This is a genomic window from Flectobacillus longus (genome assembly GCF_030056705.1).
Classification (GTDB): Bacteria; Bacteroidota; Bacteroidia; order Cytophagales; family Spirosomataceae; genus Flectobacillus; species Flectobacillus longus.
This window is the reverse complement of record NZ_JASHIC010000040.1, coordinates 1-57,671: the sequence shown is the minus strand read 5'-3', so window position 1 is coordinate 57,671 and position 57,671 is coordinate 1. Positions and strand designations below refer to the sequence as shown.

At 36.1% G+C, this 57,671-nt stretch carries 47 protein-coding genes; 15 read left to right on the top strand and 32 right to left on the bottom strand.

The window, feature by feature from the left end:
* Positions 1-214 precede the first annotated feature (214 nt).
* Complete coding sequence (locus tag QM491_RS23925; RefSeq protein ID WP_283330076.1) at positions 215-718, top strand: guanyl-specific ribonuclease; 504 nt, start codon at positions 215-217, stop codon at positions 716-718.
* Positions 705-1,121, top strand: a complete 417-nt coding sequence (locus QM491_RS23920) for a barstar family protein (RefSeq protein ID WP_283330075.1) — start codon at positions 705-707, stop codon at positions 1,119-1,121. Before QM491_RS23925 ends, QM491_RS23920 begins: the two co-directional genes overlap by 14 nt.
* 297 nt (positions 1,122-1,418) lie before the next feature.
* Here QM491_RS23920 and QM491_RS23915 read toward each other — a convergent pair whose 3' ends face one another.
* From QM491_RS23915 to QM491_RS23900, 4 genes are all read right to left on the bottom strand, one after another.
* Positions 1,419-2,438 carry a LacI family DNA-binding transcriptional regulator gene (locus QM491_RS23915; protein ID WP_283330074.1) on the bottom strand — a complete coding sequence of 340 codons (1,020 nt, stop codon included), beginning with the start codon at positions 2,436-2,438 and terminating at the stop codon, positions 1,419-1,421.
* 57 nt (positions 2,439-2,495) lie between these two features.
* Positions 2,496-2,846 carry a dihydroneopterin aldolase gene (folB, locus tag QM491_RS23910; RefSeq protein ID WP_283330073.1) on the bottom strand — a complete coding sequence of 117 codons (351 nt, stop codon included), beginning with the start codon at positions 2,844-2,846 and terminating at the stop codon, positions 2,496-2,498.
* An 86-nt stretch (positions 2,847-2,932) separates the two neighbouring features.
* A complete protein-coding gene (locus QM491_RS23905) occupies positions 2,933-4,096 on the bottom strand; it encodes a DivIVA domain-containing protein (protein WP_283330072.1) in 1,164 nt (387 codons plus the stop codon).
* Between the two features lie 80 nt (positions 4,097-4,176).
* Positions 4,177-5,076 (bottom strand): WD40 repeat domain-containing protein, encoded by a 900-nt coding sequence (locus QM491_RS23900; RefSeq protein WP_283330071.1) that lies wholly within the window; start codon positions 5,074-5,076, stop codon positions 4,177-4,179.
* A 151-nt stretch (positions 5,077-5,227) separates the two neighbouring features.
* On the opposite strand from QM491_RS23900, the gene QM491_RS23895 reads away from it, so the two are divergent.
* Positions 5,228-5,860, top strand: a complete 633-nt coding sequence (locus QM491_RS23895) for a 4'-phosphopantetheinyl transferase family protein (protein ID WP_283330070.1) — start codon at positions 5,228-5,230, stop codon at positions 5,858-5,860.
* 173 nt (positions 5,861-6,033) lie between these two features.
* On the opposite strand, the gene QM491_RS23890 is transcribed toward QM491_RS23895, so the two are convergent.
* Positions 6,034-6,870: a transglutaminase-like domain-containing protein gene (locus QM491_RS23890; RefSeq protein WP_283330079.1), complete on the bottom strand. Its 837-nt coding sequence runs from the start codon at positions 6,868-6,870 to the stop codon at positions 6,034-6,036.
* Between the two features lie 573 nt (positions 6,871-7,443).
* Between QM491_RS23890 and galE the strand changes: the two genes are divergently transcribed.
* From galE to rfbA, 3 genes are read left to right on the top strand one after another with little or no spacing between them, the layout of a single operon-like run.
* Positions 7,444-8,469, top strand: coding sequence for a UDP-glucose 4-epimerase GalE (gene galE / locus QM491_RS23885; protein ID WP_283330069.1), 1,026 nt, complete (start codon positions 7,444-7,446; stop codon positions 8,467-8,469).
* Between the two features lie 21 nt (positions 8,470-8,490).
* Positions 8,491-9,546, top strand: a complete 1,056-nt coding sequence (gene rfbB / locus QM491_RS23880) for a dTDP-glucose 4,6-dehydratase (protein ID WP_283330068.1) — start codon at positions 8,491-8,493, stop codon at positions 9,544-9,546.
* Positions 9,547-9,561: 15 nt separating this feature from the next.
* The gene (gene rfbA / locus QM491_RS23875; RefSeq protein WP_283330067.1) at positions 9,562-10,422 is read left to right on the top strand and encodes a glucose-1-phosphate thymidylyltransferase RfbA; all 861 of its coding nucleotides are present in this window, start codon (positions 9,562-9,564) and stop codon (positions 10,420-10,422) included.
* A 76-nt stretch (positions 10,423-10,498) separates the two neighbouring features.
* On the opposite strand, the gene chrA is transcribed toward rfbA, so the two are convergent.
* The 5 genes from chrA to QM491_RS23850 all read right to left on the bottom strand — a co-directional run bounded on the left by chrA (position 10,499) and on the right by QM491_RS23850 (position 14,658).
* Complete coding sequence (chrA, locus tag QM491_RS23870; protein ID WP_166550153.1) at positions 10,499-11,671, bottom strand: chromate efflux transporter; 1,173 nt, start codon at positions 11,669-11,671, stop codon at positions 10,499-10,501.
* A 169-nt stretch (positions 11,672-11,840) separates the two neighbouring features.
* On the bottom strand, positions 11,841-12,818 hold the full coding sequence (locus tag QM491_RS23865; RefSeq protein ID WP_283330066.1) for an isopenicillin N synthase family dioxygenase: 978 nt from the start codon (positions 12,816-12,818) through the stop codon (positions 11,841-11,843).
* 92 nt (positions 12,819-12,910) lie between these two features.
* The gene (locus QM491_RS23860; protein ID WP_283330065.1) at positions 12,911-13,660 is read right to left on the bottom strand and encodes a superoxide dismutase; all 750 of its coding nucleotides are present in this window, start codon (positions 13,658-13,660) and stop codon (positions 12,911-12,913) included.
* A 62-nt stretch (positions 13,661-13,722) separates the two neighbouring features.
* Positions 13,723-14,340 (bottom strand): recombination mediator RecR, encoded by a 618-nt coding sequence (recR, locus tag QM491_RS23855; protein WP_283330064.1) that lies wholly within the window; start codon positions 14,338-14,340, stop codon positions 13,723-13,725.
* A 36-nt stretch (positions 14,341-14,376) separates the two neighbouring features.
* Positions 14,377-14,658 (bottom strand): ATP-dependent Clp protease adaptor ClpS, encoded by a 282-nt coding sequence (locus tag QM491_RS23850; protein ID WP_166550149.1) that lies wholly within the window; start codon positions 14,656-14,658, stop codon positions 14,377-14,379.
* 198 nt (positions 14,659-14,856) lie between these two features.
* On the opposite strand from QM491_RS23850, the gene QM491_RS23845 reads away from it, so the two are divergent.
* Entirely contained in the window at positions 14,857-16,302 is a 1,446-nt protein-coding gene (locus QM491_RS23845) for a sodium:solute symporter (protein ID WP_283330063.1), read from the top strand.
* 64 nt (positions 16,303-16,366) lie between these two features.
* Here QM491_RS23845 and lolA1 read toward each other — a convergent pair whose 3' ends face one another.
* Positions 16,367-16,999: an outer membrane lipoprotein periplasmic chaperone LolA1 gene (lolA1, locus tag QM491_RS23840; RefSeq protein ID WP_166550147.1), complete on the bottom strand. Its 633-nt coding sequence runs from the start codon at positions 16,997-16,999 to the stop codon at positions 16,367-16,369.
* Between the two features lie 278 nt (positions 17,000-17,277).
* On the opposite strand from lolA1, the gene QM491_RS23835 reads away from it, so the two are divergent.
* From QM491_RS23835 to QM491_RS23820, 4 genes are all read left to right on the top strand, one after another.
* The gene (locus tag QM491_RS23835) at positions 17,278-19,722 is read left to right on the top strand and encodes a putative glycosyltransferase family protein (protein ID WP_283330061.1); all 2,445 of its coding nucleotides are present in this window, start codon (positions 17,278-17,280) and stop codon (positions 19,720-19,722) included.
* A 262-nt stretch (positions 19,723-19,984) separates the two neighbouring features.
* Positions 19,985-20,701 (top strand): 3-keto-disaccharide hydrolase, encoded by a 717-nt coding sequence (locus QM491_RS23830; RefSeq protein WP_283330060.1) that lies wholly within the window; start codon positions 19,985-19,987, stop codon positions 20,699-20,701.
* A gap of 335 nt (positions 20,702-21,036) precedes the next feature.
* On the top strand, positions 21,037-21,912 hold the full coding sequence (locus QM491_RS23825) for a YicC/YloC family endoribonuclease (protein ID WP_283330058.1): 876 nt from the start codon (positions 21,037-21,039) through the stop codon (positions 21,910-21,912).
* 154 nt (positions 21,913-22,066) lie between these two features.
* Positions 22,067-22,639: a DNA-3-methyladenine glycosylase gene (locus tag QM491_RS23820; protein ID WP_283330057.1), complete on the top strand. Its 573-nt coding sequence runs from the start codon at positions 22,067-22,069 to the stop codon at positions 22,637-22,639.
* Between the two features lie 174 nt (positions 22,640-22,813).
* Here the strand turns inward: QM491_RS23820 and QM491_RS23815 are convergent, their stop codons facing one another.
* From QM491_RS23815 to QM491_RS23730, 18 genes are all read right to left on the bottom strand, one after another.
* Positions 22,814-23,701, bottom strand: coding sequence for an EamA family transporter (locus QM491_RS23815; protein WP_283330056.1), 888 nt, complete (start codon positions 23,699-23,701; stop codon positions 22,814-22,816).
* A 432-nt stretch (positions 23,702-24,133) separates the two neighbouring features.
* The gene (gene hemH, locus QM491_RS23810; protein WP_283330055.1) at positions 24,134-25,183 is read right to left on the bottom strand and encodes a ferrochelatase; all 1,050 of its coding nucleotides are present in this window, start codon (positions 25,181-25,183) and stop codon (positions 24,134-24,136) included.
* Positions 25,184-25,349: 166 nt separating this feature from the next.
* Positions 25,350-26,504 carry a DUF4249 domain-containing protein gene (locus QM491_RS23805; protein WP_283330054.1) on the bottom strand — a complete coding sequence of 385 codons (1,155 nt, stop codon included), beginning with the start codon at positions 26,502-26,504 and terminating at the stop codon, positions 25,350-25,352.
* 20 nt (positions 26,505-26,524) lie between these two features.
* Positions 26,525-28,957, bottom strand: a complete 2,433-nt coding sequence (locus QM491_RS23800) for a TonB-dependent receptor (protein ID WP_283330053.1) — start codon at positions 28,955-28,957, stop codon at positions 26,525-26,527.
* Positions 28,958-29,436: 479 nt separating this feature from the next.
* Positions 29,437-30,123 (bottom strand): HAD family hydrolase, encoded by a 687-nt coding sequence (locus QM491_RS23795; protein ID WP_283330052.1) that lies wholly within the window; start codon positions 30,121-30,123, stop codon positions 29,437-29,439.
* Positions 30,124-30,180: 57 nt separating this feature from the next.
* Positions 30,181-31,782 carry a serine hydrolase gene (locus QM491_RS23790; RefSeq protein WP_283330051.1) on the bottom strand — a complete coding sequence of 534 codons (1,602 nt, stop codon included), beginning with the start codon at positions 31,780-31,782 and terminating at the stop codon, positions 30,181-30,183.
* 145 nt (positions 31,783-31,927) lie between these two features.
* The gene (locus QM491_RS23785; protein WP_283330050.1) at positions 31,928-33,403 is read right to left on the bottom strand and encodes a serine hydrolase; all 1,476 of its coding nucleotides are present in this window, start codon (positions 33,401-33,403) and stop codon (positions 31,928-31,930) included.
* Positions 33,404-33,594: 191 nt separating this feature from the next.
* Positions 33,595-34,290, bottom strand: a complete 696-nt coding sequence (locus tag QM491_RS23780; protein ID WP_283330049.1) for a LytR/AlgR family response regulator transcription factor — start codon at positions 34,288-34,290, stop codon at positions 33,595-33,597.
* 2 nt (positions 34,291-34,292) lie between these two features.
* Positions 34,293-35,870: a sensor histidine kinase gene (locus QM491_RS23775; RefSeq protein WP_283330048.1), complete on the bottom strand. Its 1,578-nt coding sequence runs from the start codon at positions 35,868-35,870 to the stop codon at positions 34,293-34,295.
* A 633-nt stretch (positions 35,871-36,503) separates the two neighbouring features.
* Complete coding sequence (locus QM491_RS23770; RefSeq protein WP_283330047.1) at positions 36,504-38,018, bottom strand: DUF7133 domain-containing protein; 1,515 nt, start codon at positions 38,016-38,018, stop codon at positions 36,504-36,506.
* Between the two features lie 13 nt (positions 38,019-38,031).
* The gene (locus QM491_RS23765; protein ID WP_283330046.1) at positions 38,032-39,147 is read right to left on the bottom strand and encodes a plastocyanin/azurin family copper-binding protein; all 1,116 of its coding nucleotides are present in this window, start codon (positions 39,145-39,147) and stop codon (positions 38,032-38,034) included.
* Positions 39,148-39,304: 157 nt separating this feature from the next.
* Positions 39,305-40,414: a DUF2891 domain-containing protein gene (locus tag QM491_RS23760; protein WP_283330045.1), complete on the bottom strand. Its 1,110-nt coding sequence runs from the start codon at positions 40,412-40,414 to the stop codon at positions 39,305-39,307.
* 238 nt (positions 40,415-40,652) lie between these two features.
* Entirely contained in the window at positions 40,653-41,840 is a 1,188-nt protein-coding gene (locus QM491_RS23755; protein ID WP_283330044.1) for a helix-turn-helix domain-containing protein, read from the bottom strand.
* Positions 41,841-42,373: 533 nt separating this feature from the next.
* Positions 42,374-44,014, bottom strand: a complete 1,641-nt coding sequence (locus QM491_RS23750) for a sodium/sugar symporter (protein ID WP_283330043.1) — start codon at positions 44,012-44,014, stop codon at positions 42,374-42,376.
* A 199-nt stretch (positions 44,015-44,213) separates the two neighbouring features.
* Positions 44,214-45,494 (bottom strand): Xaa-Pro dipeptidase, encoded by a 1,281-nt coding sequence (locus QM491_RS23745; protein WP_283330042.1) that lies wholly within the window; start codon positions 45,492-45,494, stop codon positions 44,214-44,216.
* A gap of 200 nt (positions 45,495-45,694) precedes the next feature.
* Positions 45,695-47,020: a TolC family protein gene (locus tag QM491_RS23740; RefSeq protein ID WP_283330041.1), complete on the bottom strand. Its 1,326-nt coding sequence runs from the start codon at positions 47,018-47,020 to the stop codon at positions 45,695-45,697.
* A gap of 108 nt (positions 47,021-47,128) precedes the next feature.
* The gene (locus QM491_RS23735) at positions 47,129-48,709 is read right to left on the bottom strand and encodes a DHA2 family efflux MFS transporter permease subunit (RefSeq protein WP_283330040.1); all 1,581 of its coding nucleotides are present in this window, start codon (positions 48,707-48,709) and stop codon (positions 47,129-47,131) included.
* A gap of 313 nt (positions 48,710-49,022) precedes the next feature.
* On the bottom strand, positions 49,023-50,060 hold the full coding sequence (locus QM491_RS23730; RefSeq protein WP_283330039.1) for an HlyD family secretion protein: 1,038 nt from the start codon (positions 50,058-50,060) through the stop codon (positions 49,023-49,025).
* Between the two features lie 431 nt (positions 50,061-50,491).
* Here QM491_RS23730 and QM491_RS23725 point away from each other — a divergent pair, with 431 nt between their 5' ends.
* Both QM491_RS23725 and QM491_RS23720 read left to right on the top strand, forming a co-directional pair.
* Positions 50,492-51,016, top strand: coding sequence for a MarR family winged helix-turn-helix transcriptional regulator (locus QM491_RS23725; protein WP_283330038.1), 525 nt, complete (start codon positions 50,492-50,494; stop codon positions 51,014-51,016).
* A gap of 179 nt (positions 51,017-51,195) precedes the next feature.
* Positions 51,196-51,660 (top strand): c-type cytochrome, encoded by a 465-nt coding sequence (locus tag QM491_RS23720; protein ID WP_283330037.1) that lies wholly within the window; start codon positions 51,196-51,198, stop codon positions 51,658-51,660.
* Positions 51,661-51,869: 209 nt separating this feature from the next.
* Here QM491_RS23720 and QM491_RS23715 read toward each other — a convergent pair whose 3' ends face one another.
* Both QM491_RS23715 and QM491_RS23710 read right to left on the bottom strand, forming a co-directional pair.
* Complete coding sequence (locus tag QM491_RS23715) at positions 51,870-52,961, bottom strand: complex I subunit 1/NuoH family protein (RefSeq protein ID WP_283330035.1); 1,092 nt, start codon at positions 52,959-52,961, stop codon at positions 51,870-51,872.
* A gap of 76 nt (positions 52,962-53,037) precedes the next feature.
* Positions 53,038-54,210 (bottom strand): trans-sulfuration enzyme family protein, encoded by a 1,173-nt coding sequence (locus QM491_RS23710; RefSeq protein ID WP_283330033.1) that lies wholly within the window; start codon positions 54,208-54,210, stop codon positions 53,038-53,040.
* A gap of 395 nt (positions 54,211-54,605) precedes the next feature.
* On the opposite strand from QM491_RS23710, the gene QM491_RS23705 reads away from it, so the two are divergent.
* A complete protein-coding gene (locus QM491_RS23705; RefSeq protein ID WP_283330031.1) occupies positions 54,606-55,886 on the top strand; it encodes a metal-dependent hydrolase family protein in 1,281 nt (426 codons plus the stop codon).
* 129 nt (positions 55,887-56,015) lie between these two features.
* On the opposite strand, the gene QM491_RS23700 is transcribed toward QM491_RS23705, so the two are convergent.
* Positions 56,016-56,603 (bottom strand): DUF4202 domain-containing protein, encoded by a 588-nt coding sequence (locus QM491_RS23700; RefSeq protein ID WP_283330030.1) that lies wholly within the window; start codon positions 56,601-56,603, stop codon positions 56,016-56,018.
* 159 nt (positions 56,604-56,762) lie between these two features.
* On the opposite strand from QM491_RS23700, the gene QM491_RS23695 reads away from it, so the two are divergent.
* Positions 56,763-57,539, top strand: a complete 777-nt coding sequence (locus QM491_RS23695) for a PspA/IM30 family protein (RefSeq protein ID WP_283330028.1) — start codon at positions 56,763-56,765, stop codon at positions 57,537-57,539.
* Positions 57,540-57,671 lie beyond the last annotated feature (132 nt).

Sequence of the window (57,671 nt, the reverse complement as noted above, 5' to 3'; positions counted from 1 at the left end):
CTTAAATATGGCATTAAAGTCATGATGTCAATATCTATATTTCAGAACAGATATAATAATAAGCATTTAACCCTCAAGCTTAAGCTATTTTACTCTAGATAAATTTGGTTTTCTGAACCACTAATAAATGACTAATTTTTGTAGATTTACATCTATAAAAAGGAAATGAAACTAGATTTCAATCATTTCTAAAACAATTAACCCCAAAAGTTTTATGTTAAAAACCACGATTCAGCGTTTGTTATTAATCCTAGCTTTAATAGTCGGATTTAATTGGCAAAGCATAGCAACTTCATTTTCTGAAACCTCTAACCATGTTGAGAAACAAAACGATTTCAGAAAGAAAAAACACAAAAAGAAAAAAGACGATAATACGCAGAATAGCCCTGACAAAATCAAGTCTAATGGAGATATCCCGAGCAAAGTTTATGATGTTTTATCGCACATTAATTCAAATGGTAAACCTATCGAAGGATATGTAGGAGGTAGAAAATTTGGCAACTATGAAAAGCTATTACCTCAAGAAGATGAAGAAGGTCGGAAAGTTCAATATCAAGAATGGGATGTAAATCCTAAAGTGGAAGGCAAAAATCGTGGTACCGAGAGAATTGTAACAGGCTCTGATGGAAAAGCCTATTATACAAACGACCACTATAGAAGTTTTCTAATAATTCAAAATCCTAAACAAACAAGTAAATCAAGTCATGGCAAATTTTAAAATATTGAGTGAGCTTTGTGTAATGGTGCCAAATGAAAATCAAATTATAGCGTATATCGATGGTGAAGATAATTTGAGTACTGAACAGTTCTATAATACAATTGCAAAACAATTACACTTTCCTTCCGATTTTGGGGCTAATCTTGACGCCTTTGACGAAATGTTAAATGATTTGTCATGGCTAGTTCAAAATGAGATTTTTATTGTTTTTAGAAATTATGATGATTTCTTGGCGGATGAAAATGATGAACTACGAGAAATCCTTCTGACTATTTTGGACGATGCTGCTGAAGAATGGAAAAGTGATGCAGGAACAAAATCATTAAAAATCCTTATCGAACCTTCCGAATTAGGAGTTGACGATTTAGAGACCATTGGGATTTCTTATGAAGATGAGGCATAGAGTAACCTCTCTTCTACTGAAAATCCTATCGCCTGACAATCGCATGAGACTTAAATGAACCACCATTTGACCACTTTTGGCACTTTTGCACGATTCTCAGGCGATTCAGAAGGCCCAAAAAGGCTATTTTTACCCATTTTTTCAGGTAAAGATAGCCTTTTTTAGTAAAGTTAAAAAACAATAAATAACATAAAACCTTAACAATCAAGAACTTACAAATATGGTGTTTTTTTGCTCAGAATTGAAGATTTTAGTCAAAAAACAAAAAAACGTACTTGAATAAAGTACGTTTTTTATTTATTTTCTTTTAGAAGATTCTCGAATTACAAGATGAGTTTTTAAAACTCGTACTTGAGGCTTATAAAATTCTTGTCCATCTTCTATTTGATTAATTAATAATGAAGTTGCTATACGACCAATTTCTGTAGTAGGCTGAGCAACACTAGAAAGTGTTGGCGTTAAAAAACTACAAATAGGTTCGTCATTAAAACTTACAACCGAAACATCATCTGGAACAGAGATTCCCTTTGAACGCAATGCCATCATCGATCCCACCGCTAGTCTATCACTAACTACTACTAAACCATCTGGTCTACTGCTGAGGTTCATCAATCCATGAGTCAAAGCAATGGCCTTATCTAAATTATACTCGCCATGTACGATTAATTCATCTTTAAAAGAAAGGTTCAAATCTTGAAGTGCTTTCTTATATCCTTCAATTCGCTGATTACTCACAGTAACACTTCTGGGGCCAGCCAAAAAAGCAATTTCACGGCAACCATTTTGGTAAAGATGAATAACTGCTTCATAAGCTGCACCTACGTTATCGACCATAACTTTAGATACGTCAATTCCTACAGCGTCTCTATCAAAAAAAACAATAGGAATTCCTTTTCTTATAAGTCGATTGATATGGTCATAATTGGAAGTTTCTTGAGAAAGCGAAATAATAAACCCTTCTGCTTGTCCTCTTGATAATGTTTGTAAATTAACTAATTCTCTTTCATAGCTTTCGCCAGTTTGAGTCAACAATAAACTATATCCACGGTACAAAGCTTCGGCCTCAATGCCTTTTATAACAGATGAGAAAAAGTGATAACCTAAATCTGGCACTATAACACCTAAGGTCTTAGTTCTACTTTTTACTAAGCTTGTAGCTAAAACATTGGGTTGATAATCCCATTCTTTTGCCAAATCAAGTACAGCCTGACGTGTTTCAGGTTTGATATCAGGCATATCTCTCAGTGCACGAGATACTGTGGCGACTGAAATATTCAAATGCTTGGCGATATCCTTGATTGTTACTTGATGAGCCATAGAGGTGAATTACTTTTGGAAAATAAATAAACAAATATAAGCAAGTTTTTACGCAAATCAGCCGATTACAGTAACTTTTGCACGAGTGCAAACTCCACCAATTGGAGGATTAAATTTTGAAACTGCTACCTGTACTTCATTTACATTAGGATAAATCTTACGAATTTCGTCGATTATTAATTGTCCCACATGCTCTAATAATTTTGATTTTGTTTGCATAACTCCTGAGATAATTCGATACAAATCCTCATAGTTAACAGTATCTTTAAGTTTGTCATTTTGCGCAGCAGATGAAAAATCAACGGAGATTTTCACATCAATCTGATAACGATTTCCTATTTTACGCTCTTCTTCATAAAATCCATGATAGGCAAAAAACTCAAGTCCCTCTAATTCAATTGTTCCCATTTTAATTGATAATTTTTAATTTGACCGAAAATATAAAGAGTCAGGCAGTTATCTACCTGACTCCATGAAATTTGTTATTTTTTAATCTAGAAAGCATCAAAAAAAGAACCTCCCCCATTTGAAATTCCTCCGGGATTGTCTTTCTTTAATTCTTCCATTACTGACGAAACAGTTGGAAGCCCTTTGGTATCACCAGATTTTTTAATTTTTTTGATAAATTTATATGGATCTTTCGCTTGAGAATTGTCTTCAACATTTTCATCACTTGAAGTAATTACCTCAGTCGTTTCTTCCTGGTTTTCTTCTACAACTTCATTTACTTCTGATAATGCTTCAATGATTGGTTCGGTTGCAGCAGTTTCTATTGGTTCTGGATCTTGTTGGATAAGACTCTCTAATAAAGGGTTATCAATAACATCTGCTTCTCTTTCTAAAATTGAAGACAATGAAGGAAGTTTTTCATCTATTGAAAACTCTGATATTTCATGTTCATCCTGCAAAACCGACGATACTGTTGGAAGCTCACCTTCTTCTTCATCAAAAACATCAAAATCAATTCCTTGTGTAGTATTTTCAGCTACTGTAGACAGGTCTTCTCTTTCTGTATTTACTTCTATTGATTTTTCTACTACAGCAATAGGTTCTTCTACAATAGGAATAATCTCTTCTGTTGGTACAATCTCTGATTCATTAGAAATAGTAGTACGCTCTTCAAATTTCGAAATTTTATCTAATGTATCAGTTGCAAATTTCTTCAACTCTAATACTAGTAAATCTTTATACTTTTCGAGCGATTTAGTATCACGTTCAAAGGTTTTCAATTTCGAATCTGCTTCTTCTACCAAAAACGAGGCACGAGTTTCAGCATCAGCCACTGTTATATTAGATTGACGCTTAGCATCTTCTTCGATTTGTAAAGCCTGAGCTTTTGCCTCTTCTACAATACTTTCAGCCGAAAGCTTTGCATCTTCAATAATCTTTGACGCCTCTTGGTGAGCTTTTTCGTTGATTTCCTTCTGAGCTTCTTCAGCCACTTTGATGGTTTTGAACAAGCTTGATTCTATCTCCTTAACACGAGTAACCTCCTGCTCGGCTTTATCAAGTAATTGTTTCGTCACTCTAACTTCTTCGGCTACTCTCTCCCATTCTTGAGAAAGTGAAAGTAAAAAAGCGTCAACCGACTCGGTATCATATCCACGAAAACTTTTATCGAAGGTATGTTGTCTGATTTCTAAAGGAGTAATTCTCATATATCTTTTATTTTTATTGTAGCACGAGCAGCTTGATTTTTCATACTACAGTACTACAAAGGAATAGCTAAATATCAAGTTTAAGTGATTTTCCAAACAGAGACATTTCTATCATCTGAACCAGAAATTAAGAGCGAAGGTTTTTCTAGCCAAATAATTTTATTGACTGACGTTCCATGGCTTGCATGACGAGCCTTATCAATTACTTTTTTTAGTTTAAAATTCTCGCTATCCCAAACTTTTATAGATTTGTCCATACTACAAGTGGCAAATAAAGGCAAGTTGGGATGAAAACAAATGTCATTTATGGCAAACAAATGAGCGACAATATCCTGTTGAAGTTGATAATTTTCGAAAACATTCCACACTTTTAGATGTGCATCTCGTCCTCCTGTTAAGAGAAATTTATAATCAGGAGAATATTTCACAGTAAATACAGAGTTGGAATGTGCTTCAACTACTAATTTCAAAGAAAAATCGGTTAAATCAAATATTTTAACCGTAAAATCACTGTAGCCGACTGCAAATTCTTGGGTTACTGGGTTAAAATCAATAGTTCGGACACTTTTATCTGAAGCTTTTATATGCTTTCTAATCGATAATAATTCTATATCTACAACAACAATAGTTCCATCAGACAAACCTATAAAAGCTTGATTACCAAATAATTTTATCACAAAAATAGAAGCACTAGAAATCTTCAAGGAACCTACTTCTTTTTTATTGAGTATATCCAGAACCTGTATTCCATCAAAATTTTGCCCTATCCACAAATGATTACGTTTTTCATCAAACGCTAGCGCATATACAGAAGTTGGAATTTTAGCAAACAACTCCCCTGTATCTGGTTTATCTACATTCCAACGCACCACTAGGCCGTCGCCTCCTGATGAAAAAAATTGGTTATGACTATTTCCTTTTTCAAGAGCATACACACAGTCTCGATGACCCGAAAAAGTATCAAATTTTTCTACTAACATACATGCAAATTTTCCCTGTTTGTTTCAACAAACAAGGTTTTATATTTACAAAAGTACTTGTTTTATTACCAACCTCAAAACTCATATAAAAGGTTTTGAAGAGTTTAAAAAGTTTCTGAAATTTGAAAATCAATTCAATCAAAAGTTATATATGCCCATTTTTTTTAATCAAAAACTAAGCGAAAGCCAAATTCTTTGTGTTTGGAAAATTGAGGAAGCTGTTCCGTTTTACACAGCATATTTAGGTATTTCAGAAAATCAAATCGAAGATTTATCAAATAGCACTCACCCTCAAAAACAGTTAGAATGGCTAGCAAGTAGAACTTGCTTGAAATTTGCGTGTCAAGAAATGGACATTGAATTTCTAGGAGTATTGAAAGACGAGTTTTCAAATCCCTGTTTGGTAAATCACCATGCTAATATTTCAATTACTCATGCTGAAAAATTCGCAGCTATTAGTATTGATTTAGAGAAGCCTGTTGGCTTAGATACAGAAAAAATTTCGAGTAAATTAGAACGCGTAGCAAAACGTTTTTTATCTGAAAATGAGATAAATGTCCTCGATGGTACACCCGAACAGATTGGAGTGTACTGGTGTGCAAAAGAAAGTCTGTACAAATGGTATGGTAAAAAGAAAATGAGTTTAAGAGATAATATTTATATAAAACCATTTATCAATCAGACTGATAAGATTGTTGGAGTTGTAGACTTTGAGGATATTACTGAAGAGCTTTCATTAAAAGTTTTTTACTGGGAAGACTATATTTTAACCGTGACCGTATAAATGGAATGAGTGGCAATTGAGTAAATGAATGATAATTTTCACCTTGTCTCTGAAGTTTAATCATCCCAACATTTCAATATCAAAGAAGCGGTCGAAATATGTTTCTCGACCGCTTTTTTGATACCTAGTTTAAGAACAAACCTAATTCTAAAATTGAGAGGGACTCGTGTTTGCTAGGTAATTAGTTGCATTAAAATTGCATCGAGCTCCTTTACTTTTTCGGTATCGCCAATTTTTTCAAAGGCTATTATTAAGTTTCTTAACACTCTTCTAATAATATCAATATTCTCACAAGGCTGATAAAAAATTTCCTCTTGACCGATATTTAGTTGTTGCAAATAATTATCAATATCAGTTTTACTAAAGACTAATCCTCGATTAAAAACATTAATATAAAACTGAACCTTATCTGTCTTATAAGTTAGAATAAACAAATTAGGAAGATTTACCCCGTAAATTGGCAACTTAAGTTTCTGGGCTACAAGCATATAGATAACACACAAAGAAATAGGATTCCCTCTGTGAGAATCTAAGACCACATTAATCATTGAGTTCGAAGCCGAATGAAAATGTTTGGTGTTTGCGCCAAATTTGTGTTTCGAGAAAAATACGTGATTAAGGGTTTTTATCTGATCCATCGGGTGCATATCATCTCGCAACTCAGTCCAAGCATCTACGTATATAGCATTTATTTCTGCCTCTAATTTTTCGAGCGAAAGCTCTGGATATTGGTATGTTGCAATAGCCCACATCCCCTTCAAAATATCCTGTGCTCCAGTATTATACCACTCAACAACTCTTTTTTCGAACGAACCAAATTGCAAATCATGAATCAAATCCTCCAATTTTCTTTGAATCACAGGACTCAGAGAGGACTCTTCCCATCTGTCTTCTAAATAAGGTATAATATTCCCTCCCAAAGATTTAATCTTTGACTCTACCATCGTAACCACCTCTGTATCCTCGTCATCCAATAAGGATACTAAGGCCTTCAGTTCTGAATCTCTCAATTCCATAAAATACACATTATAAACCATGAATAAGCTAATGTTGGTAGTACAGTATTTTATCTATACTTACTATAGTCGTATCAAAAATATTTTTAAAAACGCACAACAAAAACTCATAATATTTCATTAACACAATTTAAGCGAATGAGTTCATATCTCCATCAATTTTTATAGAAATATTATTCCTCTCAAAAAATCTTTTAAGCGATTAGTACAACCGTTTGTTCTTTAGAAGCTCCCTCAATAGAAAACATCAAAACATATTTTATAACAAAGTAATAATCATATAGTTACACAATAAACATAAGCGTGAAATTATAAGAAAAGGCCATCACATTCTTCACATAGTTTTAGTATATAGTTATCCTGCAAGGAAAATATTATGTCTCAAAATGGTACTTTTGCTAGTAATATAATTGACTAGAAAAAAATATTTTAAAGTCTAATTTCAAGAAAATAGGTCAGTCAAACTTGATAAATATTACCAAATACTCACAATTCAAAAATATAATTTTTTTTAGATTTCGATATTATTAACTTTGTTATCGAAAGCAAATCTTTCTTAATCTTACCATGATGAAAATACTTGTAACTGGAGGAGCTGGATTTATCGGCTCACACACTGTTGTTGAGCTACATCACGCTGGCTATGAATCTATTATCTTTGACAACTTTTCAAACTCAGAAAAAGCTGTTATTACTGGACTAGAAACTATTATTGGAAAACCAGTAACATGTTATGAAGCAGACATTAATGACCCTGCTGCTTGGGATAAAGTTTTTACTGAAAATAAAATCGATGGTATTATTCACTTCGCAGCATTTAAGGCTGTTGGCGAGTCTGTAAGTGAGCCATTAAAATACTATAGAAACAATGTTGCAGCAACCGTTTTGATGTTAGAGAAAATGCAAGAGCACAAGGTTTCTAATTTAGTATTTTCTTCGTCATGTACAGTTTATGGCCAACCAGAATCGCTACCAGTAACTGAACTATCTAAAGTACAACCTGCTAATTCTCCTTATGGCAACACAAAGCAAATTTGTGAGGAAATCATTACTGATACTGTAGCTACTAATCGAGGACTGAAAGCTATTTCGCTAAGATATTTTAATCCAATTGGAGCTCATGAAAGTGTCTTAATAGGTGAGTTACCTTTGGGGGTTCCTGCCAATTTAGTACCTTTTATTACTCAAACTGTAGCAGGGTTACGCGGACAGTTATCTGTATTTGGGGACGATTATCCTACCTCAGATGGTACGGCAGTTCGTGATTATATTCACGTAGTAGATTTAGCTAAAGCACACGTGGCTGCTTTGGCACTTCTTTTGAAGCAACAAGAAAAGACAACATATTATGATTATTTCAATATTGGTACTGGAACAGGTAGCTCGGTATTGGAAGTTATCACAGCTTTTGAGACAGCAACAGGATTAAAGGTAAATTATGCCATCAAACCAAGACGCGAAGGTGATGTTACAGCAGTATATGCAGATTGTAGCAAATCCAATGAAATTTTGGGATGGAAGGCAGAAAAAACTTTGACTGAAGCGTTAGGTGATGCTTGGAAATGGCAGCTTGCTGTGGTAAATCGTAAGTAATTTTATTATAAAAATAATACAATGAAAAAAATTCTCATTACAGGTGGTGCTGGTTTTATCGGCTCTCATGTGGTAAGGTTGTTTGTAACCAAGTACCCAGAATACCAAATCTTCAATCTTGATAAATTGACTTACGCAGGTAATTTGGCAAACTTGACAGATATCGAAAATCAACCAAACTATACTTTCGTAAAAGGTGATTTGGTAGATGCTCCATTTGTTGATGCTCTTTTTGCTGAACATAACTTTGATGGTGTAGTTCACCTAGCTGCCGAGTCTCACGTTGACCGTTCAATTACTGACCCAATGGCTTTTGTTTTGACAAACGTAGTCGGTACTGTAAATCTATTGAACGCTGCCAAAAATACTTGGAAAGGCAATTATGACGGCAAAAGATTTTACCATGTTTCAACAGATGAAGTTTATGGTGAGTTACATAACCCTGAAGATTTCTTTACTGAAACTACAGCTTATGACCCACGTTCGCCATATTCTGCTTCAAAAGCATCGTCAGACCATTTTGTGAGAGCATACGGAAATACGTACAAAATGCCTGTAGTGATTACCAACTGCTCAAACAACTACGGACCTAATCACTTCCCTGAGAAGTTGATTCCATTGATGATTCATAACATCCTCAACAACAAACCACTACCAGTATATGGTAAAGGTGAAAATGTTCGTGACTGGTTGTTTGTAATTGACCACGCTCGTGCAATTGATACAGTATATCATAAAGGCATCCTTGGTGAGACTTACAATATTGGTGGTTTTAACGAATGGAAAAACATTGACTTAGTAAAACTTCTTTGCTCGGTTATGGACAAAAAATTGGGACGTGCAGAAGGTACTTCAGAACAACTCATCACCTATGTAACCGACCGTGCTGGTCATGATTTACGTTATGCAATTGATGCAAACAAAATCATGAAAGAGCTAGGTTGGGAACCATCACTTCAGTTTGAAGAAGGTTTGGAAAAAACCGTAGATTGGTTCTTAGCAAATACAGAATGGCTAGATAACGTAACTTCTGGGAATTACCAAAAGTATTACGAAACTATGTACGAGAATCGTTAATAAACCGATATTGATATGAAAGGTATTATTTTAGCTGGAGGCTCAGGCACCCGACTTCATCCTTTGACTTTGGCGGTCAGTAAGCAGTTAATGCCTGTTTACGACAAGCCAATGATTTATTACCCACTTTCTATTTTGATGTTAGCGGGTATTAAAGAAATTTTGATTATCTCAACACCACATGATTTACCTAATTTTGAAAAATTATTAGGTGATGGCTCACAAATCGGCTGTCAATTTAGCTATGCTGTACAACCAGAACCAAACGGTCTTGCACAAGCATTTGTGATTGGTGAAGAGTTTATTGGAAATGATAAAGTTGCCCTTGTTTTGGGTGACAACATTTTCTATGGCTCAGGTTTGAGTAAGTTATTGCAAGCCAATAACGACCCTGATGGAGGTGTTGTATATGCCTACCAAGTACATGATCCCGAACGTTATGGCGTAGTAGAGTTTGATGGAGACTTTAATGTTCTTTCTATCGAAGAAAAACCAACAGAACCAAAATCAAATTATGCTGTTCCGGGCTTGTATTTCTATGACAATGAGGTAGTTGAGATTGCTAAAAACATAGCGCCGTCTCCTCGTGGAGAATATGAAATTACCGACGTGAACAAAGTTTACTTGGAAAGAGGTAAATTGAAAGTTGGTGTTTTGAATAGAGGAACAGCTTGGTTAGATACAGGAACTTTTGCTTCGTTGATGCAAGCTGGTCAATTTGTTCAAGTAATTGAAGAGCGTCAAGGACTTAAAATTGGCTGTATCGAAGAAGTAGCCTACAGAATGGGCTTTATCGACGCAGAACAATTACGTACTGTAGCTACGCCATTAGTAAAAAGTGGTTACGGAAAATACTTATTAAACTTATTGAAGTAAGGTAGTTCTGATATTCAAGTATCAAAAAAAGCGGTCGAAAAATATTTTCGACCGCTTTTTTTGAGTTTAAGAGAGACTAAAGATAAACTATCAAACCAATAGCCAGTCCGCCAAGGAAAATATAGAAGCTTGGGATTTTTGTAAATCTAATAATCAAAAGTGTTACTAGAATTGTACCTATGCCAAGCCAATCTTTCTGCACTAAGATAGGTTCTAAGAAAGAAACCGCTGCACCTAGCGTAAGTCCTACAGAAGCGGAATTAATGCCATCTAAAGAGGCTCGAATGGCTCTAAATTGTTTTAGTTGCCCCCAAATTCTATACACAAAGAATATCAAAAAAGTACCTGGAAGAAAAATCCCTGCTGCACCTACTGCACTACCAAGTAATTGCTGTCCTATTCCATGTCCTTTCATGGCAAGTGTTCCTAGATAAGAAGTAAACGCAAATACGGGGCCAGGCAATGCCTGTGAAAGCGCCATACCCGTAAGAAAATCATCGCTACGAATTACTTCTTTAAACTCTACAAATTCAGTAAAAAGCATTGGAGCAAGCACTTGTCCTCCGCCAAACACAAGGCTTCCATTTCGATAGAAGTTTTCGAATAATAAAAGAGGCATTGAATCAGTAAAGTGCCCAAGCAAGGCTAAAAACACCAAAAATCCCCAAAACAGATTGAAATTCGCCCAAGGGATAATCATGCGATGCTTATTCTGGCGAGGATGATCTTTATAGTTAAAAGAAGTAATGGTACCACTCACAATGAGTGCAATAGGACAAACCCATGGAGACTGGAAATAAAAAGCAAAAGCCGCTACAAGAATCATTAGTACATAATTGGAGGTATTTTTTAGTACCAATTTTCCTAACAAAATTCCTGAATGAATGATAAATGCAATACCGATAGGTTGGATAAATCGAACAATTTCTCGATTTTCGAGATACGTCATTCCGAAGGCAGCCATCGTCATAATAGTAACTGCTGGAGCAATCCACAAAAATAAAGTCAAATAGGCTAAATTTGGGCCTCCTAGCTTGTATCCAACTGCAATAAGCGTTTGTGTAGAGCTTGGTCCTGGCAAAAAAGAGCACAATGCTTGAATCTCTAATAGCTCCTCCTCGGTTAGGTACTTTTTTTTATGTACCAGTCGATTAATGAACATAGCGAGATGTACCTGTGGCCCACCAAAAGTAGTAAAGGCTAAGACTAAAACGTCTTTTAAGAAATCATAATGTTTAGAAAGTTTCATCAGATGCAAGTAAGAATGCCCCAAAAGCACATTCTTTCCAACGGCGTTTAATAATGTAAAGCGTTTGAGAAAAAGAACCTCCTCATTCTCAAACGCTTCGCTAAATTCTTAAATTTGTTTTGATTAAACAAATCAAAGACAAATCTAAGTAGGCATAAAATACTAAATTTTATTTTTTTAATCCTAATTCTATCAGACGTTCATTCAAAAATTCACCTGCTGTCATATCAACGTATAATTTAGGATTCTCAGCATTTACGCAAGACTCTAAACATGTCAGGTTCATTTCAGAACGTGGGTGCATAAAGAACGGTATAGAAAAACGAGAGGTACCTAGTTTTTCCTTTGGAGGGTTTACAACACGGTGAATCGTTGATTTAAGTTTATGATTCGTCAAACGGTCTAGCATATCCCCTACATTTACAATAACGTATTCTGGCAACGAGGTAATTGGAATCCAAACACCATCACGACGTAACACTTCGAGTCCTTCAGCCGAAGCTCCCATCAATAGCGTAATCAAATTAATATCACCATGAGCAGCAGCACGAACAGCCCCCTCAGGCATATCGTCTGGATTTAGGATAGGAAAATAATGAATCGCTCTTAGAATAGAATTACCATGTTTTACCTTATCTTCAAAATAATCTTCTGGCAATTCTAAATAAATTGCAATCGCACGAAGCAAGTTTTTACCTGCTACTTGAAGCGTGTTATAAGCCTCCACTGTGTATTGCTCAAATTCTGGTTGTTCTGAAGGAAATACATTATCAGGATATTCAGCCCAAATTGGGTCGCCATCGTCAATCTTTGGCTGACCAACATGATAAAATTCTTTGAGATCAGCTACTTTAAAACCTTTTGCAGTTTCTTTACCTTTCGCTACATACCCTCTCTGTCCAGCAATACCCGGAACTACATATTTAAACTTTAATTCGTCGTCCGAATAAAAGAACTTTTGAACAACCTCATAAAGTTTAGCTGTGAGTTCGCCAGTCAAACCATGGTTTTTAATAGCCACAAAACCAATATTATTAAATGCCGAGCCTAAATCTTGAACAAATTTGGCTCTACGCTCTACATCTCCTGAAAGGAAGTCTGCAAGGTCGAGCGATGGAATAGTGTCGAGAAGTGTTTCTGAATTCATAACTTACATAAGTTTTATGATGAAAAATCCCCATCTTTGATAAAACAAAAATGGGGATACAAAGGTCTCACTAAGTTGGAATTTAACAAAACCTATTTCAAAGCATTTTCAAAATTTTTAGAGACTTCGTCCCAATTTACTACATTCCAGAATGCAGTTACGTAGTCAGCACGCTTATTTTGATACTTCAAATAGTACGCATGCTCCCAAACATCAAGTCCCAAGATAGGCTGTCCTTTTTTCTCAGCAACATCCATTAAAGGATTGTCTTGGTTTGGTGTTGACGAAATGACCAACTTTTTATCTTGAACAATCAACCAAGCCCAACCCGAACCAAAACGAGTGGTAGCAGCTTTGCCAAATTCTTCTTTAAATTTATCAAAAGAACCAAATGTTGTTTCAATCGCCTTGGCTAAATCACCTTTTGGTGCGCCTCCGCCCTTTGGAGAAAGTACATTCCAGAAAAATGTGTGATTCCAGTGACCTCCACCATTGTTACGAATAGCGACAGGTTGTTTGCCAGCATCTTTAATAAGTTCTAACAAAGTCAACTTCTCTGCTGGAGTACCTGCAACAGCTTTATTCAAATTATCAACATAAGCTTTATGATGACGACCATGGTGAATCTCCATTGTAAGCTTATCGATATTTGGTTCTAAGCTCTCTGGAGCATAAGGAAGTGCCGCTAATGAGTACGGAGCTGTTTCGAGAGAAACTTGCTCAAGCGTCAAAGAAGGTAAAAACTGGTTATAGTTAGATCTTCTACCAAAACCCCATGATTTTATTCCTGACAAAGCAAAAGCAGAAGCCAATGCTGATTTTAAAAAGCTCTTACGGTTCATAAGTATATATAAGTTTAAGTATTCTTGTACTCAGTAAAACGGGCAATGTGCCATAAACATTGTTATTCATAAACAATCCGACTTACGATACTACGACCAAGCGTAATCTCGTCGGCATACTCTAAATCTCCTCCAATAGGAATACCTCTTGCAATGGTTGTTATTTTGACACCAAGAGGCTTAATTCGTTTAGTCAAATAAAAAGCTGTTGTGTCTCCTTCCATCGTAGGACTGAGCCCGAGGATAATTTCTGTAATAGGATTATCTGTATTTTTAGAATTCGTTATTCTATTAATCAAAGATTCTATTTTCAAATCTGCGGGTCCTACACCTTCAAGTGGAGAGATTATCCCTCCCAATACATGATATAAGCCTCTGTATTGAGATGTATTTTCGATGGCTAATACGTCACGGGCATCTTCGACTACACAAACTAGTGAAGCTTCACGTTTTTTACTAGCACAAATCCCACATATTTCGGTATCCGAAATATTGTGACATTGTTCGCAATAACGAATCTGTGTACGCATAGCAACTATAGCCTCCGCGAGTTTTAAGGTATGCTTTTCATCTCGCTTGAGCAAATGCAAAGCCATACGCAGAGCGGATTTTTTACCTATGCCCGGCAACTTAGCTATTTCGTCTATAGCCTGTTCAATTAATTTGGATGGATAATTCAACGTGGTAAGCAATTAATAAGGACAAGTAAAAGAATATTACATGACCTCAGCAGAAAGACCTCTGCGACAAATATCATTGCGCATTGGAGCTAATTCATCAAAAGAACCTTTTTTAACAGAACATTTACCTTTGAAGTGAATCAAGATGGTACATTGTTCTGCTTGTTCTGGGGTGTGTCCACAAACGTCAATCAACGTTTCGATAACATAATCAAACGTGTTGACATCATCATTGAAGACTACTAAGTCGTATTGGTCGGTATCTTTGACATCCTCCAGTACATCTACTTCTTCTTCAAATTGTTCAAATGGGCGCATCTGTGAAATATTTATTATTTTTAACTTATTGGATTATAACACATTAATTACGAGCAGAGAAATATATTCTAAGCTCTATTAGCAAATTTAACAAAAAATATCAATTTTGCCTTTCATTTTTGGTACAAAGGAGGTATTATTTTCTTATTATCAAACACCCAATTAAAGCATTTACTTATCAACTCAACCTTAAAAATTATGAGCACAGGTTTAGCCTTTGGCATATTGGCAGTTTATTTCTTACTTCTAATAGTTGTTGCACACTTTACGTCAAAAGGAGCAGATACTAATACCTTTTTTACGGCAAATAAACAATCTCCTTGGTGGTTAGTCGCCTTTGGTATGATTGGAACATCGATTTCGGGTGTAACGTTCATTTCAGTACCTGGAGATGTCGGAAAAGTTTCACTTTCTTATTACCAAATCATCTTAGGAAACCTTGTTGGTTACTTTGTCATCGCAACGGTATTGCTCCCTCTCTATTATAAGTTAAATCTTATTTCTATTTACACTTATTTAGAAAAACGATTTGGCTTTTGGTCTTATAAAACAGGTTCAGCTTTTTTCCTTCTTGCCCGTACTTTAGGCTCGGCAGCCCGTTTGTTCTTAGCAGTACAAGTTTTACAATTAGCCATTTTTGACAATTGGCACGTTCCATTTGCGGTATCAGCCTTAGTTACAATTGCCTTGATATGGGTATATACCTACAAAGGTGGTGTTAAAACGATTATTGTGACAGATACCTTACAAACGTTCTTTCTTTTGACAGCCTTGGCTTTAACGATTATTTTAATCAACGATAAACTTGGTTTAAATTTTTCAGAAATGGTCTCGACGATTCAAGAAAGCAAGTATTCAAAAATGTTTTTCTTCGATGATTTCTCTTACAAACATCACTTTGTCAAAGACTTTATCTCTGGTGCCTTTATTGCCATCGTAATGACAGGGCTCGACCAAGACCTAATGCAAAAGAATCTTACTTGCAAAAACATTGGCGAGGCACAAAAGAATATGTTCTGGTTTTGCTGTACGTTTGCCGTAGTAACGTTAATGTTTATCGCTCTTGGTGCTCTGTTATATATCTATGCAGATAAAATTGGCTTCGCTATTCCAGCTAAAACAGATCAGTTATATCCAATGTTGGCATTAGGAGGACATTTTGGGACCGTTGCAGCTATAACATTTTTACTTGGAATTACAGCCGCTACCTATGCAAGTTCCGACTCGGCGCTTACTGCCTTAACAACGGCCTTTTGTATCGACTTTATGCACATCGAAAAATATGAAGAATCAAAACGTACCAAAATCAAGCATTATGTACATATTGGATTTTCGGCATTGTTCTTTGTAGTAATCATGATTTTTTATGCTTTTAGTGAGCAATCTATCGTTTCGGCAGTATTCAATATAGCAGGATATACTTACGGACCATTGTTGGGGCTATTCTCATTTGGCTTGTTTACGAAAACTCCTGTAAAAGACAAGTTTGTTCCCTATCTATGTGTTGCCTCTCCGATTCTGACGTACATTATTGATAGTAACTCACAAGCATGGTTAAATGGCTATCAATTCGGATTTGAGAAGTTATTAGTAAACGGAGCTATTACTTTTATTGGATTATGGTTATTAAGAAAGCCTGAATAAGATTCTCTATCTTCCATAAAAAAGGCTAACTCAATTATGAGTTAGCCTTTTTTATGTCTATTATCTAGCGAAGGTCGTTAATCTCTACACCTGGATATTTAGATTTATCGAATGAAAAGAATTTGTCATCAACATTTGTATTAGGATTAAACTTAATCACACTAAATGTTTGACGCTTCCCGCTCTTATCAATAATTGTCCAGCCTCCAACAGATTTATCAGCCTTATTTACTTTGATTTTTACTTTCGAAACTTGACCGCCTTTTTTCTCAGGAGAAAGCTCCACCACTTCATAAGTGTTTGCACCTTCTTTAGACTCTCCTACAAAAGTATATTTATAACCTTTTTTATCGAAAGAATAAACTTTTGCTGGATTCAAGTCATTTTCGCTTGGTTCGTATTCGGAGATATTTACTTCGTTGGTCTCCTTAATATAAGTTGCAACATCTTTGCCGTTGTTGAATAATTCCTGACCAGCCAGTTTCAAGCGATACTTTTGACCTTTAACAGTAATGTCACCTTTTAGCGCTTGCTTACTTCCGTCGGCACCATAAGTAAATGTAGCACTAAACGACTTCATCGACTTATATTTTTTTTGCATAGCATCAATGATTGCGCCAGCCTTTGAGTCTTGTGCATGAGCACCAGATAAGTTTACAGCTACCGCAAACGTGATAATCGAAATCAACTTTTTCATTATATCTAGTTATGAGTATTATTATACGTATTGACAAAGTTAAGGATAAAAGGTTTGAATTTTTGAGGAAAGAAATCAAAAAACGATAAAAATCGACTGATTTTCTTATAAAAATCCAATAATCATTGTCCCTATAACGTAATTAGTCCAAGAAACTGATATAAAAACTCTCGAAAGTGTCAACAAGTTCATTTATGAATGAAGGATTCCTTTTATCTTTGTTTCATAGCAGATAAGATATGTATTCATTAAACCAAGAAAATCTTACTTCACAAAACATGCAATTTTCATTCAAAAAATTCCTTCCGCACATTGTAGCGATTGTATTTTTTGCGGTATTGGCAGGGATTTACGCATCACCAGCCCTTAAAGGCAAAGTCATTCAGCAACATGATATTCAGATGGCTCAAGCAGCCGCTCACGAGTCAGTCGAATTTAGAAAAAGTACTGGTGAAACTACTTGGTGGACCAACTCTATGTTTGGAGGTATGCCTACTTATATGATTTCGGCACAATATCCCAATAGTATTACGACTAGAATTGGTCAGTATGCCAATAATGCACTACCTAGCCCTATCAATATGATTTTCTTGGAAATGCTTGGTATGTATATTTTCTTGATAATTCTAGGTCTCAACAATTGGCTATCTGTTTTGGGAGCTATTGGATATGCCTTAGGAACTTTTAATATGGTTATTATCCCCGCAGGACATAACTCTAAGGTATTGGCGTTGGCATTTGCTCCTTTGGTATTAGCTGGTACTGTTCTGGTCATGCGTGGTAAGTATTGGATTGGTGCAGCACTGACGGCCTTATTTATGGGATTAGAACTATACGCCAACCACGTCCAGATTACCTATTACCTTTTCTTATCTTGGGGAATATTGATTGTGGCAGAAGCTATTGAAAAAATAAAAGCTGGACAGATAAAACAACTGGCTATTTCATTAGCAATTCTAGCTGGTTCGTTGGGTATTGGTGCTGCTAACCACGCTATGCGTTTATGGAGTAACCTAGAGTATTCTAAAGAAACAATCAGAGGTAAATCAGAATTGAAATCAAATACGCAGTCAAATGGAGGCTTGGATAAAGACTACGCTTTTGACTGGAGCTATGGTATTGGCGAAACTGGGACTTTGCTTATTCCAAATTTTAGAGGAGGGGCTTCAGGTGGTTCGCTTGGTGGCAACAAATCAGAAACATACAAGGTACTTATTGATAACGGACAACCAGAAGACGTAGCTCTTGGATTTTCAGAAAGAAGTGTAGCGTACTGGGGCGATCAAAGTTTTGTTGGTGGACCTGCATACGCTGGTGCAGTAATCTGCTTCTTGTTCTTGCTTGGATGCTTTGTAGTAAGAGGTTCATTAAAATATTGGCTAATCGGCACTACAGTTTTATATATTGTATTGTCATGGGGCAAAAACTTCTTCTTTAATGATTTGATGTTTGACTATTTCCCTATGTTCAATAAGTTTAGAGCGGTGACAATGATTCTTTGTCTTGTGCAACTTTCGTTAGTTACCATGGCTGTATTAGCGATCAAACGTATTGTAGAAGAAAAATTAACATTTGAACAAATCAAACAAGATTTACTTATCAGTTTTGGTTTAACAGCAGGTTTCTCTTTAATCTTAGGTTTGCTTCCTGATTTATTTTTCAGTTTCCGTTCTCCGAACGACGCCACCTTCCAGTTATCAGGCAATCAGTCTTTCGACACCCAAATACTAAATGCGATTGTTAAAGACAGAGCTTCGTTATTGCGTGCTGATGCTTTCCGTACATTTATCTACATTACGATTACAGCTGTGGCAATTTGGGCTTTTGCCAAAGGTAAAATCAAAGAATCGGTATTATATCCAGTGTTGATTTTATTGGTAACACTTGACTTGTTTACAGTAGATAAACGCTATTTCAACAATGATTCATTTATCGACAAAGCAGCGGTAGAAGAAAATACAGCACCGTCGCCGATAGATGCAGAAATTATGAAAGATAAAGGCATTTACAAAGTAATTGACCTTTCAACAAATTTCGTAGGCGATGCCAAAATGTCATATTATCATCAGTCATTAGGCGGTTATCATGGAGCTAAATTGCGTAGATACCAAGAATTAGTGGAGCATCACCTTTCTAAAAATCCATTGAATCTTCAGGTATTAAATATGCTTAATGCCAAGTATGTAATAGTACCGGGCGCTCAAGGCAATCCAACAGTACAACTAAATCCTGAAGCTTGTGGCAACGCTTGGTTTGTACAAGAAATCAAATTAGTACCTACAGCAGATGAAGAAATCAATGCGTTGACAAACTTTAATCCTAAAAAGACAGCTGTTGTTGACGAAAGATTCAAGCCAGAGTTAGGCAGCTTATCAGTTATCAAAGCGGATTCTATCAATAACAAAATTACGCTTACAAACTATAAGCCCAATCATTTGACTTACAGCTCAAACGCTAGCTCAGAACAATTAGCAGTTTTCTCAGAAATCTTCTATCGTGGTAATCAAGATTGGAAAGCTTATATCGACGGACAATACAAACCACATTTACGTGCAGACTACGTATTGAGAGCCTTAGTTGTTCCAGCAGGCAAACACACTATTGAGTTCAAGTTTGAACCAGAAGTGGTAGCCAAAGGCTCAAAAATAGACTTTATCGCTTCCTTCTTGTTAGTAGGTCTCCTAGGATTGGCTATTTTCTTCGAAGTAAAAAAGAAAAAATAATTCGGTTATAGGTAAAAACTTATCTTACACGAATCCTCAATACTTTTGGGATTGCAACATGATGTTTCAATCCCATTTTTTATATAAAATAAAATGAATATATTCTTCCATATTTCCAAAAATCAGAAATTTCAAATCCGTAATAGAATGAAAGTTTCCCTCCTTATCAGGGCATAATATTCGGAATAGAGTATTACATTTGTTTTTGTATTTGATTGTACAATTTCCCCAATCAGCCCATTTTCTAAATTCCCTTTATTACATGAAAAAAACTAGTTTAATTACTTGCTTAATGCTTTCAGCATCGGTTTTTAGCCTACAAGCTAAAGAAACTCCAAATACTCTCTCTAAAAAAGAAATCAAATCAGGATGGCGTTTATTGTTTGACGGTAAGTCTACCACAGGTTGGCATACTTGGAAAAGCAAAGAAGTAAAAGCCAACTGGGTTGTGTCGGATGGTGCTTTGAAATATGATACTTCAAAAGGCAAAGAAGGTTCAGGCGACTTAGTAAGCAACGAAGAGTTTGAAAACTTTGAATTGAGTATTGAGTGGAAGATTTCACAAAATGGCAACAGCGGTATTTATATCAATAGCCAAGAAGATGCAAAATATGCTTATGGTTGGTTTACAGGTCCTGAAATCCAAGTAATCGACAACGATGGTCACCCAGATGGTAAAATCAAAAAACACCGTGCAAGCGACCTTTATGATTTGATTCAATCATCATCAGAACCAGCTAAGCCCGTAGGTGAATGGAATACCGTTAAAATCATCAGTAACAAAGGAAGCCTTCAGGTATTCATGAATGGTGTAAAGGTAGTTGAAACTCGTATGGATGACCAAAACTGGAAAGATTTAATTGCAAATAGTAAATTCAAAAATATGCCCGATTTTGGTAAGTTTTTGAAAGGACATATCGTATTACAAGATCATGGTAATGATGTTTGGTACCGTAGTATCAAAATCAAATCACTTTAGTATTTCAGCTTACAATTGAGTGAATGCTGATTGAGTGATTTAGTGATTCTTTTAGCAGTAAAGAGGTAAAGCTTTGTATCTGAAGCGGTCGAAAAGTATTTTCGACCGCTTTTTTTCAAGTAGTTTTATAACAGCTATAATTGAGGAATAAACGTATTTTCAATATTTCCGAAATCAGCAATCCCAAATCTACCATTGTTTGAAAACTTTAGCACAATACTAACTCACCATTCTCCACTCCGAACTCATCCTTAATTATAAATACCTCCTCTATTTTATTTGGACAAATCAATTTTTACCTGCAAATTGCAGGGAACGTAAAATATTGAATAACTATGTTGAAATCAATGACAGGCTTCGGGAAGGCAGTTGTAGAAGCAAATCATCTCACTGTAACAGCCGAAGTCAAAAGCCTGAACTCTAAATTCACTGATATATATTGCCGTATTCCGAAAACCTTTTCTTCAAGAGAAATCGAGATTCGTAATATTCTCACACAGCAATTAGAAAGAGGTAAAATAGAATTCAATTTACAGGTACAATATACTGATACAACCGCAGGAACTTCTGTCAACAGAGCATTAGTTCAAGCGTATGTAAAAGATTTGACTGAAACTGCTGCAATTTTTGGCAATATCGAAACGACCGAGTTATTAAAAATTGCTTTGACCATGCCCAATGCTTTTAATACCGACGCTGTTTCGGAAGAACAAAGTGAAGCTGAATGGAAAGTCATTGTACAGGCTGTAAATAAAGCATTGGAAGAATGTAACAAATTTAGATTAAGAGAAGGCGCTATCGTGCAAGCCAAATTTATCGAATATGCACAAAGTATCGGTAATCTCTTAACTGAAGTTGCAGAATTAGACAAAACTCGTATTCCTGGGGTAAGAGAACGCCTCCGCAAATCGGTGAGTGATTTGTTACAGGATGAGAATTTCGACAAAAATCGCTTCGAACAAGAATTGGTGTATTATGTTGAGAAATACGATATTTCGGAAGAGAAAGTACGTCTACGCACACACCTTGACTATTTCCAAACTATCGTGAAAGAAGGTAATGGGAAAAAGCTGAATTTCTTATCACAAGAGATTGGTCGAGAAATCAACACAATCGGTTCAAAAGCCAATGATGTTGGTATCCAGCGTTTGGTCGTAAATATGAAAGACGAATTGGAAAAAATTAAGGAACAGACATCTAATGTTCTTTAATTAAATCATAAGATAAGAAGGCGCTTGAGGATATCGAGCGCCTTCTTCTGTTTATAACCATTAACTAGACCTAAGAGCAGGCTTCAAAATGAGCGAAGACATTTCTTTTGTAAACTTATCTTTATTTTATCTTTGTTGATAAAAATAATAAAAGATGAATTTAGATGAATTGCTTGCATTAAACACCCTTCGCCTTTCAAAAGCGCTATTAGGTTGGACATTAAGACTCGATTCCGATGAAGGACGCTACGAAGGAATAATCGTTGAAACAGAGGCATATCTACAAGGTGACCCTGCGTGTCATGCTTACAAAACAAAAACTAACAGAAATGCCGCTATGTTTGGTAAACCTGGTACTATTTACGTTTACCAAATCTATGGAATGCACTATTGTTTTAATATTTCGGGAAATGACGAAGAAATCGGTGAGGCTGTATTAATTCGTGCTTTAGAACCAACAGAAGGAATTGAATTAATGAAAATGAGACGCCAAACAGATTCTATTAAGAATCTTTGCTCTGGTCCAGCCAAGTTAGTTCAGGCATTTGGTATTAGAATGGATATGAACTTTTGGAATGTCAAAACAAATGCTCTTAGTCTAATTCCTCCACATCATAGTATTGATGAAAATGACATTTTTACGACTACTCGTATCGGAATAACACAAGGTGCAGATTTACCTTATAGATTTTATATAAAAGGAAATAAATTTATCAGTAAGAAATAAATAATTGAGTGATTTGAGATTGAGTGAATGAGTGATTTTTTAAAAAATCCTACATAATTAATCGGTATAGACGCAATGCATTGCGTCTATACCGATTAATTATGTAGGATCCAAAAAGAGGCGGTCGAAAATTGATTTTCGACCGCCTCTTTAAAATTCAGAATAACTCTTTTTTCAGAAAAATCCTTGATGATTAATTAGAAAGATAGCAACTAGTGCTAGTAACAAACCAAGATAATTAAGCTTGGTGAGTTTTTCTTTGAAGAAAACAATTCCAACCAAAGACGAAACCATAATAACGCTAATATTGTATAAAGGCAATACATAAGCCCCGTTGTTGTCGTAATCACTAAGTGCCTTTAGCAAAAAGTAAAAAGACAAAAAATTAGGGATACCTAAGGGGAATGCCGCTAATATACTTTTGAAGTTGATATTTTCATTCAATTGGATTTTACGATATAGCAATACCAAAGCACCAAACGCCATTGAGCCAATCAAAATTGTAAGGGTATATGGAATGCGCTGTTCATCGGTCTTGATAAATTCTGCCGACAGAAAGTTAAATGCTGTATTCGTTATGCCATACATCACAAATACAGCCAGAGGTAATAACCAATTACGGCTACTATCTGTATCTTTTGCCTCCTCTTTTTTGAAAGTACTCAAACCTACAGCGCCAATTGCCAATGCCAGACCTGCATAATTGAGCGCATCAAAACTGCCAGATTTTGTAATAAACAACAAACTAAATATAACAGGGATAACCAAAGAGATATTGTTTGCCAAAGAAGTGGCTGTCATACCCATTTTTTGGGTTGAGATACCAGATAGAATAAACGTTACCACAAACCCTATTCCTAACAATAAAGCATATTGTGAACCTGTATTGAGAATATTAAATTCGAAATGCTGTTGAGCTGGCATCATCAATAACCCTGTAAGAAAACAAACAGGATAATTTAAAATAATTGCCTGAAAAGTATTTACTTTAAAATTGGGATGAAGCCTAAAATTTACCAGTAACAGTACTGAAAAAAGTACGCTAAGTATGAGAGATAGCATGGTTAGTTTGTTAAATTGATTATATGTTTAAGATATGCGTCTTGAGCTTTTTTAAGTCCTTGTCCATGAGTAGGAGGATTCAAAATAGCTACTATAAAAGTCTTTATATCTTTTTTAGTTTTAAGTATAGTATCATTTTTCATCACATTTTAGGATTGTTTCCTTTTAAAGAATACAGAAATATAAACTCTCAATATTTTCTCAAGAGAGGCTCCTCGATTTTAATCATTTATTTATGACTTAAATTGATAATTTTTATAGGCAATCATATAAGTGTATTTAGGACTATTTTTTACGAAATACTCAACCTGAAAACAAATTTACAGGAATTCCTGAACACATTTAAAAAGGTGTAAAAAATTACCCGTCTTGTCTACATCAATATGAGTAAGACAAGACGGGTAAAGTAATGTAACCAAATATAGATTAAGCCTAAGAATTTTTGGAAACTAAATCTTTCAACAAATCTACCCAAATTGGAGAATTGTTTAAGCTTTCTACAAGTTGCCAATGTTCTCCCCCTAATTCTTCAAAAACTTCTTTGTATTCTTCTCCTACTTCAATAGTTGTTTCGAGGCAGTCAGCAACAAAAGCAGGTGAAAATGCAAGCACGCTTTTCTTGCCTTCTTTAGCTAGTCTCTTAATGGTATCTTCGGTATAGGGTTGTATCCACGGGTCTCTACCTAAACGAGACTGGAAGGTTGTAAGGTAAGTGCCTTCTTTTAAACCCAATTCTTTTGCCATCAAACGAGTTGTTTCATGACATTGTGCACGGTAACAATATTGATTAAACGAGTGAATTGTATCGCAACATGAGCCAAAATTACAAGTCTTACCTGTACAATCGCCTTTGCGAATCTGACGCTCAGGCACGCCATGATAACTAAAAATAAAGTAATCATATTCATGCGAATCCATGTATTTGCGAGCGGCAGTAGTAAAATGCTCGATAAACTTTGGATGGTCGTAGTAAGTATTAACAAACTTGATTTCAGGGATAATTTGCCACTGAGAAACTATCTTCATCACTTTTTCATATACTGAACCTGTCGTAGCAGAGGCATATTGAGGAAAAAATGGAATCACAATGATTTTTTGATAGCCCGAATTTTTAAATTGTTCTAACACAACATCCAAACTTGGACTTTGGTAACGCATAGCTAATTTTACCTCAAACTCATCTCCTAGCTCTTTTTGTAACATACTCTCGACATCTTCCCCATAAAACTTCAAGGGTGACCCTCTTTCTTCCCAAAGTTCTTGATATATCTTTGCTGACTTTGGCGAACGAAATGGCGCAATAATCAAATTGACCAACATCCAACGAAAAGCCACAGGGATATCAATAACCCTTCCATCCATCAAGAATTCACGAAGGTATTTTCGTACATCTGGCGTATTGGGCGAATCGGGAGTTCCAAGATTTACGATAAGAACACCAGTTTTCATATTTTTTTGAGAAGTGGTCACAGAAGTTTGCATGTTTTGATTTTTTACTATTTCCATCTGAGTTAATTTGCCTACACAGGCCTCCTATTAGTTTGGGATAACAAACCTACGATACAAAGTTCGAAAAGGTTTCTTAATTTTTAACTCAACTCTTATGCTTTTGTTTAAGAATTTAAAAAGATAGACAAAGATACAACACTTAATCAGTCCAACCTTCTGGTTTGAATGGCGTTCGATACAGCCCTTCTAAACAAGGTACTCTATCCTGACAATTGGGTGCCCCAGGCGGACAGGTATATACCTCTCCTACCGTATAATTCATTAAGGGTCTTTCTTCAGCAGGTACACCCGTTTGGCGGTCAATATAAAAAACTCGTTTTTTTACAGAATACACATCAAAAATACCCAGCAGTTTCTCTGATGCATCGGTTTTAGATTTTATATTTAAACTAAAGCGAGTTTCAGCAGGAACATCAAATAAGGTTCCTGTATTTTGGGTTTGATTGCTTAGGCTTTGGTAATAATCGTAGGCATCTTTGGTAATAGCGCGCTGTTCGAGCCTTAAGTAATAATTTGAATAATTATCAAAAGGTACTCTAGCTACTTTTTTACCTGTCAATCGTTGTCCATTCATAAGAGCATCAGACATAATATTGAGATCATTACTGAAGGTCATGTTCCAACATGGGGCGTTACACACATAATTCCAAACTTCGTCGGTCGGAATACGAGGAGGCTCACAATTACTTGTTGAAAAGTTATACTTGGCTCCACTATAACAGGTTATACAATATTCTGCTCTTTCATAATGTTTCCAAAACCATTGGTAATAGTCTCCTGATGCTGGGTCATCCTGAAAGTCGGCATAGACATTAAATCCTGCTCTCCGAGGATCAGCCTTACCGTAGACATCATTGATTTCAAATCTTGTAATTAAATTTTCAATCTCAGGCGAGTTACGCATTTTTTCGGGTGATGATTCATACTCTTTACCATTCGACAAGCGAAAATGCAAGGTATAAGTTTCGCCAATAACTCCCTTAAATGTATCTGGCGTAGAATATACTCCCTTTGAAGAAGTTACACCTGACTCTAAATAGTTGATAGTTGAACCTGAAGCAGTAGTTAACCATACCTTAGCCCCAGTAATTGGCGTAAAACCGCTTGTTCCGTCGATTCGATCAGCCGACCAATACAGTTTTACTCTTTGTGCTTCGGCGAGGTCTGACAAAGAAGCCTCTACTGTGATAAATTTCAGATATGCAGCTTGTTCAAAATCACTTACAGGATTGATACAAGCTATCAAATTAAATACGACAAAAATGATTATATAAAAATATGAATAACGCTTCATGACAATTGCAGGGATAAATTTTATAAGAACTTGAAATTATAGGTCAACGAAACAAATGGTGCACCAAACACACTTAGCTCATAGGGACGTACACCATAGGCAACAGGCTTGAAGAATACCGAATAAGCATTTTGTCTTGCATAGATGTTATACACCGTAAACGTCCAACTGCCTTCCCAACGTTTCTCCTTGAGGGAAGGGTTTGTAATAGTCCATGAAAAGTCCAAACGGTGATAATCAGAAATACGAGAGTTGTTACGAGCAATATACACAGGATACTTTTGGTTATCGATTTGAAACAACCCAACTGGCGATGAAACAGGGCGACCCGTTTGATAAGCAAACGTAAATGAGAAGCTATGGTGTTTTGATGGTTGAATATTAACCAACATATTAAAATTATGAGGCTTGTCATAATTAGAGGGAAACCAATCGCCATTGCTAATCTGTTGCACACTTGGAAAATCACCTAGCATTTGTTGCAAGCTTCTTGCATAAGTGTAGCTCAACCAGCCATTTACTTCTCCTTTTCTTTTGGTAAGCATTAATTCTAAGCCATACGCTTTTCCTTGACCAGAGATTAATTGCGTTTCAAGGTTTTTATTAAGCTGTAAATTGGCTCCTGAAACATAATCCAAGATATGATGTGCATTTCGGTAATATCCTTCAGCAGACAATTCCCAAATCTCATCTTTGAATGAATGAAAACCACCAATTGTATAAAAATCGCTATACTGAGGCTTTACGTATTCGTCAGCCAATTTCCAACGAGCTGTAGGCAAAGGAGTCGTATTATTGGAGATAAGTTGGAAAAACTGTTGCATTCTGTTATATCCCAACTTCAACGTGTTCTTTTCGTCAATAGAATATTTCATCGTCAATCTCGGCTCAAAACCGCCATAAGTTTTCATAACCTCTCCACTGCCGTATGTTCTAGTACTAACTATGGTATTCAAGGACTTGGGCTCTGTAGTCAAATAAGTATTTACTGTCCCTGCACCTAATGCCAGATAATGTGCATAACGCAAGCCTGCTTGTACAGTCAATTTGTTATTAAATTTGTATTCATCATCAACAAATATCCCAAACTCCATTCCTTGTTCTTTAGGAATTTCTACTGCTGCAATACGCGATTTCACATCCTTATTCAAACTTCCTGGTTGAATATCGTAACGAATACCACTGATACCGAAGTTAATCTTCTGTTTTTCATCGGGCAAGTAATCCCATTGAGCCTTCAGGTTATTATAAAAAACCTGATTGCGCAAATCAATATTATTTACCGAGTCAGGAGCATACGTTCGAGTTTTGTACAAACTGGTAACGCCCACAATCTCCATACTTAATTTTGGACCAAAATAGTGACTCCAATGAATCGAGGCATTTTGGTGTCCATAATCAAATTGTGTTTTAGAAGCTATCACATTTTCAAGACTAAACAAGGAGTCAACTTGATAGTAATCTTTACTCAAATAGGCCGAAAGTGTAATAGTATTATTCTTGTTGGGTCGATAAAATACCTTTGAGGCAAAATCATAAAAATTTGCCTTTGTTCCTTTCATATTATCGGGTGCTAACCACTTGAATAAAAAATCGTTGAAAGAAACCCTACCTGCCACCAAGACAGAGAGTTTTTCTTTAACAATAGGAATTTCAGCCATAGCTCGGTTGGACACCAAACCTACACCACCCGACAATTTAAACTTCTCAGTGCTTGGTTCAGTTACTTTTATATCTAATACCGCTGCACTACGTCCACCAAATCTGGCAGGGATACCTCCTTTGTACAGTTCCAATTCACGAATTGCATCCGATGCAAATACTGAAAACAAACCAAATAAGTGAGTAGGATTAAAAATGGGCATATCGTCGATGTAAATCAAATTCTGATCTACATTGCCTCCTCGAATATTGACACCATTTGATCCCTCTCCCACAGATGAAACCCCAGGAAGCGTTTGAATAGAGCGAATAATATCAATTTCGCCCATCATGGCAGGAAGTTTTTTGATACCCTTGATATTGAGCAAAGTCACACCCAAAGATGGAGTTTGAACATCTTTTCGAATGGCTTGACTCGACACAATTACTTCTTCTAAAGTTTTACTGATTTCATCAAGTTGGATTGAAAGTTGAACATTTTTGGTGAGAACAACCCGTGTTCGAAATGGTTTGTAGCCTACAGCACTTACTTTGACTACATATTCGCCGTTGGGCAAATACAATTTGAACACCCCTAAAGAATCACTAATAAACCCAGATTTTTTAAAGTCAAGTGAGATACTTGCATTGGCGATAGGTTCTCCAGTACGTGAATCGGTTACGTTTCCACCGATTTCGAGGAGATTGGTCAAAATCTTATTTTGGGCATAACAGGAGTTTGAACTTCCTATTGCGACTAATAGCAACAGGATTTTCAGCAATAATGCTGTTTTACGTAGTTGTTGAATCATGTAAATAAGTGTTTGAGGAAAGACAATCGTCTTATTGTTGGTAAAAACGGCAAGATAAGTAATTTTCCTCATTTGCTGCCCTGATTCTATACCAACGGTAACTGTACTACGATAAGGCAGGTGATTTTATCTACTAGCAGAATAATATTGGAGAGGGACTTGATAAATTGTGAATGATGAATTCAACATACCTGAAATTCATCATTGCTACTATTTGGATAGATAATATTTACAAAAGTTTTCAGAAAAAAAAGCTCTTGGCGCTGTAGGTGCGAAAGAAAACAAACGATGTTTTGTTCCTTCCCACCTACAGCGCCAAGAGAAAATTTCATCAAGATTTATATCAGAACATTTATTCAGAAAACTACACCAAATATTGAACAAACAAATGAGTATCAATATTTAGTACTCTTGTTACTTCGGCATTATTGTAAAATATTGATAATTAAAAAACTACATTCACAATTCAGTATTAATACTTATAAAATAGCCAGTACTTCATTGGCATGGGTAAACTGATAAAAGTTTTCGTGTTCGACTTTATGCTCGACAGTTTCATGTGCCCAAGTGGTGTGATAAGGCACATGAACGCCTATTCCACCCAATGTTAATACTGGCAGAACATCAGACTTTAGGGAATTTCCTATCATCATAAACTCTTCAGGTGCTATGTCCAAATGACGAATCAGTTTTTGATAATCAGATTCCTGTTTATCTGACATGATTTCGATATGGTGAAAATATTTTTCCAAACCTGATTTCTTTAGTTTTCGTTCTTGGTCAAGCAAATCGCCCTTGGTGGCTACAACCAAGCGGTATTTCCCTTGAAGTTGTTGTAATACTTCTTCTACCCCATCAAGAAGCTCGATAGGTTTTTCAAGCATTTCTTTTCCCAATTCCAAAATCTTTTGAATAGCCTCGATAGACAAGGTTTTACCCGAAATTTGCAAAGCAGCTTCTATCATACTCAAAATATAGCCTTTTACTCCGTAACCATAAAGCGATAGATTGGCGATTTCGATTTTAAGTAACTCCCTAGAAATGGTGTGTTGAGGATGATAATCTTCCATCATTTCACAAAATTTCTTTTCCACTTCTTGAAAATAGGGTTCATTCACCCACAATGTATCGTCAGCATCAAAAGCAATAACTTTTAGTTTGTTCATTTCTTAGAAAATAAAATGGATGATTTTTTCTAACAAATATACAAGAGAGGTTCTACTTTATAATTTTTTCATAGAAAACCGTGGCTTTGAAGCGATAGTCATATCCAACACTATATCATATTTGCCTGTTTCTTTTATTTTGATGTTATATCCATCATAACATAGGTTTTTGTCATCATTATTGAGAGCCAAGCTATTATTCCAATCGTTGTTTAATCGAAACCTTAATTCTCCAGCATTTAAAGGATAGTTTTTGAGATAATAAAGATGGGGATTACCCTTTTTAGTTTGCATCACTATATCTTTTCCATCCCAACCGCTCGTTGTAGCCGTTCCAATAATTCCCCAAGGAAAAGTATCTGATATTTTTTCTGCGGTTTTAACGCCTCTTAAATTAGTAACTGTAATAGCTTTTATTTTACCAAATTGGTCAGTTTTAAAGTTAAAAGTAAAACTATCAACCAATTGGTACAAAGTTTTTGTCACTGGAATTAGCGGAACTCGTGGAAGTATGCTTCCATTAAATACCACCATTCCATCTACAATTCTTACGTAAAAAGTCCCTTCTTTTGAAGAGTATATCCCTTCTATTTGGTGCAAATCACTATGAGTTACATTTTTACCTACCTCGATTTTCTTTTTCGACTTCCTATATATGATTCCTGTAATTTCTTCTGCAATTTTGTCAATAGGCACCATCTCTGAATTGGCTAATAGGATGATGGCAACTTCTTGCTCACAGTCTCTGATAAATCTACATCTATAACCAGGACCAAGACCACCGTGACCAACCAATATTTTATCCGAATTTTGAATACTATACACTTCTTGTCCAAGTCCATAATGCTCTTCTAAATAAGGATTACACATATATTTGACCAAATTAGTGTCAATGATTTTACCCGTATAAAATGCCTCACTAAATTTGTACAAATCCTCTACGGTCGAATACATGGCTCCTGCGGCATAAGGATGATCAGACTTAAAACGTAATGCTTCATTGGAGTTTTCGCCGACTATAAATTCATAACCTAGCGCTTTATTTTCATCTTTCAAATCGTTGAAATGAAAACCACTATGTGTCATTTGAAAAGGCTTCAGAATCATCTCGGCAATAACTTCCTCATACGGCTGTCCAGTTACCTTTTGAATTATATAACCTAGCAGATAAAAATTCGTATTACAATAACTCCATTTGGTATCAACCGAAAAGTCTAGTGGCTTAGTCAAAAGTTGTTTTAACAGCTCTTCTTCATTGTTTGCCTCTTCAGTTTCGGGAATTCCTGAAGTGTGAGACAACATATTTCTAATCGTAATACTATCTCCTTTGGTATAACTCGGAAAATACGTTGAAAGCTTATCTTCCAACGAGAGCTTACCTTGTTCTTGTAGTTTTAGAATGACAATGGTGGTAAATACTTTTGTTGTTGAGTAAATTCTATATTTGCTATTATTGGTATTCTTTTCTTGTTTGACTGCATTGCGATAGCCATAGCTTTTTTCGAAAATGACTTTCCCTTTTTCAGCCACTAATACCGAGCCACTAAACTGGTTGATTTTTTCGTAAGAACTCAATAAATCGTCTATCACAGCATTTTTTTGAGCCAAAACAGCACTTTGACTTATCACAAAAAGTAACGCAACTAATATCTGTTTCATAAGATGATTGGTTTAAAAAGATTTAGGTTTGAGCAATAGTCTATCCTACCGCCGAAATACATTTCGGCTTGATTCAATAAAAAAGGTGATTTGATTTTACAGAGATATTTACTTTTTTGTCAGCGCTTGAGGATATGTATTTCCATTAGTCTATTTTAAAGGTCAAGTTGTTATCTGCTGTTTTGTCTGTATTCAAAGCATTTTGGGGAGTCAGTAACCAATTATTTTGGTTAATCACAAACTTAAAAGCATAAGTTTTACCTTTTTCAAATTGTGATTTGGGCAACTCAAGTTCAAAAACATTTTTGCCTTTTGAGTGCATTTGATAAGCTTTATTGTTAGGATTCCAATCGTTGAATGAACCTGCAACCGATATGCTTTTTATTAATTTTGGGTTTAGCTTCTTGTTATATTGATAACTAAAAACCACTTTATCATGAGTTAATTTATAACCATAATTGATTCTTTCGGTCGATTTAGTTTCCAAATCTTCTGCTATTTCTACTACAGTTTCGTATAAATTCCCAAAGGTATTTTCGCCTGTAATATTTACGATGATACATATACCCATGTTTAATTCGGGGTAAACCATAAAAAGTGTGTTTGTACCAAAAGCACCACCGTGCTTATAACAATACTTCCCATTTTCGGACACTCCAATTTCGTCCCAAAAATAGCCATTCCAAGATTGATCGCTATCGGAAAGGTTCCGCTGTGATTCATGAACTATTTTGTTTTTTGTATCTAACTCAAAGGATAAAAACTTGATTAAATCGTCCATTGTCGAGTTTCTGTATCCACCTGCGGCCCATAAATTGGTGTAGCTATTGGGCATCAACAAATGGTTACTGCTATATCCATTGGCAATGTTACGATCAACTTTCAAATTACGCTTGGTAGCGTTCATGTTTGTTGCAGAAAAAAAGTATTCGTTCAAAAGTGTTTCAAAGTTTTTATTATACACCTTTTCTAAAATAAGCGCTGACAATTCGAGGCTTGTATTGCTGTATTTAGGCTTTTTGCCAGGGATAGTATCTAACTGTATCGTTTTCAGGTCTTCCAAAAATTGCCTCTTACTATAACTTTCATCCATTTTCTTAATACGAAAACAAGTGCTATCATCACTAATCTTTCTTATCTGACTATTATCTGGGATTTCTCTATCAAAAGCAGTTTTAAAAGAAACCAAATCTATGATTTTTACAGGAATACCTTGAAACGCTAAATTTGGATATGATCCATCAAGATATTTCCTGATGTCATCGTCAAGGTTGACTTTCTTTTCTAAAACAGCTTTTGCCATTAAATACCCTGTCATCACTTTTGTCACTGAGGCAACATCAAAGCTGGTTTTGTTATCAGCTTTATTGCCTTCCCCTTTATCCAGTTCTCCGTAATGTTTGGTATAAACTTTTCCATCTTTTATAAGTCCAATAGACACCGAATAAGCTTTTGACTTTCTGAGCAAATTATTGGCATTATTGTCTAAAATCGTGTAAGTCCCTTTATTTAAACCATTTTGTTGTTGGGCAAACAGCGTAGTGCTTAAAAATGTAAATAAAAAAAGAAAGGGTGAACAATATAGCCTCGACAACTGAAGCATCATGATTACTGGTTTCATAAATTGAAAAGTTTAAATATTTTTAGGTTTGTTTCTAATTTGTTTTGATTGAAAATAAGAAGAATAAAGAGGTTTATTTAAGCGTAATGAACGTTTAGTATAAAAGGGCTTTTACTAAAACTTTGGCAATAAATAACCTTACACTGAACTTGAGATTCAGATAATTAAAATCACTATCAAATTGGAATGCTTTACCTCAACTTCGCCTTGGCTTCAGCCCATGCCTCCTCGTAACTGGCACCAATGGCAATTTCTTTGGATTTGATTTCTACAGCGTTTTTGGCGATTTTTTCTATTTTATCGAGCGCAATCAAATACGAACGATGTATGCGGAGGAATAAGTTTGTGGGTAATAATTCCGACATTTCGTTGAGGGTCATTCTTACAACCAACCTTCTTTCGGTCAAAATCACATTGAGATAATTTCCTTCGGCTTCGATATAATGGATTTCCTCCAGAAAAACCTTTTCTTCTTGATAGCCCGTCTTCAGAAATATGGATTCGGGAGCTGTTTTAGCAGATTTCTGAATGACTTCACTAGCTTTGTTACAAGCTTTCAAGAATCTTGGAAAAGAAAAGGGCTTCAAAAGGTAATCCAACGCATCTACTTCAAAGCCCTGAACGGCGTACTCGGAATAGGCAGTGGTAAATACCACAAAAGGTTTAGAGGTTAAACTAGAAAGCAGTTCCAAGCCCGTAATATCAGGCATTCGTATATCCAAAAAAATCAAATCCACCTGATTGGTTCGCAAATAATCTAAAGCTTCAAAGGCGTTGGTAAACATCGCTTTTAGTTCTAAAAACGGTACTTTTTCTGCATGAATTTGAATAACCTCTAGGGCTTTGGGTTCGTCGTCGATGGCGATAGCTTGGATAGCTTGGTTCATGCTTATTGGGTTTGGAATGGTAAATAATTGATTTGCAAAGAAACAAAATATTCATGCGAGTTCGACTGAATATCTAACCTATGGCGATTAGGATAAATCATTTGTAAGCGTTTTTTCAAATTATCCAGCCCAATACCTGAAGCCTTTTCAGTGTCTAAGCCTTGTCGCACATGCATCGAATTATGCACTTTGCAATACAAATAGGTATCATCAAAAGTAATCGTAATATATATCCATGAGGGGGTTCTGAGGCTTACTCCATGCTTGAAAGCATTTTCGACTAAGGGATTAATCAACATAGGCGCTATCCAAATTTCTTTTTCTTGGGGCTGGATAATCACTTTTATATCAATCGAAAAATTTTGATCGAGACGAAGTTTTTGTAAACTAATATAGTTTTCGAGGTATTCTATTTCTTTGACTAATGAAATCTTATCTTGGTTGTTGTCATGCAACATAAACCGCATCATATCACCCAGTTTTTGAATTCCTGTTGAAGTATCCTCCGCCTTTTCACGTAATGCTACAGCATATAAAGTATTCAGGGCATTAAACAAAAAGTGAGGATTGACCTGAGCTTTCAACGAAGCTAGCTCAGTCGATTTATGGACAATCTGGTTGGTAAGGGTGGTTCTGGTATAATCAATATACGAACGAATTACCGCAGAGATATACCCCATTACAGCGGATAAAGTCAATACTTCTTCAAAATCAAAGATATCGCGAGGAATATGTTTATAAACAACGGCATAAGTCACAAAGCAAAACACCATATAGGCAAATCCACCAAATATGAACACCAAAACTCCCTTTGCAGTCTTAATTGAGTGTGGAATCAGCACAAAAGGAAACAATCCATAATATACTAAGCCATGAAACAACAAAGCTCCAAAGGTAATAGAAGCCCAAATTGCAGGTTGTGGAGGGTGAATCACTACATTGCCTATAGAACCAACTGACACCCAGAATATTCCTGTTAGCACCCAAATGGCCGCTACACATACATAAGCACCAACATTGGCTTGGTCGGTTTTTTCAATGGCTTTCTTTTCTAAATGATACACCAATAACATCCCTAACTCGTAGGCTAGTAAAACAAAACAAGCATTGAGAAAACTATTGAAAACAAACCATTTTCGATAGATTGATTCGGTTGAAAAACCCGAAACATGCTCTAATTCTTCTTTCTCTATACGCCAGTTAAGTTTAAAAAAATGGTATGACCAAACACTCAGGAAGGTAAGCAATAATACGCCAGCCAACATTAAAACGACTGTTGTATTCAACTCTTTTTTCACAATTTTAGGAACTGTAAAAAAATGTAATAATGTCCAGGCACCAAAAAAAAGTACAGCTGCCATAATAGTTGGCAAGTTGATGTACTTAATGGTATCGTAATCACGAACAGCATCCCAAAAAGAATTGTAGTCCATCACTACATATTCGTAAGATTGTACTTTACCTATTTCATTATCAAAATATTTTATGACTCTCGAAAGGTGTACAACATTGTATAGTACCGTAAATAGTAGTGCCAATGACCACTCTGTAATGCGTAATTTTTTCTGGATAGGATTCATGGTTTAGCCGTTTTTTCTTCAAACTTATATAATCTCCCCCAAGCAATGCTATGAATGGGATGAAACTTGGCAAAAATGGGGTAAAATGCACCATTTAGTGCTTTGCTAAAAGGATTAGCTGATTATATCACTGTAGTTGGAGACTATTTACATCAAAATAACTTCTTGTAAAATACTTTATTTGACTACACTAATAAACTCTCCTGCATAATTATTTAAGGTTTTTAAGTTTACAAAAAATAGTCTTCCCTGTTCATATTTTAACTAAAAAATATATTCGAACCTAATTAGGTCAAATAAATACCTTATATCGATTATATCGCTCTTTCTGTACATATAGAAGACATAGTAATTACTTTAGTCATTTTCTCTACTTTTGAGACTAGCGAAAGGAAGGAAAAATGTAGACAGCAGAAATTCGTCAATAAACGCATTTTTTATTCTTTAAAACAAATAAAAATGAAGCTCGCAAAGCTGACTAAATTTGGTGTACAAATTTTGTAGTCAGTTTCACGAGCTTCACGTTTCGATTCTAGCTTTATTTACCAAACCTTAAAAGCTTGAAGAGCAATAATTTAAACTTTTTTCAAAGGGTACTACAACATTATTTAATCGTAAATAATACTGCTTTTTTTATTTAAGTTGGTTCAGTGAATAACAAACCAAACTATTGAATACTCTTTTGGTCTTATTAGCATTAATTATTTCCCCTAGACGCATTTCGTAGACATATCCTGCTTTCATATCGTCTAATACCACATGTACCTTTGTTTTATCATCCGATAGAGAAATACTTTTTACTCCTATTTCTTTTACATCAAATTGCTTCGAACCATAGGCTTGGTGGTATTCATAATAAAAGCGTTTAAACTTAAAATTGGCTACATTTTGTGCACTTTCGGCATCGAGTGGCATCGAGAAGGTCAAATCAAAACCATCCTTTGTCAGGTTCATTGCCATAAGGTCTAAGTGTTTTTCCCCCTTCCATTTAATCCTTTGAATACCCCTAGCTCCTACCCAGCCATGGTCGTTTTGACCTACCCACAAAGCACCATCTGGGGCAAATGCTAAACGATTATTACCAATGCGCATCTTGGATCCTACGTTCAAAGGAGTACACGCTCCTTGCATTTTACCATTCACTTCCTCTAGTAGTAGTCGAATCATATACTTATGATCCATGTCACCAATGAGCATTTGTCCCCCAAATTGACCAAATTTTCCATTGGTATTGTCCAATACAGGTTGGGTTGGAGAGTTGGCAAAATAACCATGCGGGAATTGTACTATTTCTTTAGTACGCATACTGTCTAATTGTGCTACAGGGAGAGATATAGGTACAACTCTAGGGAAATCCTTCTTCCAAATGAGCCCAGCAGGATGCCCATAAAACTTACCTTCTTCTACATGAAATAGCTTACTAGTGCCCAACCAATCGCCTTGATTGTCTGACACTAACAATCTACCTTGTGCATCAAATCCAAGTCCATTCGGCGAACGGAAACCAACCGCATAAGGATGTAATTTCCCCTGCTTATCCAATCGCATAATCCAACCACGATAATCCACACAAGCATACATACGTCCTGGTCTAGACAGTGAATCGTAAGTTCCACGAATTTCAGGACGAATACCTGCGCCATTCGAAGCCAGATTGAGTGCAAAAAACAAATTTCCTTGTTTGTCCTTGACAGGACCAAAAGCAAACTCATGGTAATTGCCAGATAAGCCAAAATCATCGGTTACTTTCTGGTATAAATCCGCTTCGCCATCTCCATCAGTATCTTTAATTCTGGTTAATTCAGGTCTTTGCATGACCAAAATCTCGTTATTGCTTACCACCAATAAACCCAAAGGGTCGTGTAAGCCCTCGGCAAAGCGTTTCCATATGCGAGTTTTAGGATTGTAAATCATAATCTCTCCACGGTGGAAACCCGCCACAAAACGCCCATCCGGCAAGAATCCAATAGAGCCAGTTTCGGCAATCAACCCATCTGGTAGAGGAATATCTTCAACTTCATAATACATCGCCGCAGAATCCTTGGGCATTGATGTGTTTTGTGCAATGCCAGAAATATTTCCCAAGCTCATCAACAGACCAACCCCAGCATATTTCCATAGCTTTTGCTTCAACTCTTTCCTTTTCATGAAATAGGGCATTTTAGTTTCGTTTGATGATAATACTAAAGGTTTTAACTGTCTTTGGAATAGCCATAACCCCATTTTTAAGTTGACCATTTTTTGCTGTATAACTCACTGATTTTTGTTCTGGAAGATTAAAAAAAATGGTTTGTGTTCTTTCTCCCAACATAAATACCCTTGTGATTGTCTGAGCACTTTCGTTCCATTCTAGCGTTTCAGCTACCTTTATGCCATCAAAGGTGTACTCAAAGGTGGGTAAACGTTTTTTGAGTTTGTAGCCTTTGAAATCCACCTTCGAAACCATTTTTTTTGTACCAATGGTAAAAGGAAATTGCTTTTCACGCCAATAAATTTCTCCTTCCACTTTTGTAAGCTTACTTCCATTACCTTTCCATTGATCGGCATTGTCTACAAATCCTCCTGTCCAGATGTAACGCAGATAGCATTTGCCCGCATCCCAACAATAGGATTCGGTTGGTGTTAATGCCACTGCTATTGCCGCTGGACTAGCCTCTGGCATAAACGTTCGATATACCATTGGAAACTCAATGGGGTACGGATGAGGAGAGCTAGGCATTCCGTGTCCATGATGAGCGTGTTCGTTGCCTGTACCTGCACGCTGCGATTCAGGAATATTGGTATCCTTTTCGAAAGGTGGAATATAAGATTGACCCACATAAATGACCCCAAACATCACATAACCATGTCCCGGATAGGTACATACATAAGGATATTGCCCAGCTTTGTCAAGCACAAATGAAATAGTTTCCATGTTACCTGGCTCTACGATTTTTGTACTGGCTATCACCAATGGCGAACTTGGAACATAATTCATTTTGGCGCCACGTTCAGCTAATTTAGCGGCCTCTTCCACCACTTTTAAACGAGAACTAGGTTTGGCCAACACAAAATTATGCGCCATATCATCATGATTGTCTAATATAAGCGTAACACGAGTATTAGGCTTTAGGACCAATCGTGGTGTATCAAACTGCAAACCGCCAAGTACTTTTATGGTGATAGTAGTATCTGACAATGCTTGAGCTTCGGACATTGTTGGAACACTTGCCAAAAGTATCATTCCAGAAAGCACATTTTTGAATTGGCAAAATGCTTGTTTCAATTTGGGATTCATTGAATACTTTGTTTTTATTAAGAAAAACGGGTAAAAACGTTTATTGAAAAGACCAAGTTGTTGTTACTAACTTCCTGTGCCTAGTTCAATAAAGACAGTAATCTGTAAAATTTACCTACATTTAACTATTAGAATTTCTATATAAAATCTCTAAATCTTACTGATTCAAAGCATACATGGTAAAAGAGCCTAGCCAGTGGTCTCCTCCATAATTACCATTGGCAATATTTGGTAAGGTTTTTTGTAAGAACATAACCGCAGTTTCTTGAAATTGTTTTTTGCGAGGGTCAGTAGAAGGTAACTGTTTGGCAATTCCTTGTAAACACCAAGCTTTGCTCAAAGACAATCCATCTAAATGGACAATCGAATAATCAGAACGATCACTGACGATTGGCAACTGTAATACATTTTTCAATCCTTCAGCGGTATAAAATTGATTAAACCAAAGACTAAATTCTTTATTAGGCAATACTCTTCGCATCAAATCTGCAATTTCTAAACTTGGAGACAGAAAGTCTGTACCATCTGGCTCAAGAATGGCTGCAACGGCCTTATTTTTCAAATAATAATCCTTACTACGTTGTACTAGCAACCTCTCAAATTCTGTATTTTTCGTAGCTCTCGCCCAATCCAAGGCAAATACCATCCCGAAGGCTGTATTTGGATGCACGCCCGTACGATTAGGATAAGTTTGCTTTGGTAAATAGTCTTTCCAACGCTGTACGATGATCTGAGTCAATGGTTGTAAATTCTTGTGCCACTTTTTAGCCAAAGGGCTATCCCAAGCCAGTAACTCTTCATCTAGTTTTAGTAACCAAGCCCAACCGTATGTTCTTTCAAAACCCTTTGCAAGTTTATATTTTGTAAAATAATCTGCTTCAGTTTGTAAGTTTTCTGGAAGAAAACTATGCTCTAATACTTTCACAATCTGAGCCGTTTCAGGCAAATCTGGGTACGATTTTAAGATTTTTACTAACATCCAATGTCCGTGTACAGACGAATGCCAATCCAAACAACCATAAAAAGAGGGATGTAATTGCTTAGGGCTCAAAGCAACTTCGCCTGAAGTTTCAATTGTATGATTGGGTTTATTCGGAAATTCGGTCTCGATACAATGTAAAGGCAATTGTGCTAAGAAAGAAACACCAGCTTGTGTGAAGTCAATCTTTTTACCATCTTTTGACACATTAATGTATGAGTTTTGCTGAGCAAAACCAGACAAACTGCCTGAAAGCAACAATCCAAGTAATAGTTTTTTAGTGTTCATTATAAAAAGTTTTAGAAATGCTAGAAGTGTTTTTTACAAAAATGACGAAGAATACAATGTTATTTATCTTGTTTTGGGTTGTTATTGCCCTTATCTCTAAATTGTGAAAACAGGGAAGAATTCCATTAACAAGTACACGGAAAAGCTCATTTTTAGGAACAAGCTAATATAAATAAAGGTCAAGACATTGTAGTATTACTACGTCCTGACCTTCAAATAATAATTTTTCAGAAATAGATTACTGATTGGAGATTGCCATCTTGATATTTTTTTGAAATTCAGAAGGTGTTAATCCCGTATGTTTTTTAAATACGGTAAAAAATGTACTTTTCGCATTAAAACCACAGTCTTTCGAGATTCCTTCAATACTATAATTTTGATATTCATCATCACTCAAACGACGTTTTACTTCCTCTACCCTAAGCGAGTTGATGTAATCACTAAAGTTCATTCCATAATGCACACGCATCATATTAGAAATTTGATATGCGGGCAAATTAGTTTCATAAGCTACATCATTCAAGGAATATTTGGCTCTTAAATAAGGCTTGTGGAGATTAATATATGTTTCAAAATTATTGATAACTTCTGGTTCAATTTCAACAGGCTCAAGCACATGAGGCTCACTTTCATTAACCGAATAATCAAATACTTCTTCATAAACTGACCACATTTTACCTATTTCACGGCGATTAATCCAAATAAAGCCACATAGTGTATAAAACAAGACATTGTGAATAATAATGACTTGCGTAAAAATTCCTTTAAAAGCCGAAACTCCTAAATTGTTTAGAATAACTCCAAAATACGCAATCTTAAGAATAAACAGAACTGTTACCATTACTGCCACAAAAATACTCCATTTGAAATGTCCAAGAGGTGTATTGGGATTCTGTTTAAATCTCTGTGCAATTATTCTCCAAATCAATAGCCCATATACCATAAACAGCACTCCTAGCAGAAAATCACGTACATCATTTCCTAATAACCCTTCATGACCCACAAATAAATTTGCTGGATTTTCTTGTATTGATTTCAAAATATTTACTTTTTCCTTAAATGGGAGTAAATAATAAGGAAGTAACTCAATAAAAATAAGAACGACAGGTATTCCATGCGTTAAATCATTAAACCTTAGTTTTAGCGTCGGGTCATTAATTTGTCGTACATACAAGTAAGTTAATGATGGCAAAATAAAATAGACTGGCATGGCTATTCTGAAAATAGCTGCCTGAAATTCGGTAGATAAAGGACCATAGAGAATGGTATTGGCTAGTCCATTGACTGACCAAATGAAGAAAATTGCCCCTAGTATATTTTTTCCTTGGTGTGTAAATTTTATTATTACCCAATATCCTAAAAGGCATCCAATCAAAAATGAAAATAATCCTAATCCAAAAACAAACGTTTCGAACAGATGATCCATGTGAACTAAAAAGGTTTAAAAGTAAGGTTTGGCAATACAATTTGCTATTCTGAGGTAGAATTATTAGCTATTGTAAACCCTAAAAGGATACTTTATGATTTAAAGATACCACAAAAGTTAAAAATATTTGTGGATGTTCAAAATTATTGGGGCGATTCTGTGATTTCTTGACAAAAGTGAATAAAACAAAAAAGTTTGAAGATAACATGATCTTCAAACTTTAAACTTTACATCCTTACTTTATATTTATCTTTAACCTAGAACACTAAATAATTATTTTGACAGGCTCTAAGTGTTATTACCTAATTTAAAAAAACAACTTAATAATTATCAGATCTAGAACAACGTTTCATAAGATTATTAAAACATCTAAATATGCTATCAGTTATTTTTTGATGAACAAATTTACGTGTAAGAAGTATTAGAACCCTAAAAAAAGGCTTCAAAAAGGTTCAGAATATTAAATTCTGAACCTTTTTGAAGCCTTTTTCAGCACAAATTGCTATTTTTTCTTAGTTTACAACCACTTCATGCTACCAAAAGGCTGTATAAAGAGCAACTAAGATTCCAGAAATCAGAATTGATGACACTACGAAAGATTGGCTAACTCTAAACATTTCTGATTCAATTTCGAGTCCTTGTGGATTATTTTTACTAGTTGGATCAGTCAATGTCACCAGAATCATCAGTCCGACTAAGAGTAGAAATACCCATAGAGTTCTGTCCAAAAATGGCATAGGTTCAACAGTCAAACCCAAGAGCATTTCGGCTAACGCTGGTATTGACTTAAAAGCAACCGATAATGGCAACGCTAAGAATGCTGCAACAATAGCTGCCTTTGATGTAGTTCTTTTCCAAAATAAACCCAAGAAAAACAGAGCAAAAGCACCAGGAGTGATGTAGTTGGAATATTCTTGAATAAATTGATATGCTTGCTCTAATCTACGTAATTGAGGAGTGATACAAAGTGCAATCAAAAACGATACTAATACTGCCAAACGACCTACTTTCACAGTTCTGTCTTCGGAGGCGTCTTTATTATAGAATTTTTTATAAATATCTAAACTGAAAATAGTAGCAATACTATTACATTTTCCTGCCAAAGATGCTACAATAGCGGCAGTTAAAGCAGCAAAAGCTAGGCCTTTCATGCCATTAGGTAAAAGATTCATCAAGGTTGGATAAGCATGGTCTGGCTTTACTTGACCGCTTACATCTAGCATTTCTTGCTGAAATTCACCATTTTGAAACAAAACATAAGCGGCAATACCAGGTATTACAACAATAAGTGGCATTAATAACTTCATAAAAGCAGCAAAAATGATACCTCCACGAGCGGTGTTGAGATCTGCCCCTAATGTACGTTGGATTATATACTGGTTACAACCCCAATAGTTAAAATTGTTAATCCACATCCCACCAATCAAGATTGATAGTCCCGGTAATTCATAATAATGTGGATCTCCTTTAGAAAAAATCATGTGAAAATGACTATCTGCCTGTTTGTGCAAGATACCAAGCGCATCGACGACCCCATTGCCATTGAATTTTTCTGATACTAAATTCAAAGCTAGATAAGTAGTAGCCAAACCTCCTAACACCAATACAACTACCTGAATTACATCTGTATAACCAATCACCTTCATTCCTCCAAGGGTGATAAAGACAGCAAATACAGCAAGACCAAACATACAATAGTAGAATGGAATTCCGGAGATGGTTTCAACTGCCAAAGCTCCTAAGTACAAGATTGATGTTAAATTGACAAAAACATAAAGTAATAGCCAAAAAACAGCCATTATAGTAGCAACTGTGTCATTGTATCTTGTTGAAAGAAATTGGGGCATAGTATAAATCTTATTTTTCAGATAAACTGGAATAAAAAATATTGCCACCAAAATTAACGTCGCAGCCGACATCCATTCATAAGACGAAATTGCAAGCCCAATCGCAAAACCTGAGCCTGACATTCCAATAAAATGTTCTGCTGAAATGTTTGATGCAATCAAGGAAGCGCCTATTGCCCACCAAGTTAGGGAGCCTTCAGCAAGAAAAAAATCTTTGGTTTTGGAAGATGTACCTTGTTTTTTTTTGAAAACCCAAATACCGTAGCTAATTACTACAATAAAATAGACAAAAAATACTAAATAGTCTGCTGTTTGCAGTTGATTCATAGTTGTTATAGTTAATTGGGGATTAAAGATAGAATTATTCTTATGTAAAATAGGAAATTTTACACTATTCTCCAATTAAAGACAACAAGTACCCTCTTATAATCAAAAATGTGTCACTCTTTTGATAAAATTTATCTCAGAATAACACATTTTATTTATAATCAATTAATTTAAAAGCAATTACACAACTTTATCTCAACTATTTTTGTAGATATACTTTTCCATCTTTCATTACAAATTTCACTTTCTTTTCTAAAACAGTAATATCCTGTTCTGGATTTCCTTCTACAGCAACGATGTCTGCCCATTTTCCTTGAGTGATTGAACCTAGTTTGCTCTTCACTCCTATCAAGTCTGCTGCGTTAATTGTGGCAGCTTGAATCGCTTGAGCTGGCGACAAACCAAATTTTACCATATAAAAAAACTGTTTTCCGTTATTACCATGTGGATACACCCCAGCGTCGGTTCCATAGGCTATCTTCACGCCTGCTTTGGCAGCCTTTTGAAAACTTTCTCTTTGAGTTTTACCAACTATTCTTTCTTTTTCAATGAGTTTTTCAGGATAACCCAATTTGGCAAATTCTGAGAGAATATAATCGTCGTTATAAATATCAGCTACTAAATAAGTACCTTTTTGTTTCATTAATTCAATGGCTTCTTCATCCAAGAAACTTCCATGCTCGATGGATGCTACTCCTGCCTTAATCGCCATTTTGATACCTGTGGTTCCATGTGCATGTGCCGCTACTTTTTTATCCCACATAGCTGCCTCTGTAACTAGGGCATTCATTTCTTCTTGTGAATATTGTGGTGCTCCAACCGACTCCTCTTCTGACAATACACCAGCTGTAGCGGTAAATTTTATTAAATCAGCTCCATATTTGATGTTATATCGTACTTGCTTACGAATTTCATCGATGCCATCAGCAACACCAGAAATAGCTTTAAATGAAAGATAAGGCGAAAAACCACTAATATCCGCATGTCCACCAGTTGAGCCAATGATAGGTCCAGAAACAAACAGCCTTGGACCAGCGATATGTCCCGCATTGATAGAACGCTTCAGTGCCACATCAATCAATTCAGGTGCACCCACATCACGACAAGTGGTAAAACCTGCTTCGAGGGTCTTTTTGGCAAAAATATGAGCTTCAACAGCATAATCAATTGGCGATTTGCGAAACAAATCCTCCATATAATTGTCTGGCTGCGAGGTAATATGCGTATGACAATCGATAAAGCCTGGCAATACTGTAGCTTTTGATAAGTCAATTACCTTGGCTTGTGCTGGATATTTGAGGTTTGAACCTACAGCTTGAATGATATTTCCTTTAATTATGATTGTTTGATTTTCGAGAAAATCACCTTTCTCACTATCAAACATACGACCTGCCTTTATAACAATTAATGAATCTGATGTCTGAGCAAAAACAGCTCCATGTAATAAAAGACCTACTAAAAGCGTCCAGATTTTTTTCATAATAGAATATGTTGATGAAAATTGATTTTAGCAAAGGTAAGTATTATTTGGCTATCGGTTAGCGGCTATTAGCATTTGGCAAAAGTAGGTTCAAAACTCTTACTTATAATGAAGTAACAATAATTTTAGGAAAACTCTTAAAACAAAAAAACTCCAATCCCGCAAAAGCAGCATTGGAGTTAACAACAGAGATTGTTTTTCTACCAAAATTTTAAACCTGACAAGCGGCTCACTTCAAGTTTCGCCTGTGTCATCATGTATTGATATTGTAATTGGGTCAATTGAGCTTCGCGTAATGCGGTTTGCGCTGCTTCAATTTCTACATTAGTAATTACACCGTTTTTGTAGCGACTTTCAGCTAATTTCAAGGCATATTGCGCTTGAAATACATTCTTTTCTGAAAGGTCTAGTTTGCTTTTGGCAATATTATAATCGTTTTCTGCAACATCCAAATCACGTTTCAGCGCTTGATTAGTAGCCTCAGAAGAATATTTCAACATCTCTTTACTCAATTTCGCCATTTCTGTCGAATAAGCCCCACGACCTCCTGCATAAATAGGAATAGTCATTTTTAAGCCTAAAACAGTATTGAATTTAAAGTCTTGATCTACTGGAGGTATTTCACCATTGATACGTGGCAAATAACCATTTTTAATACCGAATTGACCAACGGCTGAAACGGTTGGAGCCATACTCAATTGAGCAATTTTCACGTCCTTGTCAGCAATCAAATCCTTTTCTTTTATATTTTGCAAATCAACATTATTTGTTTGTGCTTGTTCAAACGCTGCGGCAACGGTCAAATCAGCCCAAGATGCCGAAAAATCTGCATCAGTCGGAACCATTACGCGTGCATCTGCTCCAATCAACGAACTCAAATAAATCAACTGACGGTCAAGTTGTCCTTGTAAGTCAGTCAATCTAGTTTCAGCATTTTTATAACGAACCTGAATTGATACTCTATCATAATCCAAAGCATCGCCTTGTTTCAAACGGTCTGAAATTAGTTTTTCGTTATTAGCAACTAATTTCAACTGCTCTTTTTGAACTTCAATTGCTTTCTGTAGATATACAATCCCGTAGTACAAATTAGCTACTTGATAAGCATAATTTTGTTTCAAACCTTCTACATTATTTTTAGAGAGGTTGGTTTCTAACTTTGCTTTTTCAATTGCTAATGCTTGCTTACCCCAATCGGCAATCGTATAATTGGCACCAACATTGGCATTATAGTTCATATTCGGCTGAAAACGCAGCTCTGTTGAGGTTGAACCAAAGGCGAAACTTGCCTTGGCAACTGGGTCAACACGAGTTACACTTAATTCAGATTGAACTTGTGGTTTTAATGCTGCTTCTTGAATTTTTGTTTTATAATCTCCAATCGAAACTAATTGTTGTTGTTCTCTTATTCTTGGAGAATAGTCAATAGCAGCCTTCACCAACCGACCCAAAGCGTCCGTATTTTTATCTTGTGCAAAGGTCATCTGAGCACAAAGGATAAGTCCGAAAACTGTTAATTTTTTCATTATCTTCTTTAAAATTATGTCTGTTAAAATAGAGGTTGAGGAATTGGGTTGTAAGACATCATTTGTGTTATTGTCAACAGATGCTTATTCCCCGTGACCTTATGCCTGTTAATGACTATCAGCAGCGGCTTTTGCAGCGGCTGCAATTTCTTCTTTAGTTTTCTTTTTCGTCCTTAATAATAACAGCAAAGGAAAAATCGCAATGAAAAATAAAGAAACAACTCTGTAAGTATCTAAATAAGCGAGATAATATGCTTGTTTGGCAACCAAACCTTCGAGTTGGGCGTAAGCCATCTTGGTCGCTCCAAAATAATCACCCGTTTTTGAAGCAAAATTGGCAATACTTCCATTAAGACGTTGCACAAATAAGGGATTATCCATTGACATATTTGCCATCAAGTCTGAACGGTGTTGCGCTGCGGCATTGGTAACGTAGTTGTTTGCTAAAGCGATACCAAAGGCTCCTCCCAGCTGACGAATCATGTTAGTAAGAGCAATACCCGCAGGATATTCTCGTTGTTGCAAACCTGCTACCGCTTGGTTGATCAATGGCATTTGAAGCATAGCTACCCCTAGCACACGACATACTTGCATTGGAAAGAAATCCCATTTACCCATTTCGGGTGTGGCAGTACCACTATAGAATCCAAAGAAGACAAATATGAGTATCCCGATTGCCATATAAGGAAGCGGAGAATCGCCAGCCGCCATACGTCGTCCAATGATTGGAAATAATATTACACCAAGCATGGTCGGTGCAATGAGAGACAAGCCTGTTTCGAGTGGTGTAAATCCATTGATACGCTGTACCATTACTGGATATACAAAAACTGAAGTAAACAAACCCAAGCCTGCGACAAAGGTAAATATGGTAGAAAGACCAAAAACTTTGTATCTAAATATCTTCAGGTCGACAACAGGATGTTCGGTGGTTAATTCTCGCCAAACAAATCCAACTAAGCCAATTGCTGCCGTCAAACACAAGATTACGATAGTTCTTGATTCAAACCAGTCGTCTGATTCTCCTTTTTCTAGTACATATTGTAAAGACCCAATACCCAAAGTCAGTAAGAAAATCCCAGGATAATCAATTACAATTTGACTTTTCTTCTGTCCTTCTCCTTCTTTTCTTTCTATGTAGAGAATCGTCAAAATCGTAGCAGCAATACATATTGGAATATTTACGAAAAATATATCTTGCCATGTAAAATGTTCAACGATATATCCACCCAATGCTGGACCTAAAGTTGGTCCAAGGATAATACCCATCCCGAAAATACCTGATGCTATAGGTCTATCTTTAGGTTCGAAGGCATCAAACAAAATTGCTTGTGAGGTAGATAGCAAGGCTCCTCCCCCTACACCTTGAATAAATCTCCAAAATACTAATTCCCAAAGTCCATGAGAAGCTCCACAGAAATAGGAAGAGACACCAAATAATAGAATAGAACCTAAGTAATATGTTTTTCGTCCGAAGTAATCTCCTAAAAATCCCGTCATTGGGATAATGATTACGTTAGCGATGGCGTAAGAAGTTACTACCCAAGCTACGTCCTCGATTGTAGCACCCAGCGAACCAGCCATCTGGTTGAGGGCTACGTTAACAATTGTGGTATCCAAAAGCTCCATCACCGCTGCCGAGATGGTGGTTATCACAATCATTGCTCTTGCTAATCCTTTAGCCGCCATAGTTAAAAATTATTTTAGTTTCGAAACTAAAGCTGAGTAATTCAAGAAGTGTTGGATATGTCTCCAATCAGTCCCTTATCATTGGTAGTCAATATCTACGTGAGGCATTGTTACACTTGATATCAAATGGCTGAAGAATTACAATTATGAATTGTGAGTCTAATCTAGATTCAACAATTGACAACCGCGCAATCCCTTGCTTATTTCTTCACCTCAATTTGTCTTTAGATAAGCAAAACCCTAAATCGTGATTACTCACAAAACTTACCTAAGCCTCCACTTCTTATAACCAATTACCCAGCTTTATCTCGAATTATTTTACAGGTACAGAAACTTCCAAAGAAAGACCTGCACGTAAAATATCTTTGTTTTTAGCAATATCTTCAATTTCGATTTTCACAGGAACTCTTTGAGTTACTTTTACGAAGTTACCTGAAGCGTTATCTGGTGGTAACAAAGATGCTTTAGCACCTGTTGACTCAGCAATTGAAATGATTTTTCCTTTTAATGGACGGTTTGGATACGCATCCAATACCAATTCTGTTTCATCACCTATTTTCAAACGAGAAATTTGATTCTCTTTAAAGTTAGCGACTACCCAAAATTGTTGGTCTTGAACTACAGTCATCAACGTTTGACCAGCTTGAATAAACTGACCAGCCTCTACTGTTTTCTTACCGATACGTCCTTCAGATGGAGCGTACACTTTTGCATAAGAAAGTTTTAGTTCTTGCTGTGCAATTTTTACTTTTTTGACAGCCAAAGTAGCTTCAGCTTTGTGCAAAGAAGCTGTCAAAATTCCCATTTTAGATTTGTTAGAAGCAATATCTTGTACCGCAGCATTATACTGAGCCACTAACACATCGTAGTTTGAACGAGAATCTTCAGCTTGTTTTTTGGTAATTGCATTGTCAGCTACCAAAGCATTGTCACGATCCGCATCACGTTTTGCTTTGTCACGACGAATCGCTGTTGCTTTCAAGTTAGCATCCATCGCAACAAGACTCATTTTCAAGTTTTGGATGTTTGCTTTTGCATTTTCTACGTCTGTTTCAGCTTGAAGTAAATCTGCTTTTAATTCTTCGAGTGCCAATTTTCCCTCTTCTGAATCGATTTCAATCAAGAGTTGATCTTTTTTTACCACATCATAATCTTTCACAGAAATCGATTTTACATAACCTGATGTACGAGGTAATACAGGTACAAAATAAGACTCAATCTGAGCATTATCTGTATCTTCATGCGTCTGAGAATAATGATATTCTTTATATCCCAAAAATCCACCGACAGCCACTACTGTTAATAGAATTAACTTTGGCAATTGCTTTTTCATTGAACTCTGATTTTCCATAATTTTTATAAACTTAAATAATCATTGTATTTGGTCTACTCGCTGTTTGCTTATAGAATCAATTCGTACAGATGGCCCATCGAACTAATCTTTTTTACTGCTTCTTCAAATGGTAAGAGATGAATATGTATAAGAAAAATTCAATTTGTGTGTGAATTGATGATACAAAGGTAAACTAAGTTTACTAAATTAGTCAAGTAAGTTGACAAATATTTTTTCATTTATTAACTTTGTATCAGATTCAACGAAAAAACAGTCAAAATTTCCTTGGATTATTCATCTTTTTGGTAAAAGATACTTAAAACTACTTCTGTAATTGTCTATAACAATTTGTAATTTTGAGCTTCTAAGCCCCAAGATGAGATAAAATAATTTGTACCACAGAATAACCGACGTATTGTTTTAGTACAAAACAATACTCCGAAGCAGTTATGACAGAAGATGATATAATAAAACTCAAACAGTTCCGCGATAGTAAAAATCGCTTAATGGGACGTCTCCTAAATCGCTCATATCGATATATGTCCACATTGGCCGTAAAATTTTTAAATGAGCGTGGCTATAATAACTTCCGTGTTGGCCAAATAGTGGCCCTAGTCAATATTGATGTCGAAGGAACTAGCGTCAACAAAATTGCCCAAAAAGCAAGTATGACCAAACAAGGTATGAGCAAACTTATCAAGGAATTGGTAGACGAAGGTTATGTTTATACTGAAAAAGACCCTAGCGATGCTCGTGCTCTTATTGTGAAGCTTACAGATTTGGGCGTACGCTGTATCCTAGATTGGAAAGCTTGTACTGAATACATCGATCAAAATTTTGAGGAAGTTATTGGAGCTGAAAAATTGGATATTTTGAAAGATATATTGAAAACCCTAGTAGATAAATACGAGCAACTAATAGAAATTGGTGAGGTAACTTGTGAGCCTATTCCCTTGGGATTTATCAAGAAATAAATATCAGTTTTTAAGCCAATTTATATCATTGATGAAAATGAGCTGAATCCTGAAATTGCATACTAAACAATCGAATTTAGCATAAAAATAAGGCAATTATTAAAAAGTCTATACCCGAATTGGGATATTATCTTTAATTTTGCACTGCTATTTTCCTCCAAGGCATTAAAAACAATATTATGGAAAACAAAATTTTTAACACTCTACGTGTAGTAAACACCCTTTTGATTGTAGTAGTAGTTTGCTTTATTTTTACCTTATTGGCATTTGTAATCATGCCTAGCCAAGCAGAAACTGCGGCAGCTGGGACTACTTCAGGAGCAGTCGCTGTAGCTGCGGCTCCAGCAGCACTTTCTGCGGAAGCGACAAAAGGTAAAGAAGTTTTTACAAACAACTGCGCCTCTTGCCATGCTTCAACTGATGAGGTTGTAGTAGGTCCAGGATTGAAAGGAATCGAATCTCGTAGAGATGCGGCTTGGGTTGAGAAATGGGTACAAAATCCACAAAAAGTGTTGGCTGGCGGTGACAAATACGCAAACGACCTTTTCAAGAAATTTAATGGTACTCAAATGACGGCTTTCCCTAATTTAGGCACTGAGGACATCAAAAACATTTTGGCATTCTTAAAAGAAAGTAACCCTTAAGATAACCTGTATCTTTACAAACATGATTCATCATTAATTGAGTAAATTGAGATTGAATGAGTAATTATTCTTTGAATCCAAGTTTTCTCAGTCTAAAGTTGATTCATCAAGCATTTTGGCATCAAAAAAAGTGGTCGAAAACAATTTTCGACCACTTTTTTTGATAAATATCTAGAGCATAAGCCTAGATTTTATTTGGATAAACTTTGCTAAATCATCAACATTCTCCAAATGGCAGATAAAAATACTGCTAAAATAGAAAATGGCGTTAGTACTTTCCAAGTCAAATACATCAATTGGTCAACACGCAAGCGAGGGAATGTCCATCGTACCCACATTTGTACAAAAATGAGCATATACGCTTTTGCCAACAACCATACAAATCCCCAAATTGCGCCAGACCACGAGCCTGGTTCTCCAGAAGTCCAATTAGCTAGTTTTACGGAACCAATATTCGGAAAAGGTGAATTCCATCCTCCTAAAAACAAAATAACGCCTAAGACGCTTACCAATAGCATCATGCCATATTCTGAAAGGAATATCAATGCCCAGCGCATTCCTGAATATTCGGTATGAAAACCACCAACTAATTCTGATTCAGCTTCGGGTAAGTCAAAAGGTGCACGGTTACATTCTGCCAAAGAGGCGATAAAGAAAATGATAAATACGCCTAAAAAGAATGGAACTCTGAAAATATTCCAAGTCAAAAACCCTCCCACTTGCGTTACGTCAATTCCTAAAGACTTTAGCCCAAAAAGATAATTATCATGACCTGAAAAAATACCTTGTTGAGTACTGATTTCTTGTAGATTTAAGGTTTGAGAAACCATCACGACACACAAAACTGACAAGCCTAATGGAATTTCGTAAGAAACGATTTGTGCTACAGAACGCATCGCCCCTAACAATGAGTATTTGTTGTTCGACGACCAGCCAGCCATCAAAACTCCAATTATATCTATAGAGACAATAGCCAACAAATAAAATACGCCAATTTGTGCTTGCGAGCCTTGCAAGTACTCACCTGGACCAAGCGGAATTACAGCAAATCCTGCAAAAATTGCCACAAAAATCATACAAGGCGCTGCCAAAAACAGCCACTTATCTGCTAATTTGGGAACAATATCTTCTTTTAACAAAAGTTTGACCAAGTCAGCAATCAATTGAAGTGAACCGTATTTTCCTACAACCATAGGTCCCAAACGGTCTTGCATAAAGGCGGAGACTTTTCGTTCGGTATATACGCCAATCACAACATTTGCCAATACTAAGCTCAAACAAATCAGTAATGCAACGAACATATCTTATGTTATTTAATATTTCGTCGTTGAGAAAAAGAGCATTTGCTTCAAATCACTCTTTCTCTCAAAAACATTATTATTCAGCAATTGCTTTTTCCAAAGCTTGTTGGAAATCTGCAATTAGGTCATCAATCGCCTCTAAACCAACTGCAATACGTACCAAACCATCGGTAATGCCTACCTCTGCACGTTGTTCTGCACTTAATTTTGAGTGTGTCGTCGAAGCTGGGTGTGTGATAATCGTACGAGTATCTCCCAAGTTTGGAGAAATAGAAGCAATTTTCAAGTGTTTTGACATTTTGTTTACCACCTCAAATCCACCTTTTACATCCATCGTCATGATGGCTCCACCCATTTTCATTTGTTTCTTCGCTAATTCATATTGCGGGTGCGAAGTCAAGAATGGATATTTTACTGAATTAAGCGCATCGTTTCCTTCTAAAGCAGAAGCCAATTTATAGGCGTTTTCAGAGTGTTTCTCCATACGAAGATGAATCAACTCTAAGCTTTTCGACAAAATCCAAGCATTGAATGGCGACATAGATGGACCTGTATGACGTGCAAAGAAACGAATTTCTTTAATCAGGTCGGCACGACCACAAACTACTCCTCCTAAAACACGACCTTGTCCGTCGATATATTTTGTAGCCGAGTGAATTACTAAATCTGCACCCCAATCAGCTGGTGTTTGAATGACTGGTGTCGCAAAACAATTGTCAACAGCCAAAATCAAATTATGCTTTGCTTTTAATTGAGCAATTGCCTCAAGGTCAATTAAATCCAAACCAGGGTTTGAAGGGCTTTCACAAAACAAAAATTTGGTATTAGGTTGAATCGCATTTTCCCACTCTTCAATATTATGTCCATCTACATAGGTACATGTAATCCCCCATTTAGTAGTGATTTTACTCAAAATCTGAATAGCAGAACCAAACAAAGCTTTTGATGCCACTACGTGGTCGCCCTGCTGTAATAATGCTGCCATTGCTGCAAAGTTGGCCGCCATACCCGAAGCAAAAGCAAGTCCATCTTCTGTGTTTTCGAGCATACACATTTTCTCTACGAACTCATCCACGTTGGGGTTCATATAACGAGAGTAAATGTTTCCTTCCATTTCTTCTGCAAAAATGGCTCTTCCTTGCTCAACATCTTCAAAAGTAAAACTTGAAGTAAGGTACAATGGCACTGAATGTTCACGATTGTGTGAGCGTTCTGCCTGAATTCTGATGGCTTTAGTTTGTTTCTTCATCTTGGCCCTCCATTTTCTACCAAAATCATCGATGAGTTTTGGTGATTTGATTTCGTTTTTGATTAACAAAGGTTTTTTCAAACCTACGCTGTACGTATAATTCGAAAGCGATTTTCCTCTTTGTTTTTTCAGTTATACACCACAATACTCGACAAAATCAATATACTAAATTGGGTATTTCTTGAAAACAAAAGAATCTGACCTCTAAGTTACGCCCAAAAGCTCGAATGGCGAGGAAAAATCATCTCTTTTTCAAAAAGAAGCGACATTTTTCGATTTTATAAATCTGAATTCTTATTTTTAGGAAGTGGTATCATAAATATTGTTTTTGTGATTGATTTATTAAAATCCCACTTTTCACCGCCATTTTGGCTAAACTACCTTTATTAACAAACATGAAAAAAACGCTACAGACCATCGCTGCTATTGCGATTTTCAGTACGGCTTCACTTGCCCAACGCACACTTCTTCACTGTGGTACATTTATCGATGTCACCAAAGGCAATACCCAAAGTCAGGTGACAGTAATAGTTGAAGGCAAAAGAGTCACAGGAGTACAAACAGGCTATCTGGCTCCTAAAGGTACCGACAAAGTCATTGATTTGAAGTCAAAAACTGTTATGCCTGGCCTAACAGATATGCACGTACATATTGAAGGCGAAACCAGTAAAGACCAATTGGTAAAGCGCTACCAATTTAATCAAGCTGATGTAGCTTTTGAGGCAGCTCGTAATGCCAAGACTACTTTAATGGCTGGCTTTACTTCAGTTCGTGATTTGGGAGGCTCGGGCGTCAATATTGCTCTTCGCAATGCTATCAGTAAAGGTATTGCTGTTGGCCCTCGTATTTATACAGCTGGTAGAACAATTGCAACTACAGGAGGACATGGCGATCCAACCAATGCTTTGAGCGAAAACTACACACCAGATCCACACATGGTTACAGGAGTTATCAATGGTGCTGAGGAGGCACGTCAGGCAGTTCGTCAGCGTTACAAAGATGGTTCAGATTGTATCAAAATCACTGCAACAGGTGGTGTTTTGAGTATTGCTAAAAATGGAAAAGCACCACAATTCCAAGATGATGAGTTAGAAGCAATTATCAAAACAGCTAAAGACTATGGATTTCATGTGGCAGCACACGCACACGGTGCTGAAGGTATCAAGCGTGCAGCCAAAGCAGGCGTAACAACGATCGAGCATGGTACTTTTATGGATGACGAAGCCATTGATATCATGAAACAAAAAGGTACTTACTTGGTGGCGACAATCTTGGCTGGCAAAACTGTCGCCGATTCGGCTAAAGTCCCTGGTTATTATCATCCTTTGGTAGTTCCAAAAGCTTTGGAAACAGGACCACTTATTCAGAATATGTTCGGAAAAGCTTACAAAGCAGGTGTGAAAATTGCTTTTGGTACAGACTCAGGTGTTTCGTTGCATGGATTAAATGCTTATGAATTCCAATATATGGTAGAAGCAGGTATGCCAGCAATCGAAGCTATTCAAGCTGCTACGGTAACTCCTGCCAAAATTTTAGGTGTTGAAAAAGATCTTGGATCTATTGAAGCAGGTAAATTTGCCGATATTATTGCTACTGATGGCAACCCTTTACAAGACATTAGCCAAATGCGTAAAGTAAGCTTCGTCATGAAAGATGGTGTAGTTTATAAGCAATAGGCTTTATGGCGTTTATTAAGATAGAGTTTGCTATTCTGCTTTGAACAATTTTCCAATAGGGTGCAACTTCAATCGTATCCTATTGGAAAATTTGACTTTTTAGCATATAGAATGACTCATATTTTTCTCTTACCCCAATCGCTCCAGCGCTTTTTGAATCAAAGCTAATCCTTTTTCGCTGTAAGACAATTGTAAAGCAAAGCGATGTCCATGAGCATCCATTTTCAATAATGATTTTCTGATAATCTCAACCATTTTTTCATCGTCATGTTTTTGAAAAAATGATTCGTACTGAAACTCCAAGAATACTAAACAAAGAGCGTTCTCAATCGTTTGAACATCTGCATCCTGTTTGATTTTTTGCTTGGTAATGATTTGCTTTACTCTTTCAATTACAGGTTCTTCATACCCAACCTCTTCCAGAATTTTAGCGGCAGTTTCGGCATGAAATTTTCCTAAATCCTTTCTCCAAGTCAAATATCCTACTTTTCCCTCAGGATAAGTATTGCGAGGAATACTCCAACGTCCGATATGTTGACTTCTCGAAGCTAATTGTAGTTCTTCGCTTGCTTGTGGATCTAGTTTCAAAACCCAATCTGAACATTTCAATGCCATAAAATATTCTTGAGGGTAGATTTCTCCATTCCACTCAAATGAATTGGGATCTTGTTTGTTATAATCATCGAACTTTTCGAAAGCTAGTCTAATTTTTTCCATATATATTAGTAGAGTGTTTGATACCTGTTCATTTATTTTTGATTCCATCCAAAGCTACAGCACATCATCCATACTAGCAACCAATCATCCCGATTTTGCTTGCTAGTTCGGGGTAAAACCTTCTAAATTTCGAACAAATAAACCAAAACATGATTTAAAATGTGGTCTGATTTACTACAAATCCTATTTAACCATGAAAAAAAGTCCTCCACCGACCCTAACCCACAAGACCCAAACGTTTTGTTGGCGCTGGCCGAAAAAGAACTCATTAAAGCGATTGCTGATGCAGAACAAGTAAAACGCGTTGCCCAAAATAATTATCATAGTTTACTCGCCAAAGCTGAGGAACTACAAGGACAAGCCAATCAATTGTATCAGGCAGCACAAAAATCGTTACAAACTAGCAATGAGGAACAGGCTCAACAATGGTTACGCAAAAAATCACTGGTTGACGAACGTATTGGCGAATACAAAGTTTTGTTGGATCAAGCCCAACAATTGCTTCATCAACTCGAAGCCCAACATCAGGATTTACAATTTCGCCTAGAGTCTACACGACTCAAAGGTCAGATGTTGATTGCCAAAGTTGAAGCCGCCAAGACTCAAAAGCTAGTAGATGGTGTACAAAATTCGGAGAATTCTTCTGCATACGAACAAATTTCAGCTTTGGAACAACAGTTTCAAATCAAGGAAGATGAACGAAATATGCGAGAGGAATTACAGCAAAATGATACTATTATCAAAAAAGCATTTGAAGAAATTGCTTTTCAGCAAAGTATCGAAAAAGACTGGGAAAAACTCAAATCTGAAAAAGACTTGAAATTAAACGATAAACAAGCTAAAAAAATAGAAGACTTTTTTAGTAAAACCAAGGATACGCCAACCGAAAAACCTCAAAGCGATAAACAGAAAAAAATTGACGATTTCTTCAAGTAGACAAGATTTTATACATTAAACTTTATCACGGTTTATTATTTATTGTTCTGAAAGTAACTCTAAGATTATGTAATCCAACAGCAATATCCATGATTCGATCTAGGATTTGACTGGTTCTTAGGCGTATTTTCT

Excerpts from the sequence above, each read along its gene's own strand:
- QM491_RS23700 (WP_283330030.1), bottom strand. The coding sequence starts at position 56,603 with ATGGAAAAAATTAGACTAGCTTTCGAAAAGTTCGATGATTATAACAAA.
- QM491_RS23725 (WP_283330038.1), top strand. The coding sequence starts at position 50,492 with ATGACAGAAGATGATATAATAAAACTCAAACAGTTCCGCGATAGTAAA.
- hemH (WP_283330055.1), bottom strand. The coding sequence starts at position 25,183 with ATGCAAACTTCTGTGACCACTTCTCAAAAAAATATGAAAACTGGTGTT.
- QM491_RS23740 (WP_283330041.1), bottom strand. The coding sequence starts at position 47,020 with ATGAAAAAATTAACAGTTTTCGGACTTATCCTTTGTGCTCAGATGACC.
- QM491_RS23780 (WP_283330049.1), bottom strand. The coding sequence starts at position 34,290 with ATGAACCAAGCTATCCAAGCTATCGCCATCGACGACGAACCCAAAGCC.
- QM491_RS23765 (WP_283330046.1), bottom strand. The coding sequence starts at position 39,147 with ATGAATCCCAAATTGAAACAAGCATTTTGCCAATTCAAAAATGTGCTT.
- QM491_RS23845 (WP_283330063.1), top strand. The coding sequence starts at position 14,857 with ATGAGCACAGGTTTAGCCTTTGGCATATTGGCAGTTTATTTCTTACTT.
- QM491_RS23785 (WP_283330050.1), bottom strand. The coding sequence starts at position 33,403 with ATGAAACCAGTAATCATGATGCTTCAGTTGTCGAGGCTATATTGTTCA.
- QM491_RS23705 (WP_283330031.1), top strand. The coding sequence starts at position 54,606 with ATGAAAAAAACGCTACAGACCATCGCTGCTATTGCGATTTTCAGTACG.
- QM491_RS23920 (WP_283330075.1), top strand. The coding sequence starts at position 705 with ATGGCAAATTTTAAAATATTGAGTGAGCTTTGTGTAATGGTGCCAAAT.
- QM491_RS23755 (WP_283330044.1), bottom strand. The coding sequence starts at position 41,840 with ATGGATCATCTGTTCGAAACGTTTGTTTTTGGATTAGGATTATTTTCA.
- QM491_RS23790 (WP_283330051.1), bottom strand. The coding sequence starts at position 31,782 with ATGAAACAGATATTAGTTGCGTTACTTTTTGTGATAAGTCAAAGTGCT.
- QM491_RS23815 (WP_283330056.1), bottom strand. The coding sequence starts at position 23,701 with ATGCTATCTCTCATACTTAGCGTACTTTTTTCAGTACTGTTACTGGTA.
- galE (WP_283330069.1), top strand. The coding sequence starts at position 7,444 with ATGATGAAAATACTTGTAACTGGAGGAGCTGGATTTATCGGCTCACAC.
- QM491_RS23735 (WP_283330040.1), bottom strand. The coding sequence starts at position 48,709 with ATGGCGGCTAAAGGATTAGCAAGAGCAATGATTGTGATAACCACCATC.
- QM491_RS23715 (WP_283330035.1), bottom strand. The coding sequence starts at position 52,961 with ATGTTCGTTGCATTACTGATTTGTTTGAGCTTAGTATTGGCAAATGTT.
- QM491_RS23805 (WP_283330054.1), bottom strand. The coding sequence starts at position 26,504 with ATGAAGCGTTATTCATATTTTTATATAATCATTTTTGTCGTATTTAAT.
- QM491_RS23795 (WP_283330052.1), bottom strand. The coding sequence starts at position 30,123 with ATGAACAAACTAAAAGTTATTGCTTTTGATGCTGACGATACATTGTGG.
- QM491_RS23895 (WP_283330070.1), top strand. The coding sequence starts at position 5,228 with ATGCCCATTTTTTTTAATCAAAAACTAAGCGAAAGCCAAATTCTTTGT.
- QM491_RS23775 (WP_283330048.1), bottom strand. The coding sequence starts at position 35,870 with ATGAATCCTATCCAGAAAAAATTACGCATTACAGAGTGGTCATTGGCA.
- QM491_RS23750 (WP_283330043.1), bottom strand. The coding sequence starts at position 44,014 with ATGAATCAACTGCAAACAGCAGACTATTTAGTATTTTTTGTCTATTTT.
- rfbB (WP_283330068.1), top strand. The coding sequence starts at position 8,491 with ATGAAAAAAATTCTCATTACAGGTGGTGCTGGTTTTATCGGCTCTCAT.
- QM491_RS23695 (WP_283330028.1), top strand. The coding sequence starts at position 56,763 with ATGTGGTCTGATTTACTACAAATCCTATTTAACCATGAAAAAAAGTCC.
- QM491_RS23760 (WP_283330045.1), bottom strand. The coding sequence starts at position 40,414 with ATGAACACTAAAAAACTATTACTTGGATTGTTGCTTTCAGGCAGTTTG.
- folB (WP_283330073.1), bottom strand. The coding sequence starts at position 2,846 with ATGGGAACAATTGAATTAGAGGGACTTGAGTTTTTTGCCTATCATGGA.
- QM491_RS23835 (WP_283330061.1), top strand. The coding sequence starts at position 17,278 with ATGCAATTTTCATTCAAAAAATTCCTTCCGCACATTGTAGCGATTGTA.
- QM491_RS23745 (WP_283330042.1), bottom strand. The coding sequence starts at position 45,494 with ATGAAAAAAATCTGGACGCTTTTAGTAGGTCTTTTATTACATGGAGCT.
- QM491_RS23710 (WP_283330033.1), bottom strand. The coding sequence starts at position 54,210 with ATGAAGAAACAAACTAAAGCCATCAGAATTCAGGCAGAACGCTCACAC.
- QM491_RS23860 (WP_283330065.1), bottom strand. The coding sequence starts at position 13,660 with ATGAACCGTAAGAGCTTTTTAAAATCAGCATTGGCTTCTGCTTTTGCT.
- QM491_RS23900 (WP_283330071.1), bottom strand. The coding sequence starts at position 5,076 with ATGTTAGTAGAAAAATTTGATACTTTTTCGGGTCATCGAGACTGTGTG.
- QM491_RS23800 (WP_283330053.1), bottom strand. The coding sequence starts at position 28,957 with ATGATTCAACAACTACGTAAAACAGCATTATTGCTGAAAATCCTGTTG.
- QM491_RS23730 (WP_283330039.1), bottom strand. The coding sequence starts at position 50,060 with ATGGAAAATCAGAGTTCAATGAAAAAGCAATTGCCAAAGTTAATTCTA.
- chrA (WP_166550153.1), bottom strand. The coding sequence starts at position 11,671 with ATGAAACTTTCTAAACATTATGATTTCTTAAAAGACGTTTTAGTCTTA.
- QM491_RS23770 (WP_283330047.1), bottom strand. The coding sequence starts at position 38,018 with ATGAAAAGGAAAGAGTTGAAGCAAAAGCTATGGAAATATGCTGGGGTT.
- QM491_RS23905 (WP_283330072.1), bottom strand. The coding sequence starts at position 4,096 with ATGAGAATTACTCCTTTAGAAATCAGACAACATACCTTCGATAAAAGT.
- QM491_RS23825 (WP_283330058.1), top strand. The coding sequence starts at position 21,037 with ATGTTGAAATCAATGACAGGCTTCGGGAAGGCAGTTGTAGAAGCAAAT.
- QM491_RS23925 (WP_283330076.1), top strand. The coding sequence starts at position 215 with ATGTTAAAAACCACGATTCAGCGTTTGTTATTAATCCTAGCTTTAATA.
- QM491_RS23915 (WP_283330074.1), bottom strand. The coding sequence starts at position 2,438 with ATGGCTCATCAAGTAACAATCAAGGATATCGCCAAGCATTTGAATATT.
- lolA1 (WP_166550147.1), bottom strand. The coding sequence starts at position 16,999 with ATGAAAAAGTTGATTTCGATTATCACGTTTGCGGTAGCTGTAAACTTA.
- rfbA (WP_283330067.1), top strand. The coding sequence starts at position 9,562 with ATGAAAGGTATTATTTTAGCTGGAGGCTCAGGCACCCGACTTCATCCT.
- QM491_RS23850 (WP_166550149.1), bottom strand. The coding sequence starts at position 14,658 with ATGCGCCCATTTGAACAATTTGAAGAAGAAGTAGATGTACTGGAGGAT.
- QM491_RS23865 (WP_283330066.1), bottom strand. The coding sequence starts at position 12,818 with ATGAATTCAGAAACACTTCTCGACACTATTCCATCGCTCGACCTTGCA.
- QM491_RS23830 (WP_283330060.1), top strand. The coding sequence starts at position 19,985 with ATGAAAAAAACTAGTTTAATTACTTGCTTAATGCTTTCAGCATCGGTT.
- QM491_RS23720 (WP_283330037.1), top strand. The coding sequence starts at position 51,196 with ATGGAAAACAAAATTTTTAACACTCTACGTGTAGTAAACACCCTTTTG.
- QM491_RS23820 (WP_283330057.1), top strand. The coding sequence starts at position 22,067 with ATGAATTTAGATGAATTGCTTGCATTAAACACCCTTCGCCTTTCAAAA.